Origin of the sequence: Cedecea neteri NBRC 105707 = ATCC 33855 (assembly GCF_001571265.1) — a bacterium.
In the GTDB taxonomy this organism is placed as follows: Bacteria; Pseudomonadota; Gammaproteobacteria; order Enterobacterales; family Enterobacteriaceae; genus Cedecea; species Cedecea neteri.
This window is the reverse complement of sequence record NZ_BCTL01000025.1, coordinates 57,672-112,577: the sequence shown is the minus strand read 5'-3', so window position 1 is coordinate 112,577 and position 54,906 is coordinate 57,672. Positions and strand designations below refer to the sequence as shown.

General features: G+C 53.0%; 61 protein-coding genes and 2 tRNA genes (2 of these 63 running past the window's edge). 26 read left to right on the top strand and 37 right to left on the bottom strand.

Annotated elements, in window-relative coordinates:
- The 3 genes from CNE01S_RS11915 to nrdG all read left to right on the top strand — a co-directional run.
- On the top strand, positions 1–859 hold the 3' portion of the coding sequence (locus tag CNE01S_RS11915) for a LysR family transcriptional regulator (RefSeq protein WP_061276223.1). Its footprint begins 23 nt before the window's first position; only the last 859 of its 882 coding nucleotides appear in the window; its start codon lies off the left edge, out of view; its stop codon occupies positions 857–859.
- A 296-nt stretch (positions 860–1,155) separates the two neighbouring features.
- On the top strand, positions 1,156–3,291 hold the full coding sequence (nrdD, locus tag CNE01S_RS11910) for an anaerobic ribonucleoside-triphosphate reductase (RefSeq protein ID WP_061276221.1): 2,136 nt from the start codon (positions 1,156–1,158) through the stop codon (positions 3,289–3,291).
- A 188-nt stretch (positions 3,292–3,479) separates the two neighbouring features.
- Positions 3,480–3,944 (top strand): anaerobic ribonucleoside-triphosphate reductase-activating protein, encoded by a 465-nt coding sequence (nrdG, locus tag CNE01S_RS11905; protein WP_061276219.1) that lies wholly within the window; start codon positions 3,480–3,482, stop codon positions 3,942–3,944.
- A gap of 30 nt (positions 3,945–3,974) precedes the next feature.
- Here the strand turns inward: nrdG and CNE01S_RS11900 are convergent, their stop codons facing one another.
- Positions 3,975–4,328: a winged helix-turn-helix transcriptional regulator gene (locus tag CNE01S_RS11900; protein WP_061276217.1), complete on the bottom strand. Its 354-nt coding sequence runs from the start codon at positions 4,326–4,328 to the stop codon at positions 3,975–3,977.
- Between the two features lie 121 nt (positions 4,329–4,449).
- Between CNE01S_RS11900 and CNE01S_RS11895 the strand changes: the two genes are divergently transcribed.
- Complete coding sequence (locus CNE01S_RS11895; RefSeq protein ID WP_061276215.1) at positions 4,450–4,980, top strand: NAD(P)H-dependent oxidoreductase; 531 nt, start codon at positions 4,450–4,452, stop codon at positions 4,978–4,980.
- A gap of 118 nt (positions 4,981–5,098) precedes the next feature.
- Here the strand turns inward: CNE01S_RS11895 and CNE01S_RS11890 are convergent, their stop codons facing one another.
- Complete coding sequence (locus tag CNE01S_RS11890; RefSeq protein WP_061276213.1) at positions 5,099–6,142, bottom strand: permease; 1,044 nt, start codon at positions 6,140–6,142, stop codon at positions 5,099–5,101.
- Positions 6,143–6,219: 77 nt separating this feature from the next.
- On the bottom strand, positions 6,220–6,873 hold the full coding sequence (locus CNE01S_RS11885) for an NAD(P)H-binding protein (protein ID WP_061276211.1): 654 nt from the start codon (positions 6,871–6,873) through the stop codon (positions 6,220–6,222).
- A gap of 83 nt (positions 6,874–6,956) precedes the next feature.
- On the opposite strand from CNE01S_RS11885, the gene CNE01S_RS11880 reads away from it, so the two are divergent.
- On the top strand, positions 6,957–7,475 hold the full coding sequence (locus tag CNE01S_RS11880) for a type 1 glutamine amidotransferase domain-containing protein (protein WP_061276209.1): 519 nt from the start codon (positions 6,957–6,959) through the stop codon (positions 7,473–7,475).
- Here CNE01S_RS11880 and CNE01S_RS11875 read toward each other — a convergent pair.
- Entirely contained in the window at positions 7,472–7,900 is a 429-nt protein-coding gene (locus tag CNE01S_RS11875) for a YhbP family protein (protein WP_061276207.1), read from the bottom strand. The genes CNE01S_RS11880 and CNE01S_RS11875 overlap by 4 nt on opposite strands.
- A 53-nt stretch (positions 7,901–7,953) precedes the next feature.
- On the opposite strand from CNE01S_RS11875, the gene CNE01S_RS11870 reads away from it, so the two are divergent.
- Positions 7,954–8,247, top strand: coding sequence for a GIY-YIG nuclease family protein (locus CNE01S_RS11870; protein WP_061276205.1), 294 nt, complete (start codon positions 7,954–7,956; stop codon positions 8,245–8,247).
- On the opposite strand, the gene CNE01S_RS11865 is transcribed toward CNE01S_RS11870, so the two are convergent.
- Positions 8,244–8,747 (bottom strand): GNAT family N-acetyltransferase, encoded by a 504-nt coding sequence (locus CNE01S_RS11865; RefSeq protein WP_061276203.1) that lies wholly within the window; start codon positions 8,745–8,747, stop codon positions 8,244–8,246. The two genes, CNE01S_RS11870 and CNE01S_RS11865, sit on opposite strands and share 4 nt — an antisense overlap.
- Positions 8,741–9,265, bottom strand: a complete 525-nt coding sequence (gene ubiT / locus CNE01S_RS11860; protein WP_061276201.1) for a ubiquinone anaerobic biosynthesis accessory factor UbiT — start codon at positions 9,263–9,265, stop codon at positions 8,741–8,743. The genes CNE01S_RS11865 and ubiT overlap by 7 nt, the downstream gene beginning before the upstream one ends.
- A 254-nt stretch (positions 9,266–9,519) precedes the next feature.
- Here ubiT and ubiU point away from each other — a divergent pair, with 254 nt between their 5' ends.
- The 3 genes from ubiU (at position 9,520) to CNE01S_RS11845 (ending at position 12,553) form a co-directional block, all read left to right on the top strand.
- Positions 9,520–10,515 (top strand): ubiquinone anaerobic biosynthesis protein UbiU, encoded by a 996-nt coding sequence (gene ubiU, locus CNE01S_RS11855; protein ID WP_061276199.1) that lies wholly within the window; start codon positions 9,520–9,522, stop codon positions 10,513–10,515.
- Between the two features lie 8 nt (positions 10,516–10,523).
- Positions 10,524–11,402 carry a U32 family peptidase gene (locus tag CNE01S_RS11850; RefSeq protein ID WP_061276197.1) on the top strand — a complete coding sequence of 293 codons (879 nt, stop codon included), beginning with the start codon at positions 10,524–10,526 and terminating at the stop codon, positions 11,400–11,402.
- Between the two features lie 143 nt (positions 11,403–11,545).
- A complete protein-coding gene (locus tag CNE01S_RS11845; protein WP_061276194.1) occupies positions 11,546–12,553 on the top strand; it encodes a luciferase-like monooxygenase in 1,008 nt (335 codons plus the stop codon).
- Between the two features lie 39 nt (positions 12,554–12,592).
- Here the strand turns inward: CNE01S_RS11845 and mtr are convergent, their stop codons facing one another.
- From mtr to rlmE, 18 genes are all read right to left on the bottom strand, one after another.
- A complete protein-coding gene (gene mtr / locus CNE01S_RS11840; protein WP_061276192.1) occupies positions 12,593–13,837 on the bottom strand; it encodes a tryptophan permease in 1,245 nt (414 codons plus the stop codon).
- A 154-nt stretch (positions 13,838–13,991) separates the two neighbouring features.
- Entirely contained in the window at positions 13,992–15,920 is a 1,929-nt protein-coding gene (locus CNE01S_RS11835; RefSeq protein WP_061276234.1) for a DEAD/DEAH family ATP-dependent RNA helicase, read from the bottom strand.
- A complete protein-coding gene (yrbN, locus tag CNE01S_RS25240) occupies positions 15,913–15,990 on the bottom strand; it encodes a protein YrbN (RefSeq protein WP_099458804.1) in 78 nt (25 codons plus the stop codon). The genes CNE01S_RS11835 and yrbN overlap by 8 nt, the downstream gene beginning before the upstream one ends.
- Positions 15,991–16,100: 110 nt before the next feature.
- Entirely contained in the window at positions 16,101–16,985 is an 885-nt protein-coding gene (gene nlpI / locus CNE01S_RS11830; RefSeq protein WP_061276190.1) for a lipoprotein NlpI, read from the bottom strand.
- Positions 16,986–17,102: 117 nt separating this feature from the next.
- Positions 17,103–19,232, bottom strand: a complete 2,130-nt coding sequence (gene pnp, locus CNE01S_RS11825) for a polyribonucleotide nucleotidyltransferase (RefSeq protein ID WP_061276188.1) — start codon at positions 19,230–19,232, stop codon at positions 17,103–17,105.
- 247 nt (positions 19,233–19,479) lie between these two features.
- Positions 19,480–19,749, bottom strand: coding sequence for a 30S ribosomal protein S15 (gene rpsO, locus CNE01S_RS11820; RefSeq protein ID WP_002434239.1), 270 nt, complete (start codon positions 19,747–19,749; stop codon positions 19,480–19,482).
- A gap of 154 nt (positions 19,750–19,903) precedes the next feature.
- Positions 19,904–20,848 (bottom strand): tRNA pseudouridine(55) synthase TruB, encoded by a 945-nt coding sequence (truB, locus tag CNE01S_RS11815; RefSeq protein ID WP_061276186.1) that lies wholly within the window; start codon positions 20,846–20,848, stop codon positions 19,904–19,906.
- The gene (gene rbfA / locus CNE01S_RS11810) at positions 20,848–21,249 is read right to left on the bottom strand and encodes a 30S ribosome-binding factor RbfA (protein WP_038478520.1); all 402 of its coding nucleotides are present in this window, start codon (positions 21,247–21,249) and stop codon (positions 20,848–20,850) included. The genes truB and rbfA overlap by 1 nt, the downstream gene beginning before the upstream one ends.
- Positions 21,250–21,314: 65 nt before the next feature.
- Positions 21,315–24,002 carry a translation initiation factor IF-2 gene (gene infB, locus CNE01S_RS11805; RefSeq protein WP_061276184.1) on the bottom strand — a complete coding sequence of 896 codons (2,688 nt, stop codon included), beginning with the start codon at positions 24,000–24,002 and terminating at the stop codon, positions 21,315–21,317.
- A 24-nt stretch (positions 24,003–24,026) separates the two neighbouring features.
- Entirely contained in the window at positions 24,027–25,514 is a 1,488-nt protein-coding gene (gene nusA / locus CNE01S_RS11800) for a transcription termination factor NusA (RefSeq protein ID WP_061276182.1), read from the bottom strand.
- 27 nt (positions 25,515–25,541) lie between these two features.
- Positions 25,542–25,994 (bottom strand): ribosome maturation factor RimP, encoded by a 453-nt coding sequence (gene rimP, locus CNE01S_RS11795; RefSeq protein WP_008454786.1) that lies wholly within the window; start codon positions 25,992–25,994, stop codon positions 25,542–25,544.
- Positions 25,995–26,207: 213 nt separating this feature from the next.
- A tRNA-Met gene (locus CNE01S_RS11790) sits at positions 26,208–26,284 on the bottom strand.
- A gap of 59 nt (positions 26,285–26,343) precedes the next feature.
- Positions 26,344–26,430 (bottom strand) — tRNA-Leu (locus CNE01S_RS11785).
- A 49-nt stretch (positions 26,431–26,479) separates the two neighbouring features.
- Positions 26,480–26,812, bottom strand: coding sequence for a preprotein translocase subunit SecG (gene secG, locus CNE01S_RS11780; protein ID WP_038478508.1), 333 nt, complete (start codon positions 26,810–26,812; stop codon positions 26,480–26,482).
- 235 nt (positions 26,813–27,047) lie between these two features.
- Positions 27,048–28,385, bottom strand: a complete 1,338-nt coding sequence (gene glmM / locus CNE01S_RS11775) for a phosphoglucosamine mutase (protein ID WP_061276179.1) — start codon at positions 28,383–28,385, stop codon at positions 27,048–27,050.
- Positions 28,378–29,226, bottom strand: coding sequence for a dihydropteroate synthase (gene folP / locus CNE01S_RS11770; protein WP_061276177.1), 849 nt, complete (start codon positions 29,224–29,226; stop codon positions 28,378–28,380). The genes glmM and folP overlap by 8 nt, the downstream gene beginning before the upstream one ends.
- 99 nt (positions 29,227–29,325) lie before the next feature.
- A complete protein-coding gene (ftsH, locus tag CNE01S_RS11765) occupies positions 29,326–31,263 on the bottom strand; it encodes an ATP-dependent zinc metalloprotease FtsH (RefSeq protein WP_061276175.1) in 1,938 nt (645 codons plus the stop codon).
- 56 nt (positions 31,264–31,319) lie between these two features.
- Positions 31,320–31,949 carry a 23S rRNA (uridine(2552)-2'-O)-methyltransferase RlmE gene (rlmE, locus tag CNE01S_RS11760; protein WP_008454794.1) on the bottom strand — a complete coding sequence of 210 codons (630 nt, stop codon included), beginning with the start codon at positions 31,947–31,949 and terminating at the stop codon, positions 31,320–31,322.
- Between the two features lie 127 nt (positions 31,950–32,076).
- Here rlmE and yhbY point away from each other — a divergent pair, with 127 nt between their 5' ends.
- Positions 32,077–32,370 (top strand): ribosome assembly RNA-binding protein YhbY, encoded by a 294-nt coding sequence (yhbY, locus tag CNE01S_RS11755; protein WP_045784735.1) that lies wholly within the window; start codon positions 32,077–32,079, stop codon positions 32,368–32,370.
- Between the two features lie 105 nt (positions 32,371–32,475).
- Here the strand turns inward: yhbY and greA are convergent, their stop codons facing one another.
- On the bottom strand, positions 32,476–32,952 hold the full coding sequence (gene greA / locus CNE01S_RS11750) for a transcription elongation factor GreA (RefSeq protein WP_039288100.1): 477 nt from the start codon (positions 32,950–32,952) through the stop codon (positions 32,476–32,478).
- A 251-nt stretch (positions 32,953–33,203) separates the two neighbouring features.
- Here greA and dacB point away from each other — a divergent pair, with 251 nt between their 5' ends.
- The 3 genes from dacB to pmrB are packed head-to-tail and all read left to right on the top strand — an operon-like array spanning position 33,204 to position 36,354.
- The gene (dacB, locus tag CNE01S_RS11745) at positions 33,204–34,637 is read left to right on the top strand and encodes a serine-type D-Ala-D-Ala carboxypeptidase (protein WP_061276231.1); all 1,434 of its coding nucleotides are present in this window, start codon (positions 33,204–33,206) and stop codon (positions 34,635–34,637) included.
- A 2-nt stretch (positions 34,638–34,639) separates the two neighbouring features.
- Positions 34,640–35,302, top strand: coding sequence for a two-component system response regulator PmrA (gene pmrA / locus CNE01S_RS11740; protein WP_039298158.1), 663 nt, complete (start codon positions 34,640–34,642; stop codon positions 35,300–35,302).
- Positions 35,299–36,354: a two-component system sensor histidine kinase PmrB gene (gene pmrB, locus CNE01S_RS11735; protein WP_061276173.1), complete on the top strand. Its 1,056-nt coding sequence runs from the start codon at positions 35,299–35,301 to the stop codon at positions 36,352–36,354. Before pmrA ends, pmrB begins: the two co-directional genes overlap by 4 nt.
- 35 nt (positions 36,355–36,389) lie before the next feature.
- On the opposite strand, the gene cgtA is transcribed toward pmrB, so the two are convergent.
- The 4 genes from cgtA to rplU form a co-directional block, all read right to left on the bottom strand.
- Positions 36,390–37,562: an Obg family GTPase CgtA gene (gene cgtA / locus CNE01S_RS11730; protein ID WP_061276171.1), complete on the bottom strand. Its 1,173-nt coding sequence runs from the start codon at positions 37,560–37,562 to the stop codon at positions 36,390–36,392.
- Positions 37,563–37,578: 16 nt separating this feature from the next.
- On the bottom strand, positions 37,579–38,544 hold the full coding sequence (locus tag CNE01S_RS11725; RefSeq protein WP_061276169.1) for a DMT family transporter: 966 nt from the start codon (positions 38,542–38,544) through the stop codon (positions 37,579–37,581).
- 90 nt (positions 38,545–38,634) lie between these two features.
- Positions 38,635–38,892 carry a 50S ribosomal protein L27 gene (gene rpmA, locus CNE01S_RS11720; protein WP_007673187.1) on the bottom strand — a complete coding sequence of 86 codons (258 nt, stop codon included), beginning with the start codon at positions 38,890–38,892 and terminating at the stop codon, positions 38,635–38,637.
- 19 nt (positions 38,893–38,911) lie between these two features.
- The gene (rplU, locus tag CNE01S_RS11715; RefSeq protein WP_008454812.1) at positions 38,912–39,223 is read right to left on the bottom strand and encodes a 50S ribosomal protein L21; all 312 of its coding nucleotides are present in this window, start codon (positions 39,221–39,223) and stop codon (positions 38,912–38,914) included.
- 260 nt (positions 39,224–39,483) lie between these two features.
- Here rplU and ispB point away from each other — a divergent pair, with 260 nt between their 5' ends.
- Positions 39,484–40,455: an octaprenyl diphosphate synthase gene (ispB, locus tag CNE01S_RS11710; protein ID WP_061276229.1), complete on the top strand. Its 972-nt coding sequence runs from the start codon at positions 39,484–39,486 to the stop codon at positions 40,453–40,455.
- A gap of 234 nt (positions 40,456–40,689) precedes the next feature.
- Positions 40,690–40,953 (top strand): DNA-binding transcriptional regulator SfsB, encoded by a 264-nt coding sequence (gene sfsB, locus CNE01S_RS11705; RefSeq protein WP_039288118.1) that lies wholly within the window; start codon positions 40,690–40,692, stop codon positions 40,951–40,953.
- A gap of 45 nt (positions 40,954–40,998) precedes the next feature.
- Here sfsB and murA read toward each other — a convergent pair whose 3' ends face one another.
- The 7 genes from murA to mlaF all read right to left on the bottom strand — a co-directional run bounded on the left by murA (position 40,999) and on the right by mlaF (position 45,813).
- Entirely contained in the window at positions 40,999–42,261 is a 1,263-nt protein-coding gene (gene murA, locus CNE01S_RS11700) for a UDP-N-acetylglucosamine 1-carboxyvinyltransferase (RefSeq protein ID WP_061276167.1), read from the bottom strand.
- Between the two features lie 53 nt (positions 42,262–42,314).
- Entirely contained in the window at positions 42,315–42,569 is a 255-nt protein-coding gene (gene ibaG / locus CNE01S_RS11695; protein WP_008454819.1) for a BolA family iron metabolism protein IbaG, read from the bottom strand.
- 133 nt (positions 42,570–42,702) lie between these two features.
- Positions 42,703–43,005 (bottom strand): lipid asymmetry maintenance protein MlaB, encoded by a 303-nt coding sequence (mlaB, locus tag CNE01S_RS11690; protein ID WP_061276165.1) that lies wholly within the window; start codon positions 43,003–43,005, stop codon positions 42,703–42,705.
- Positions 43,005–43,634 carry a phospholipid-binding protein MlaC gene (gene mlaC, locus CNE01S_RS11685; protein ID WP_061276163.1) on the bottom strand — a complete coding sequence of 210 codons (630 nt, stop codon included), beginning with the start codon at positions 43,632–43,634 and terminating at the stop codon, positions 43,005–43,007. The genes mlaB and mlaC overlap by 1 nt, the downstream gene beginning before the upstream one ends.
- A gap of 17 nt (positions 43,635–43,651) precedes the next feature.
- Positions 43,652–44,203, bottom strand: a complete 552-nt coding sequence (gene mlaD, locus CNE01S_RS11680) for an outer membrane lipid asymmetry maintenance protein MlaD (RefSeq protein WP_039305875.1) — start codon at positions 44,201–44,203, stop codon at positions 43,652–43,654.
- 4 nt (positions 44,204–44,207) lie between these two features.
- On the bottom strand, positions 44,208–44,990 hold the full coding sequence (gene mlaE, locus CNE01S_RS11675; RefSeq protein WP_039288131.1) for a lipid asymmetry maintenance ABC transporter permease subunit MlaE: 783 nt from the start codon (positions 44,988–44,990) through the stop codon (positions 44,208–44,210).
- A gap of 7 nt (positions 44,991–44,997) precedes the next feature.
- Positions 44,998–45,813, bottom strand: coding sequence for a phospholipid ABC transporter ATP-binding protein MlaF (mlaF, locus tag CNE01S_RS11670; RefSeq protein WP_061276162.1), 816 nt, complete (start codon positions 45,811–45,813; stop codon positions 44,998–45,000).
- A 229-nt stretch (positions 45,814–46,042) separates the two neighbouring features.
- Between mlaF and CNE01S_RS11665 the strand changes: the two genes are divergently transcribed.
- The 11 genes from CNE01S_RS11665 to npr all read left to right on the top strand — a co-directional run bounded on the left by CNE01S_RS11665 (position 46,043) and on the right by npr (position 53,969).
- Entirely contained in the window at positions 46,043–47,020 is a 978-nt protein-coding gene (locus tag CNE01S_RS11665; protein ID WP_061276160.1) for a calcium/sodium antiporter, read from the top strand.
- Positions 47,021–47,036: 16 nt separating this feature from the next.
- The gene (gene kdsD, locus CNE01S_RS11660) at positions 47,037–48,023 is read left to right on the top strand and encodes an arabinose-5-phosphate isomerase KdsD (RefSeq protein WP_039298180.1); all 987 of its coding nucleotides are present in this window, start codon (positions 47,037–47,039) and stop codon (positions 48,021–48,023) included.
- 16 nt (positions 48,024–48,039) lie between these two features.
- Positions 48,040–48,606: a 3-deoxy-manno-octulosonate-8-phosphatase KdsC gene (kdsC, locus tag CNE01S_RS11655; protein WP_061276159.1), complete on the top strand. Its 567-nt coding sequence runs from the start codon at positions 48,040–48,042 to the stop codon at positions 48,604–48,606.
- Positions 48,603–49,175: an LPS export ABC transporter periplasmic protein LptC gene (lptC, locus tag CNE01S_RS11650; protein WP_061276157.1), complete on the top strand. Its 573-nt coding sequence runs from the start codon at positions 48,603–48,605 to the stop codon at positions 49,173–49,175. The genes kdsC and lptC overlap by 4 nt, the downstream gene beginning before the upstream one ends.
- The gene (gene lptA, locus CNE01S_RS11645; protein WP_061276155.1) at positions 49,144–49,695 is read left to right on the top strand and encodes a lipopolysaccharide ABC transporter substrate-binding protein LptA; all 552 of its coding nucleotides are present in this window, start codon (positions 49,144–49,146) and stop codon (positions 49,693–49,695) included. The genes lptC and lptA overlap by 32 nt, the downstream gene beginning before the upstream one ends.
- 6 nt (positions 49,696–49,701) lie before the next feature.
- Positions 49,702–50,427 (top strand): LPS export ABC transporter ATP-binding protein, encoded by a 726-nt coding sequence (gene lptB, locus CNE01S_RS11640; RefSeq protein ID WP_008454830.1) that lies wholly within the window; start codon positions 49,702–49,704, stop codon positions 50,425–50,427.
- A gap of 48 nt (positions 50,428–50,475) precedes the next feature.
- A complete protein-coding gene (rpoN, locus tag CNE01S_RS11635; protein ID WP_061276153.1) occupies positions 50,476–51,909 on the top strand; it encodes an RNA polymerase factor sigma-54 in 1,434 nt (477 codons plus the stop codon).
- A gap of 22 nt (positions 51,910–51,931) precedes the next feature.
- Positions 51,932–52,219 (top strand): ribosome hibernation promoting factor, encoded by a 288-nt coding sequence (gene hpf / locus CNE01S_RS11630; protein WP_008454833.1) that lies wholly within the window; start codon positions 51,932–51,934, stop codon positions 52,217–52,219.
- Positions 52,220–52,301: 82 nt separating this feature from the next.
- A complete protein-coding gene (gene ptsN / locus CNE01S_RS11625) occupies positions 52,302–52,799 on the top strand; it encodes a PTS IIA-like nitrogen regulatory protein PtsN (protein WP_061276151.1) in 498 nt (165 codons plus the stop codon).
- Between the two features lie 46 nt (positions 52,800–52,845).
- A complete protein-coding gene (gene rapZ / locus CNE01S_RS11620) occupies positions 52,846–53,700 on the top strand; it encodes an RNase adapter RapZ (RefSeq protein WP_008454836.1) in 855 nt (284 codons plus the stop codon).
- Positions 53,697–53,969: a PTS phosphocarrier protein NPr gene (gene npr / locus CNE01S_RS11615; protein ID WP_008454837.1), complete on the top strand. Its 273-nt coding sequence runs from the start codon at positions 53,697–53,699 to the stop codon at positions 53,967–53,969. The genes rapZ and npr overlap by 4 nt, the downstream gene beginning before the upstream one ends.
- A 17-nt stretch (positions 53,970–53,986) precedes the next feature.
- Here npr and CNE01S_RS11610 read toward each other — a convergent pair whose 3' ends face one another.
- On the bottom strand, positions 53,987–54,906 hold the 3' portion of the coding sequence (locus tag CNE01S_RS11610) for a glycerate kinase (protein ID WP_061276149.1). 217 nt of this gene lie beyond the right edge of the window; only the last 920 of its 1,137 coding nucleotides appear in the window; the start codon falls outside the window, past its right edge — the gene reads right to left on this strand; it ends in the stop codon at positions 53,987–53,989.

Genomic DNA, 54,906 nt, shown 5'->3' with positions numbered 1-54,906 from the left:
TCGGCTCATTCCCGCTTTTCTGGCGGCGGCGGATTGCCAGAGTTTTTCCGAGGCAGCGCGTCAGTTGGGCATTACGCCTGCGGCGGTGAGCAAAAGCATACGCCAGCTTGAACAGCGGCTTGGCATCGTGCTCTTTGTGCGCAATACGCATTTTGTCGTGCTTACCGAAGAAGGGACTGCACTGCGTGATGAGGTCGCGCCGCTATGGCAGGCGCTGAACCAGGCGCTGGTTAACCCAGGCGCGGAACCTTCGGGGCTGCTGCGCGTCAGCGTGATCCCCGGCTTTGGCCGCCACTGCCTGATGCCGATTCTGGCCGAATTCCAGCGGCGCTATCCGCTGATACGCTTTGAGCTGTCAATGGAAGCCCGCAGCGTGAATTTGATTGCTGAACGCATAGACGTGGCCATCGGCCACCGCACGATAAGAGATAACCGCGTGGTCGCCCGCGAACTGTATACTTCAAAAATGATTACGGCGGCCTCACCGGCCTATTTAGCACAGCACGGAACGCCACAAACGCCGGAAGATCTCGCGGGGCATCGCTGCCTTATCCACCGTAACTCTGGCACCGGGCGCCTTCAACAGTGGATGAATAACGAAACGCTGTTTGACGAGCCCTCTGCCTGGTTTATCACTACCTCACCGGATTCGCTGGTGGACGCGGCGCTGTCCGGCATGGGGATCGTTTATCTCGCCGACTGGTATCTCACCAAACCGATTGCCGAAGGGAAACTGCAGGCGATTTTACAGGACGTTGCCACTGAACCTCAGCAGCTCTGGGTGAAATATGCAGGAGGAAAAGTCCCGCCAAAGACTCGGGTTTTTGTCGAGTATTTATCCGAAAAACTAATCAGATAATTCTTGGCATTTTTAGCAATGCCCACCGCTTCTGCTGCCCCTGATTTACTTTGTCCTGCATCAATAAAATCGCAAACATGTTTGATGCAAATCACTATATATAGAACTTAGAATGCACCCCGGCCCTACATGTTGTATCTATCACCTATTATAACAACAACCTCCACAGGATAAGTTTGGGGATTATCTGTGGATAAAAAGGGCCGGATTTCGGGAAGTTTTGGTAGGACAAACGGCTACGCGCTCCCGGAAACGCCCCGACCTTTGTGGATAACCTAAAAATAAACGGAGAAATCATGACACCGCATGTGATGAAAAGAGACGGGTGCAAAGTACCTTTCACTTCAGAGCGCATCAGAGAAGCTATTCTGCGTGCAGCTAAAGCAGCGGGAGTCGATGACGCGGACTATTGCGCCACCGTCGCAGAGAGTGTCAGTCAGCAGATGGCCGGCCGCAGCCAGGTAGATATCGGCGAGATCCAGGTCGCCGTGGAAAACCAGCTCATGGCCGGTAACTATAAGCAGCTGGCGCGCGCCTACATTGAGTACCGCCATGACCGTGATATTGAGCGCGAAAAACGTGGCCGCCTGAATCAGGAAATTCGCGGCCTGGTTGAGCAGACTAACTCCGCCCTGCTTAACGAGAACGCCAACAAAGACAGCAAGGTGATCCCAACCCAGCGCGATCTGCTGGCCGGGATCGTCGCCAAGCACTATGCCAAGCAGCATCTGCTGCCGCGTGACGTCGTGCTGGCACACGAGCGCGGCGATATCCACTATCACGACCTTGATTATTCTCCGTTCTTCCCGATGTTCAACTGCATGCTTATCGATTTGAAAGGCATGCTGACCCACGGGTTCAAAATGGGTAACGCCGAGATCGAACCGCCAAAATCCATCTCTACGGCAACGGCGGTAACGGCCCAGATAATTGCCCAGGTTGCCAGCCACATTTACGGCGGGACCACCATCAACCGCATCGACGAAGTGCTGGCGCCGTTTGTGACCGAAAGCTTTAACAAGCACCGTAAAATCGCCGAAGAGTGGCAGATCCCGAATGCTGAGGAATATGCACATTCCCGCACCGAGAAAGAGTGCTACGACGCTTTCCAATCCCTTGAGTATGAAGTGAATACGCTGCATACCGCCAACGGGCAAACGCCGTTTGTTACCTTTGGTTTTGGCCTCGGCACCAGTTGGGAATCACGCCTGATCCAGAAGTCTATTCTGCGCAACCGCATCGCCGGCCTGGGTAAAAATCGTAAAACTGCGGTGTTCCCAAAACTGGTCTTTGCAATTCGTGACGGCCTGAACCATAAGTTTGGTGATGCCAACTACGACATCAAACAGCTGGCGCTGGAATGTGCGTCCAAACGCATGTATCCGGACATTCTTAACTACGACCAGGTTGTGAAAGTGACCGGCTCGTTTAAAACGCCAATGGGCTGCCGCAGCTTCCTGGGCGTGTACGAGGAAAACGGCGAGCAGATCCACGACGGGCGTAACAACCTGGGCGTAATAAGCCTGAACCTGCCGCGCATTGCGCTGGAAGCTAAAGGGGATGAGGCTACTTTCTGGAAACTGCTGGACGATCGTTTACAGCTGGCGCGCAAAGCGCTAATGACCCGCATTGCCCGTCTGGAAGGCGTCAAAGCTCGCGTGGCCCCTATCCTCTATATGGAAGGCGCCTGCGGTGTCCGCCTGAAGGCCGATGACGACGTGTCTGAGATCTTTAAAAACGGCCGCGCGTCGATTTCGCTGGGCTATATCGGCATTCATGAAACGGTTAACGCCCTGTTCGGTAATCAGCATGTGTACGACAGCGAAGCCCTGCGCGAGAAAGCCGTTGCTATCGTGGCTCGCCTGCGTGAAGCCACCGACAGCTGGAAAGAAGAAACCGGCTACGGCTTCAGCCTTTACAGCACGCCAAGCGAAAACCTGTGTGACCGCTTCTGCCGCCTTGATACCGCAGAATTCGGCGTCGTGCCTGGCGTGACCGACAAAGGCTACTACACCAACAGCTTCCACCTCGACGTGGAGAAAAAGGTTAACCCTTACGACAAAATCGACTTTGAGGCACCGTACCCACCGCTGGCTAACGGCGGCTTCATTTGCTACGGCGAATACCCGAACATCCAGCACAACCTGCGGGCGCTCGAGGACGTGTGGGATTACAGCTACAAGCACGTGCCGTATTACGGCACCAACACGCCGATCGATGAATGCTATGAGTGCGGCTACACCGGTGAGTTCGAATGCACCAGCAAGGGTTTTACCTGCCCGAAATGCGGCAATCACGACGCCGCGCGCGTGTCGGTTACCCGTCGCGTATGTGGCTACCTCGGCAGCCCGGACGCTCGGCCGTTCAACGCCGGCAAGCAGGAAGAAGTTAAGCGTCGCGTTAAGCACCTGGGTAACGGACAGATCGGTTAACGATTTCCGTTTTAGCCTTTAACGCTGCCAAATCTTTGGGATAAAGCTAACTTTCAGCAAGTTTTTCGCAAAGCAATTGACGTTAGAACAAGGCGGCAAAGGAAGGAATCCCCGGGAGCTTACATAAGTAAGTGACCGGGGTGAGTGAGAGCAGCCAACGCAGTTATGGCGTCAATTGAGATGCGAAAATGAATTATCATCAATACTATCCCGTCGACATCGTCAACGGCCCCGGCACTCGCTGCACGCTGTTTGTCTCAGGCTGCGTGCATGAATGCCCCGGCTGCTACAACAAGAGCACCTGGCGCTTGAATTCAGGTATGCCGTTCACCTCAGAAATAGCCGACCGCATTATTGCCGACCTCAACGATACCCGCGTTAAGCGTCAGGGAATTTCGCTTTCGGGCGGTGACCCTCTGCACCCACAAAACGTGCCGGAGATTCTTAAACTGGTGCAGCGCGTGCGCGCCGAATGCCCCGGCAAGGATATCTGGGTCTGGACGGGATATAAGATTGACGAACTGAACGCAGCCCAGCAAGAAGTGGTTGCGTTGATTAACGTGCTGGTAGACGGCAAGTTTGTTCAGGATTTAAAAGACCCGGCGCTTATCTGGCGCGGCAGCAGCAACCAGGTCGTGCATCACCTGCGTTAAATCAGGCTTCCCGCCAGCCTGCGGGAATCTTCACTTCAGCGCATCATGGCGATGCACGTTTCCCCATTCGCACATCATATCCAGCACCGGGATCAGCGACTTACCTCGCTCGGAAAGGCTGTACTCCACCTTTGGCGGGATCTGCGGATATTCGTTGCGGATAATCAGCCCGTCGCTCTCCAGCTCTTTCAGCGTCAGGCTCAGGGTTCTGAATGAGATGGTATCGATGCAACGCTTAAGCTCGTTAAAGCGGATCACCGGTTGATACTCCGCCAGCGCATAAAGAATGATCATTTTATATTTCCCATTCACCAGCGACAGCGTATAGGCAAAGCCCGTATCGCCCATAAATGCGCAGGAATCCGGCGCGCTCTCTTCGCTCATGACACTATCCTTTTGTATAGTACATATCAACAATGACAGTATTGTACTTTAATTTAAAGCTGCCTATGATGCAAAACATAAAATAATCGCTGACGGTCAGCCACTCCGTAAGGAATTAAATATGAAAACATTAATTGTCGTTATTCATCCCAATATCGATGAGTCAAAAATCAATAAGCATTGGGTAAAGGAAATAGAAAAACACCCGGAGTTATACACCGTGCACCATCTTTATCAGACCTATAAAGATGGCGCTATTGATGTTGAAAGAGAACAGAAACTCATTGAGCAACACGATAAAATTATTCTGCAATTTCCACTGTACTGGTTTAATAGCCCGCCTTTGTTGAAGCAGTGGCTGGATGAAGTCTTTACCTATGGCTGGGCCTACGGCTCTACCAGCGGGCATAAACTCAGAGGCCGTAAGTTCGCGCTGGCGGTAAGCGCCGGGATTAAGGCAGAGGATTTCTCACGCGAAGGGCGCTACCACCATTCGCTTCAGGAAATACTTCTGCCCTTTGAAATGACGGCGAAGTATGTCGAAGCAGATTATCAGCCGTTCTATGCTTTTTACGGTGCCGAATATGAAGTTTCCGCACAACAGCTGGAAAGCAGTGCTAAAGGATATATTGATTACCTGCAGTCCTTTTAATATATAGCATCCACCTCCAAAGCAGTTATTCCCTCAATAATATTGAGCAGAATTTCTTCGCCATTAAAAAGCCACGCTATTGCGTGGCTTTTATTAATCAGAGGGCTGGCAAATAATATTAAATAAGCGCCAGGCTACCGACAATCACGCCGCTTAGCACCACCAGCCCACCGGTGAGCCACAGGGCTTTAGCCGGGAAAGCTTTATGCAGCATGATCAGCGACGGCAGGCTGACCGCTGGGAGCGTAATCAACAGCACCAGTGCCGGAGCCGTGCCCATTCCCGCTAGCATCATGGTTTGCACGACAGGAATTTCAGCCGCCGTAGGGATCACGAACAGGCAGCCAACGATCGCCATGGCAATCACCCAGAACAGCGTGTCGCTTACCACCCCATCAGCATGCGGGAACAGCCAGACTCGCGCAGCGCCGAGTACCAGCACGGCAAGAATATAGACAGGGATCGTGCTCCAGAATAACTGCCACAGCGCTTTTCCCCAGCGAGACGGGAAAGTACCTTCGTCTGCCGGGTAGTTGGCGGCAGGTACAGGCTCAATGTTTTGCGGTTTATCTTTGACCCAGCGCTGCACCAGCCAGGCAACGCCAAGTACCGTTGCAAGGCCAGCCACTAATCGCACTAATGCAAACTGCCAGCCCAGAACAAACCCCATAAAGACCAGAGTCGCAGGGTTAAGCAGAGGATTTCCCATCCAGAAAGCCAACGCTCCCCCCATAGAAACAGACTGGCGGCGCATGCCTGCCGTCACCGGTGCCGCGCAGCAGGTACACATCATGCCGGGGAGTGAAAACAGTGTGCCAAAGAGCGTGCCTCTGAAACGCTGCTGCCCCAGGGTGCGCAGCAGCCAGTCACGGGGAATAAGCACCTGCACCAGAGATCCCAGGATAACGCCCAGTACCGCCGCTTTCCAAACGGCCAGGAAATAGACCATCGCATAATCCAGCGCGGCCTTGAGCGGGTTTGCATCCGCCTGAGCGATGATAGATTTTCCAATACTGTGGGTTTCCGCGGCGGTAAACGCTTTGCCGTAGTATGGCTGCCACTTCACGTACCAGAGCCCGGCTATCACCACCAGGAAAAACAGCGCGGGCTTCCACCACGGAAATGTACGCACTCCCTGGGCGGAGGCGGAAGAAAGAGACATTGTCGTTTCCCTGAAATTGATTAGCGAGAGAAGTATTTATCGCGCCATATTATGCGCGACAGGCACAATGGGAAAGATTAAACACCAGAAGATTGTGCGGCTAATTCACGCAGTTGACCTGAGTCGAGGATCGTCACGCCTTCCCGTGCTGGATTGAACGCTTCCGAAAGCATCGCTTTCGCCACGTCCACTGACTCAATAGCTTTTAGCTTGCCGGGCAGCATTTTGAAAATCGGCACCATCAGCGTTTCATTTAATCTCCGGGCGTGGCGTTCCCCCAGCAGCATTGAAGGCCGAGCAAGGGTCAGGCGCGGCCAGTTCTGTGCTATCAGCGCGTCTTCCATTTCGCCCTTAACGCGGTTGTAGAAGAACGGCGAGCGGCTGTTTGCCCCCAGCGCGCTGACCACAAGCATATGTTTTGCACCCAGCCGGAGGCCAGCAAGTGCGGTATCAACCACCAGCGTATAGTCGACGAGGATAAAGGCTTCTTTGCTGCCCGCATCGCGTAGCGTCGTTCCCAGGCAGCAAAAGACGATATCGACCGGCTCAGTGACCTGCGCGAGCGCGTCGGAAAGCTGCGGGTCGTGAGGATTAATCACCTTGTTCAGCGCTACCGGCAGCGGCCGGCGAGTGGGTGCCGCAATCGAGCTGATGCGCGAGTCCTGACTAAGCAGGCGGAGTAAATGGCCGCCAACAAGCCCCGTGGCTCCGGTGATTAAGATTCGACTCATAATGCCCCCTGTTCTCGCTAAGCGCTTGCAATGTCAGCATGGTAGTCCAGGCTTAATAGTGCCACAAACATAACGGAGGAAAGATGAGCAAGAAAATTGCAGTTCTGATTACCGACGAGTTTGAGGACTCTGAATTCACCTCACCGGCTGAGGAGTTTCGGCAGGCCGGACACCAGGTAATCACTATCGAGAAGCAGGCGGGAAAAACGGTTACCGGCAAACAAGGCGAAACCAAAGTGAAGATCGACAAGGGGATCGACGAAGTTCGCCCGGCCGACTTTGATGCCCTATTGCTCCCTGGCGGTCATTCCCCTGATGCCCTGCGTGGCGACGATCGGTTTGTCAGCTTCACCCGCGATTTTGTTAACACCGGAAAACCCGTGTTTGCCATTTGTCATGGCCCACAACTGCTGATCAGCGCAGACGTGATACGCGGCAGGAAGCTCACTGCGGTAAAACCTATCGTCGTTGATGTGAAAAACGCCGGTGCAGATTTTTACGATCGTGAAGTCGTCGTTGATGGGCATCAGCTGGTCACCAGTAGAACGCCTGAGGATCTACCGGCGTTTAATCGTGAAGCATTGATTCTGCTGGGCCGCTAGTCCTCACGCAGCCAGTGTAGCTTTTTCCCGAAGCCAAGCGTGTTGTCGGTCATTTTCAGCTCATCAAGCCGAATTTCCCACATCGGGGCCGACATCACTTTCGCAATCGGAAAACGCTTTAAGTAGCGGCGACGATAGTCAGCCGCTTCTGCCTCCGCCAGCAGGCGAATTTCCCCCCGGAACTGTACGCCGCGGATAAGTGCCACGGTTTTGGGCTGACCGTTTATCGTGCCGGCAACCGGCGATTGCTCTCCAATCAGCTCGCCGTGGCGTGAAGTGGTTTCGCTCAGCAAATAGAACGCCACCCGCTCCACATCGAAGATATAAAAAGCATTCGCACACCAAAGCGCGTCCCCACTGCCCACGCAGTAGCTAAGAACATGTTGTTTTGTCAGCCAGCGGCTGATGGCATTGAGTGATTCCATCGTCATCCTGAACAGTGATACTCTGCGACAAATGTTAATTATGCGCCCGCCCTATGACTTCCTGGTATCTCTATTTAATTCGCTGCCCCGATAACCGCCTCTATACCGGTATTACCACCGACGTAGCACGCCGCTTTGCCCAGCATCAGTCCGGAAAAGGAGCCAAGGCGCTGCGTGGCAAGGGGGAGCTGGATTTGGTGTTTAGCCAGGTGGTGGGAAACCGATCGCTGGCGCTGCGGGCCGAGTATCGGATTAAACAGTTGAGCAAAATAGAGAAAGAACGGCTGGTTGGCGGAAAGGTTGCCCTCGAAGACCTGCTGGCAAGCCTTCAAGGGGAAACCCGCTAAACGTTGTTGAAGTGGTCAGAATACTCCACCAGGCCACTTACGCCGTTTAGAGCATCATCAGCCAGAGGATGCACCTGGAATGCCGCTTCGGTACCCGGCCAGCTGCAGCGCAAGTCGTAACGGGCCGCAGGCTGGAAGCCAAGATGGCCGTACATTTCCGGCGAGCCCAGCGTGACCACAGCGGCATAGCCAAATTCATTCAGAGAATCCAGTCCTTCGTATACCAACTGTTTGGCAATGCCCTGCCCACGAACCGACGCATCTACGGCCAGGGGCGAAAGCCCAACCCACTGCAGCTCTTCGCCTTCTACGGCGACCGGACTGAAAGCCACGTAGCCAATCACCTGCCCTTCATCATCGGTGGCGACGAGGCCCAGCGTTAACAGCCCGTCTTCCCGCAGTGCTTTCACCAGCTCGGCTTCACCCTCGCCTTCAAAGGAACGGCGCAGCAGCGCGTCGATGCCGGGAGCATCAATGGGAATTTCTACACGAATTAACATGGTTCACCTATCGAATTACCTTCAGGGGCGGGGTTATGCTTCAAACCCGCCTCAACAAAATCAGCCAACTGTATTAGCAGGATGCGTAACGGTTTAGGCATTGCATCCAGCTCAATGGCATCCATTAGATTCTTCACATATAACCCGAGTTCCGTGTCGCCTTCAATAACCAGACGACGTTGGAAAAATAGAGTATCCGGGTCCTGCTTGCGAGCGGCGATCAGCAACAGGTCATTGGCCTCAGCGCTAAAGCTCACATCTGCAGGCGCATCGTCGCACACCAGCAGCTTATTGTCCTCAACGGAAGTAAACCACTTCAGGCCAAGATCGCGCACTTCAATACTTAGCCAGCGGCCCTCCAGAAAGTCCAGTTCGCCATCCTGCAGCGCCTGACGGAACTGCCAGCCCAGCACCTGCTCCAGTACCTGACGCTTAACGGCAAAGGGGGTTAATTTGACTGGAACCCGCAGCAAAGAAGGACCAGCCTGAACCAGGCGAGAACGCAGTTTATCGAACACGGGTTTAACTCCTTTAAAAAATTTGTCGCTATTTTGCCATAACGACAATTCCCGATGGCGCGCCAAATCAACAATTCCGCAGGTTGCTGCGGGACCGAATTGGCGGCGGCGACACTAAGCAATACGCCTTTCTCTGCCCCAAATCAAAAATTGTCGCCGACAGGTTAACTAAAATCCCGGTTCGTTAACAATTTTGCTGCCCGTCCCTGTGCAGCGCGGGCCGTCCTTATGGCCCCTTTGATTCAGGAAAAATTATGGAGTTGCTTTGCCCGGCCGGAAACCTTCCGGCGTTGAAAGCGGCCATCGATAACGGTGCAGATGCGGTGTACATCGGCCTGAAAGATGATACCAACGCGCGTCATTTTGCCGGCCTTAACTTCACAGAGAAAAAGCTGCAGGAAGCCGTCAGCTACGTGCATCAACGCCGCCGTAAGCTGCATATTGCCATCAATACTTTCGCTCATCCGGACGGCTACGTGCGCTGGCAGCGGGCGGTTGATATGGCCGCGCAGCTTGGGGCCGATGCGCTGATTCTGGCGGATTTGGCCATGCTGGAGTATGCCGCTGAGCGCTATCCACACATTGAGCGCCATGTGTCGGTCCAGGCTTCGGCCACTAATGAAGAAGCGATCCGTTTTTATCATCGCAACTTTGACGTTGCCCGCGTGGTACTCCCACGCGTGCTCTCTATTCATCAGGTTAAACAGCTCGCTCGCGTCACGCCGGTGCCGCTGGAGGTATTTGCCTTCGGCAGCCTGTGCATTATGGCCGAAGGCCGTTGCTATCTCTCGTCTTACCTCACCGGCGAGTCGCCGAATACCGTGGGTGCCTGCTCCCCCGCCCGCTTTGTGCGCTGGCAACAGACGTCGCAGGGGCTGGAATCTCGCCTCAACGACGTACTGATCGATCGCTATAAGGACGGCGAAAATGCCGGGTATCCAACGCTTTGCAAAGGGCGTTACCTGGTGGACGACCGCCCCTACCATGCGCTGGAAGAACCCACCAGCCTTAACACGCTTGAGCTGCTCCCGGAACTGCTTGCCGCGAACATAGCCTCGGTAAAAATCGAAGGCCGCCAGCGCAGTCCGGCTTACGTTACGCAGGTGGCTAAAGTCTGGCGCCAGGCTATCGATCGCTGCATGGCAGATCCTAAAAACTACCAGGCCCAGCCAGCCTGGATGGAGGCCCTGGGATCGATGGCCGAAGGCACGCAAACAACGCTCGGTGCCTATCACCGTAAATGGCAGTAGGAAAAAGCATGAAATATTCATTAGGGCCAGTGCTTTACTATTGGCCAAAAGAGACGCTGGAAAAGTTTTATCAGGCGGCTGCCAAAAGCCGCGCCGACGTTATTTATCTGGGCGAAGCGGTATGCAGCAAGCGCCGGGCAACCAAAGTCGGAGACTGGCTGGATATGGCAAAAATGCTCGCAGGCCAGGGCAAGCAGGTGGTGCTTTCCACGCTGGCGCTGGTGCAGGCACCTTCCGAGCTTGGTGAACTGAAACGCTACGTAGAAAACGGCGATTTTCTGATTGAGGCCAATGATATCGGCAGCGTAAATATGGCCGCAGAACGTAAGCTGCCGTTCGTCGCCGGACATGCGCTCAACTGCTATAACGCCGTTACACTACGCCTGCTGCATAAGCAGGGCATGATGCGCTGGTGCATGCCGGTAGAACTCTCCCGCGACTGGCTCGCCAATATGCTTATCCAGTGCGAAGAACTCGGTATTCGCGACAAATTCGAAGTGGAAGTGTTGAGCTACGGCCATCTGCCGCTGGCTTATTCCGCCCGCTGCTTCACCGCTCGCTCAGAAGACCGCGCCAAAGACGAGTGCGAAACCTGCTGCATTAAGTACCCGAACGGCCGGGATATGCGTTCACAGGAGCAGCAGCAGGTCTTTGTGCTGAACGGCATTCAGACCATGAGCGGCTATGTCTATAACCTCGGCAATGAGCTGACGTCGATGAAAGGACTGGTGGATATCGTTCGCCTGTCGCCAATGGGCTTAGGGACGCTGGATATTCTTAACGCCTTCCGCGCCAATGAGAACGGCAGCGCGCCGCTTCCGTTGGCCAACCGCAGCGACTGCAACGGCTACTGGCGACGCGTGGCCGGGCTGGAGCTTCGCGCCTGATAATAGCTCACTTTGTTAACAAATTTGGTCATCGTTTAATGCACTATTAAGAGTGCAGCTTTTCTGGCCGGCGCGGTATTCCTGCGCCAGGCTGGAAGAAGACCTTCAATCTGATGACTACGCTGTAACAAAAGTGAGCGGTTATGACTGACAAAAATGTTGCTTTCTCGGTGCTCGATCTGGCGCCGATCCCTCAAGGCTCCTCGGCGCAGGAGGCTTTTTCCCACTCTCTGGATCTTGCCCGGCTGGCTGAAAAACGCGGCTATCACCGCTACTGGCTGGCGGAACACCACAATATGGTCGGCATTGCCAGCGCGGCAACGTCGGTACTGATTGGCTACCTGGCCGCGAATACCACTACACTGCATTTAGGCTCCGGCGGCGTGATGTTGCCGAACCATTCACCGCTGGTGATTGCCGAGCAGTTCGGGACCCTGAATACGCTCTACCCGGGCCGTATTGACCTTGGGCTTGGACGAGCGCCGGGCAGCGATCAGCCCACCATGAGGGCGCTGCGACGCCATATGAGCGGCGACGTTGATAACTTCCCACGGGACGTTGCAGAGCTCGTGGACTGGTTTGACGCCCGCGATCCGAATCCGCATGTACGCCCCGTACCGGGTTATGGAGAAAAGGTACCGGTCTGGCTGCTAGGCTCCAGTCTGTATAGCGCTCAACTGGCGGCACAGCTGGGCTTGCCTTTTGCCTTTGCTTCGCACTTTGCGCCAGACATGCTGTTCCGGGCGCTGCAGCTTTACCGCGAGAACTTCAAGCCGTCCGAGCGGCTGGAAAAACCTTACGCGATGGTGTGCATCAATATCGTTGCGGCTGACAGTACCCGAGACGCCGAATTCCTGTTTACTTCTATGCAGCAGGCTTTTGTTCGACTGCGTCGTGGCGAAACAGGGCAGCTTCCGCCGCCGGTAGAGAATATGCATCAGCTCTGGTCTGCCTCTGAGCAGTACGGCGTCCAGCAGGCGCTGAGCATGTCTCTGGTGGGGGATAAAGCGAAAGTACGCCACGGCCTGGAGTCCGTTCTGCGCGAAACTGAAGCGGATGAGATTATGGTTAACGGCCAGATTTTCGATCATCAGGCGCGCTTACATTCTTTCGATTTGGCGATGCAGGTTAAGGAAGAGCTTTTAAGTTAGCGTTGTGGGGCCCTCCCAGTTCGGAGGGCCCTTTAGTATTTACTTATAAACCGGCAGCACGTCGAAGGTAGAAAGGATGTGTACCAGCGCGTTGCCCACGCCAAAGACCAGAATCAGGGCAATCATTGGCTTGCCGCCCCAGACCCGGAATTTAGGGCTGCCAAAACGTTTACGGGAAGCCCTGGCCAGCAGTGCAGGCACAATGGCCGCCCAGATAGTCGCCGCCAGCCCCGCGTAGCCAATCGCATACAGGAAACCGTTCGGCCACAGCAGGCCACCGACAATCGGCGGCACAAAGGTCAGCAGCGCCGTTTTCAAACGCCCCATTGCGGAATCGTCAAAGCCAAACAGATCCGCCAGGTAATCGAACAGCCCAAGCGTAACGCCGAGGAAAGAACTCGCCACCGCAAAGTTCGAGAATACTACCAGCAGCAAGTCGAGGCTCCGGCTGTTGAGCACGCCGCTCAGCGCCTGAACCAGCACATCAATGTTACCGCCCTTCTCGGCGATGCCGACGAACTCAGGGCGCGGAATATTCCCCATCGTTCCCAGCAGCCAGATGGTATACAGCACCAGCGCCATCAGCGTGCCGTATACCAGGCAACGAATGATGGTCCGCGGGTCTTTGCCGTAATACTTCATCAGGCTCGGCACGTTGCCGTGATAGCCAAAAGAGGCCAGGCAGAATGGCAGCGTCATCAGCAGATATGGCGTATAGGACGCATTGCTCTCCGCCACGTTAAACAGCGTTGTCGGCGTCACGTGCCCAAGCAGGCTGCCAAAGGTCAGGAAGAAAGTGATGACTTTCGCGCCGAGGACAATTGCCGTCATGCGGCTCACCGCTTTGGTGCTCAGCCAAACTATAAATGCCACAGCCAGCGCAAAAACCAGTCCCGCCAGGCGAGCCGGCACGTCAAGCGACAGTTCAGAAAACGTGTGATGCAGGATAGAGCCGCTGGCCGAAATATAGGCGTAGGTCAGGATATAAAGCACAAAAGCAATCGACAGGCCGTTTATTGCGTTCCAGCCTCTGCCCAGCAGGTCTTTGGTAATGGTGTCAAAGCTGGAGCCAATGCGGTAGTTAAGGTTCGCTTCCAGGATCATTAACCCGGAATGCAGCATGCAAAACCAGGTGAAGACCAGCGCGGCCAGCGACCAAAAGAACCAGGCCCCCGACATCACCACGGGTAACGAAAACATCCCTGCGCCAATGATAGTCCCACCGATGATCATCACCCCGCCTACTAGCGAAGGCCTGGTGCCGGGGGTGGTTAACGTTGTCATATCGGATCCCTGAAAAACTGAGCACGACGAAATTGTCTTATGTGGTTCATTGTACCAGTACATGAGTACAAAAGGGATAAAAAAAAGCCCCGATAACAATATCCGGGGCTTTTATCACTGCCGTTTAAAAATAATACGGCAGATTATAGGTCAATTATGCATCACCGAAGCGACGACGTGCGGTTGCCGCACCGTCTTCACGACGCGGGCCACGGCCACCTTCACGGCGTTCACCGCTGAAGCTACGGCCAGCCCCGGCACCGGCACCTTCACGACGTGGACCACGACCGCCTTCACGACGCTCGCCGCCGAAGCTACGACCACCGCCGTCACGACCGCCACGACGTTCACCGCTGCGTTCTGGACGAGGCTGTGCATCACCCAGCAGCTGCATATTCATCGGCTTGTTCAGAATACGAGTGCGAGTAAAGTGCTGCAGAACCTCACCCGGCATGCCTTTCGGCAACTCGATGGTGGAGTGGGTCCCGAACAGCTTGATGTTACCGATGTAACGGCTGCTGATGTCGCCTTCGTTAGCGATAGCGCCAACGATGTGACGAACTTCAACACCATCGTCACGGCCCACTTCGATGCGATACAGTTCCATATCGCCAGCATCGCGACGTTCGCGACGTGGACGATCTTCACCGCCACGCTCTGGACGGTCGCCACGCGGGCCACGGTCATTGCGGTCGCCACGACGTTCGAAGCGATCGTCACGCTCTTTGAATTCGCGACGTGGACGCATCGGTGCATCTGGTGGCAGGATCAGAGGACGTTCACCCTGAGCCATTTTCAGCAGAGCTGCAGCCAGGGTTTCGATGTCCAGCTCTTCTTCAGCAGAAGGCTGAATTTTTGCCAACAGGCCACGATAAAGATCCAGATCGCTGCTTTCCAGCTGCTGCTGAACTTTAGCGGCGAATTTAGCCAGACGACGCTCACCCAGCAGATCTGCGTTTGGCAGCTCTACTTCAGGAATAGTCAGCTTCATGGTGCGCTCGATGTTGCGCAGCAGGCGGCGTTCACGGTTCTCAACGAACAGCAGCGCACGACCAGCACGACCAGCACGGCCGGTACGACCGATACGGTGAACGTAAGACTCAGAGTCCATCGGGATGTCGTAGTTAACAACCAGGCTGATACGCTCTACGTCCAGGCCACGGGCCGCAACGTCGGTGGCGATCAGGATATCCAGACGACCGTCTTTCAGGCGTTCCAGAGTCTGCTCACGCAGCGCCTGGTTCATGTCACCGTTCAGCGCGGCGCTGTTGTAACCGCTGCGCTCCAGCGCTTCAGCCACTTCCAGGGTCGCGTTTTTGGTACGCACGAAGATGATAGCTGCATCAAAGTCTTCTGCTTCCAGGAAACGAACCAGCGCTTCGTTTTTACGCATGCCATAAACAGACCAGAAGCTCTGGCTGATGTCCGGGCGAGTAGTGACGCTGGACTGAATGCGCACTTCCTGAGGATCTTTCATGAAGCGACGGGTAATGCGACGAATCGCTTCCGGCATGGTTGCAGAGAACAGCGCGGTCTGATGTTCAGCCGGGATCTGCGCCATGATGGTTTCAACGTCTTCGATGAAGCCCATACGCAGCATTTCATCCGCTTCATCCAGTACCAGACCTTTCAGGCCGGACAGGTTCAGCGTACCGCGTTTCAGGTGGTCAAGCAGACGCCCTGGGGTACCGACAACAATCTGTGGTCCCTGACGCAGAGCGCGCAGCTGCACGTCATAACGCTGGCCGCCGTAAAGGGCCACAACGTTCACGCCGTGCATATGTTTAGAGAAATCCGTCATGGCTTCAGCAACCTGAACCGCCAGTTCGCGAGTCGGTGCCAGCACCAGGATTTGTGGTGCTTTCAGCTCAGGATCGAGGTTGTTCAGCAGCGGCAGGGAGAACGCTGCAGTTTTACCGCTACCGGTCTGGGCCATACCCAGAACGTCACGGCCATTCAGCAGATGTGGAATACATTCTGCCTGGATTGGTGATGGCTTTTCGTAGCCCAGGTCGTTAAGAGCCTGAATGATGGAGGCGTGCAGCCCCAGATCAGAAAAAGTGGTTTCGATGATATCAGTCATGTAGTACATGTGCCTCATTGATGGCGGCCAGTCTACGTAACTCATCGTGAAATTGATCTGCAATTTTCATTGAAAAGTGTGAACCGGCTCAAATTTGATTGATTAACGAACAAAAACGCCCTCACCCGTGAAGGTGATGACTTTAGTTAAAAAGTTTATGGGACGATCGTTGTTCGTCAGCTATTGCTGGTCCGATTCTGCCAGGTCGTCATGCTCCTGGCCCAAGAGCGCTAATTCCAACAATGCATAACGATGCTCAACGTAGTTGTGTACGTTGTTAGCAACCGCTAACTTGAACAGTGCCTTGGCGCTGTCCTTATCCCCCAGACTTAGGTAGTACTTACCTAAATAGAAGTTGGTTTCACTGAGATGCTCAGCGAGCGAGGTGTTATCCGTTGCGTCCGCCTTGAGGCGTTCCATTAGCTCTTTTTCGCTAATGTTGCCCAGGTAGAACTCGACAATGTTCCATCCCCATTGTTCTTTATCCGATTTCTCGAGACGCTGTTGTAGCGCCACTTTGGCCTGTTTTTCGTCCAGATTGCGTTCAGCAATATAGAGCCACAGGCTACGGAAAGGATCGTTGGGATCGTCTTGATAAAACGCCAGCAGATCATCTTGCGCTAAACGATAGCGACCACCGTAATAGAGGGCGATACCGCGATTTAAATGCGCGTAGTTGTAAGTTGGATCAAGCTCAAGTACAGAATCAAACGCTTCATAGGCAGCATCAAAATTGCCTGCCTGCGTTAAATAAATGCCTAAGTAATTGAATACTTCAGGCATATCGGGACGGATGGCCAGCGCTTGTGAAAAATCATTACGCGCCAGAGCCCTCAGACCGAGGCTATCATACAACACTCCGCGCTCATATAAAAGCTGTGCGCGTTCGTCATCGGTTAAAGCCCGACTGGCAAGTATTTGTTCCATGCGTGCCAGAATCACTTCCTGCTGCAGCGTAGGCTGCAATGGCACCGCTAATACTTCGTTCTTACGCCAGGCAGAGTTGCTGCATCCGGCCAGCGTGATAGCTGTCGCAACGAAACACCAGCGCAAAAAAGGCTTCATTTCCTACTCCCGAAGACAACAAATGGATGAACGTCCTGTCCCCCGGCTGCAAACGAGACATCCTGTCCCGTAACAAACAGCTCTCCATGTCACCATGGAGAGCTTAATTGGCAAACCTTACTCAGCTTCTGGCGCTGCTGGTGCTGCACCTTCTGCCGGAGACTGCTCGGTTGCTTCTTTAATGCTTAAACGGACGCGGCCCTGACGGTCAACTTCCAGTACTTTTACCGGTACTTCCTGACCCATCTGCAGGTAGTCAGTCACTTTCTCTACGCGCTTGTCTGCGATTTGAGAGATGTGAACCAGACCTTCTTTACCGCCGCCGATAGCAACAAACGCACCGAAATCAACGATACGAGTGACTTTACCGTTATAGATACGGCCAACTTCGATTTCAGCGGTGATCTCTTCGATACGACGAATAGCGTGCTTCGCTTTATCACCGTCGGTCGCTGCGATTTTAACGGTACCGTCATCTTCGATTTCGATGGTGGTGCCGGTTTCTTCGGTCAGCGCACGAATCACAGCCCCGCCCTTACCGATCACGTCTTTGATCTTGTCTGGGTTGATTTTGATGGTGTGAATACGTGGTGCGAACTCAGAGATGTCGCCACGCGGTGCATCGATAGCCTGTTCCATCACGCCCAGAATGTGCAGACGCGCACCCTTAGCCTGGTTCAGAGCCACCTGCATGATTTCGCGGGTGATACCTTCGATTTTAATATCCATCTGCAGCGCAGAGATACCTTCACGGCTACCGGCAACTTTAAAGTCCATATCGCCCAGGTGATCTTCGTCACCCAGAATGTCGGACAGAACAACAAAGTTGTCGCCTTCTTTCACCAGGCCCATCGCGATACCTGCAACGGCAGCTTTGATAGGCACACCCGCGTCCATCAGTGCCAGAGAAGCACCACACACGGAAGCCATGGAAGAAGAACCGTTAGATTCGGTGATTTCAGAAACCACACGAACGGTGTACGGGAATTTATCAGCTTCTGGCATAACGGCCAGCACGCCACGCTTCGCCAGACGACCGTGACCAATTTCACGACGCTTAGGCGAACCTACCATCCCGGTTTCACCAACGCAGTATGGAGGGAAGTTGTAATGGAACAGGAAGCTGTCAGTACGCTCGCCCATCAGCTCATCCAGATTCTGCGCATCACGTGCGGTACCCAGAGTCGCGGTAACCAGCGCCTGAGTTTCACCACGGGTGAACAGCGCAGAGCCGTGAGTACGTGGCAGAACGCCAGTGCGCACGTCCAGGCCACGAATCATGTCTTTTTCACGACCATCGATGCGCAGCTCGCCTGCCAGGATACGGCTACGAACAACGTTTTTCTCGATAGCGTGCAGAATGTCAGACAGTTCGCCAGCATCCAGAGAGTCGTCTTCTGCGGTCAGCGTCGCAATAACGTCCGCTTTGATGACGTCAACCTGAGCATAACGTTCTTGTTTCTCAGTGATGCGGTAAGCATCGCTCAGACGGGATTCTGCCAGCGCAGCAACGCGTGCATTCAGCGCGTCGTTTACTGCTTCTGGCTGCCAGTCCCAACGAGGTTTGCCAGCTTTAGCAACCAGCGCGTTGATTTCTTTGATGACAACCTGCTGCTGATCGTGGCCAAAGACAACGGCGCCCAGCATCTGGTCTTCACTCAGCAGTTCAGCTTCGGATTCAACCATCAGTACTGCGCTTTGGGTACCGGCAACAACCAGATCCAGTTTGCTGGTTTTCAGCTCTTCAGCGGTCGGGTTCAGCACATACTGGTCATTGATGTAACCAACACGAGCGGCACCGATTGGGCCGTTGAACGGAATACCGGACAGGCTCAGCGCTGCAGATGCGCCAATCATGGCAACGATATCAGGGTGTACCTGTGGGTTTACGGAAACAACGGTCGCGATAACCTGCACTTCGTTGACGAAACCTTCAGGGAACAGCGGGCGAACCGGGCGGTCAATCAGACGCGCAATCAGAGTTTCGCCTTCGCTTGGACGACCTTCACGACGGAAGAAGCTGCCTGGGATACGGCCAGCAGCGTAGGTACGCTCCTGATAGTTAACGGTCAGCGGGAAGAAGTCCTGGCCTGGCTTGGCTTTTTTCTGGCCAACAACGGTAACGAATACCGCGGTGTCATCCATGCTTACCATTACAGCAGCGGTAGCCTGGCGAGCCATCATGCCGGTCTCAAGCGTGACCGTATGCTGGCCATACTGGAATTTACGAACGATCGGATTCAGCAAAATAAGATCCTTTAAAATGACGGGCAGCACGTGGCTTCACGCGCCGCCGTTGGTACCCGACCTTCATCGCATCCTCGCGACTAATGACAATCCTAACCCGCTCTGACGGGTAAAGCCTCTCATTAGCCGCGCGAACCTCTGCAATAAAGATCACACTCAGCAACAATACATTAGTTTCCATAGAATTGCTGCCGCCTGGTTGAAAAAAGGGGCCCTTACAGGCCCCTTTTTCTGAAACTCGCAAGAACTAGCGACGCAGACCCAGACGTTCGATCAGGCTGGTGTAACGTGCTACATCTTTACGTTTCAGGTAGTCGAGCAGTTTACGACGCTGAGAAACCATACGCAGCAGACCACGACGGCTGTGGTGATCTTTTTTGTGCTCTGCAAAGTGACCCTGCAGGTGGTTAATCTGTGCGGTCAGCAGTGCAACCTGAACTTCGGTAGAACCGCTGTCGTTAGTACCACGACCAAACTCGGAAACGATTTTAGCTTTAGCTTCAACGCTTAGAGACATTTTCAACTCCAACATTATAGATAAATAAACAGGGTGCCGATCTCTAATTCAGCAACCCCAGTGCACGCCTGAACCGGTTGTTAAACAATCGGCCAGCCGTTAAGCCGCGCTATTTTACCTGTAGCGCCCTTTTACCGCAAGGTAGCGGCAAAAGTCAGACGGGATATTCGACGACCAGGCGACGTGGAGCAACCCGACCCTCGTCATCGATTGTCCCCATACCGATAAATTTCTTCTCTTCGCCTTCAGTAACTCGCACCAGCCCTTCGGCCTGAACGCCTGCCACCCGAACTGGATTACCGTTTTTAAAGTAGACGGCAACTTCAGGCAGCAAATTCACCAGCGGGAAATCAGAGGCCGGACTATCCATCGGCATCAACAGCGGATCCAGCAGTTCTGCAGGCTCTACCTTCTGCCGATATGCCTGCTCGACCAGCTCATTAAGCTGCTCCAGAGTGACCATGCGCTCAATCGGATATTTACTTACCGCCAGGCGACGCAGGAAGATAACATGCGCCCCACAGCCCAATTTTTCACCGAGATCGTCAACGATCGTACGAATGTACGTTCCCTTAGAGCAGTGGACTTCCAGCTCCAGTTCATCACCTTCATGGCGAATAAACAGCAGCTCATACACCGTGATTGGGCGAGCTTCGCGTTCAACCTCAATACCCGCGCGCGCATATTCGTACAGGGGCTTACCCTGATGCTTGAGCGCAGAATACATCGATGGAACCTGCTCGGTATCCCCGCGGAAAGTCTCCAGCGCGGCTGCAAGCTGCTCGGCGCTAAAGTTGACCGGGCGCTCCTGAACGACAATGCCGTCGGCATCAGAAGTGTCGGTACGCTGCCCAAGTTTAGCAATCACGCGATAACGCTTGTCGGAGTCCAGCAGATATTGGGAGAACTTCGTTGCTTCACCGAGGCAGATTGGCAGCATACCGGTCGCCAACGGATCCAGCGCACCGGTATGGCCCGCGCGGTTCGCGTTATAAAGGCGTTTTACTTTTTGCAGTGCATCGTTGGAAGAGAGCCCCTGAGGCTTGTCCAGCAACAGTACACCATGAATATCACGACCGCGACGACGAGGACGACTCATCAATCCTCCTTGCTGTCGTCCGTATTCACGCGACGCTCGTCATCATGACGGATGACATTGGAAACCAGGTTAGACATGCGCATCCCTTCAACCAGCGAGTTATCGTAGAAGAAGGTCAGCTCAGGCACGATGCGCAAACGCATTGCTTTACCTACTAAAGTGCGGATATAGCCAGACGCGTCCTGCAGAACTTTGATGCCTTCTTTGATGGCTTCTTCGTCTTTGTCGTTCAGGAACGTTACGAAAACTTTGGCATAGGCCAGGTCACGGGAAATTTCAACACCGGAGACGGTGGTCATCATACCCAGACGCGGGTCTTTAATTTCACGCTGCAGGATAATGGCAATTTCTTTCTGCAATTCCTGAGAAACGCGCTGCGAGCGACCAAATTCTTTCGCCATAATAATTTCTCCAGACAAAACAGGGGGCACACGGCCCCCCTAAGATAATTGATGCGGTATAGCTATCAGGAGATGGTACGCTTGATCTCGATAATTTCGAAGACTTCGATCATATCGCCCACGCGCACGTCGTTGTAGTTCTTAACGCCGATACCACATTCCATACCGTTACGGACTTCGTTAGCATCATCTTTAAAGCGACGCAGGGATTCCAGCTCGCCTTCATAGATAACCACGTTGTCGCGCAGTACGCGGATTGGGTTATGACGTTTGACCACACCCTCGGTGACCATACAGCCAGCAATCGCGCCAAACTTCGGTGATTTGAAGACATCACGAACTTCAGCCAGGCCGAGGATCTGCTGTTTCAGCTCAGGAGACAGCATACCGCTCATCGCCGCTTTCACTTCGTCGATCAGGTTATAGATGACGGAGTAGTAACGCAGATCCAGGCTTTCTGCTTCAATTACGCGGCGCGCAGAAGCATCTGCACGGACGTTGAAGCCAACCAGGATGGCGTTAGATGCTGCGGCCAGCGTTGCGTCAGTTTCGGTGATCCCGCCCACGCCGGAACCGATGATTTTAACTTTAACTTCATCGGTAGACAGTTTCAGCAGGGAGTCGCTGATCGCTTCCACAGAACCCTGAACGTCGGCTTTCAGCACGATGTTCACTTCGGACACTTCGCCTTCGGTCATATTGGCGAACATGTTTTCCAGTTTGGATTTCTGCTGACGAGCCAGTTTCACTTCACGGAATTTACCCTGACGATACAGAGCAACTTCACGAGCTTTCTTCTCGTCACGAACAACGGTCACTTCGTCACCCGCGGCAGGTACGCCAGACAGGCCAAGGATCTCAACAGGAATAGAAGGACCTGCTTCGGTCACTTCACGGCCCATCTCGTCACGCATCGCACGCACGCGGCCATATTCGAAGCCACACAGGACGATATCACCTTTGTTCAGGGTACCTTCACGCACCAGAACGGTAGCAACCGGACCACGACCTTTATCCAGGAAGGATTCGATGACCACGCCGCTTGCCATGCCTTTGCGGACAGCTTTCAGTTCCAGAACTTCGGCCTGAAGCAGGATTGCATCCAGCAGGTCGTCGATGCCGGTACCGGCTTTCGCAGAAACGTGGATGAACTGGCTTTCACCGCCCCACTCTTCCGGCATGATGCCGTACTGGGACAGTTCTTGCTTAACGCGGTCTGGGTCTGCTTCTGGCTTATCGATTTTGTTCACTGCGACAACTACCGGTACCTGCGCCGCTTTCGCGTGCTGGATAGCTTCGATAGTTTGTGGCATTACGCCATCGTCAGCGGCAACAACCAGAACAACAATATCCGTTGCCTGAGCACCACGAGCACGCATGGAGGTAAACGCTGCGTGACCCGGGGTATCCAGGAAGGTCACCATGCCGTTGTCAGTTTCTACGTGGTAAGCACCGATATGCTGGGTAATACCACCCGCTTCACCGGAAGCAACCTTAGTAGAACGAATGTAGTCCAGCAGGGAGGTTTTACCGTGGTCAACGTGGCCCATGATGGTCACAACCGGTGCACGGGTTTCTGCCGCAGCGCCGGTATCACGGTCGCTCATTACTGCTTCTTCCAGTTCGTTCTCACGACGCAGGATAACTTTGTGACCCATCTCCTCAGCAACCAGCTGAGCGGTTTCCTGATCGATAACCTGGTTGATGGTCGCCATCGCGCCCAGCTTCATCATTGCTTTGATGACCTGAGAGCCTTTAACCGCCATTTTGTTAGCCAGTTCAGCAACGCTGATGGTTTCACCAATCACAACGTCACGGTTAACGGCCTGCGCTGGCTTGGTGAAGCTCTGCTGCAGGCTGCTTGGCTTACGCTTGCCTTTACCACCGCGAACGGCTGCACGAGCTTCTTCACGGTCAGCCTTAGACTCGCCGTGCTTACCGCCAGCTTTTTTCTGACGTGGCGCTTTCGCTGCAGTACGACCACGGCCACGGCCGCCTTCGACTTCACGGTCGTTTTCGTCTTCTGCCTGACGAGCGTGTTGGGAAGTGGTGACGTGATAGTCAGACTTGTCGTCCTCTACCTTCTCCTGTTCTTCCCAAACGCCAGCGTTAGCTTCAGCCATTTTACGGGCTTCTTCCGCCACACGACGGGCGTCTTCTTCGAGTTTGCGACGGGCTTCTTCTTCGGCTTTACGCTTCAGTTCAGCAGCTTCCGCTTCACGGCGTGCCTTCTCGGCGTGGGCGGCTTTCGTCATTTCATCAGTTTGTTGATTGCTCACTTTGTCTTTTTCCGCAGCTTCACGTTTCGCTTTATCAGCGGCTTCGCGCTTAGCTTGTTCTTCAGCTTCACGCTTAGCTTTTTCTTGTGCCGCACGTTTGGCAGCTTCCTCTGCCTCACGCTGGGCTTGCTCTTCCGCTTCACGCTGCGCCTGTTCTTCCGCTGCAAGGCGCTCGGCCTCTTGCGGATCACGTTTCACAAAGGTGCGCTTCTTGCGGACTTCGATTTGTACCGATTTACTTTTCCCACCGGTACCTGGAATGTTTAAAGTACTGCGCGTTTTGCGCTGTAAAGTCAACTTGTCTGGACCTGAACCATGTTCATGATTCAGGTGGGCCAGCAGCGTTTGTTTCTCTTGCGCCGAAACGGAGTCGTCAGCAGACTTCGGGATCCCTGCATCAGCAAATTGCTGTACCAGGCGGTCCACGGAGGTCTGAATCTCTGCGGCCAGCGCTTTTACGGTTACATCTGTCATGCTGTTCCTTCCTGCTACAGTTTATTACGCTTCGCCGCCAAACCAGCAAATGTTACGCGCTGCCATGATCAATTCGCCGGCTTTCTCATCCGTTAAGCCTTCGATATCAGACAGATCGTCAACACCTTGCTCGGCAAGGTCTTCCAGCGAGCTAACACCACGAGCAGCCAGTTTAAAGGCCAGCGAGCGATCCATACCTTCGAGGTTCAGCAGATCCTCGGTAGGTTTCTTATCGCCAAGACTCTCTTCTTGCGCCAGAGCCAGTGTGGTGAGCGCGTTTTTAGCGCGATCGCGTAATGCTTCCACGGTGTCTTCATCAAGGCCGTCGATTTCCAACAACTCTTTCATTGGCACGTAGGCCAGTTCTTCAAGCGTGGAGAAACCTTCTTCGACCAACACAGTGGCGAAATCCTCGTCAATGTCGAGGTATTTGGTAAAGGTATCAATAGCCGCATGCGCTTCAGCCTGATGTTTAGCCTGCAGGTCATCAACGGTCATGACGTTGAGTTCCCAGCCGCTCAGCTGTGATGCCAGGCGAACGTTCTGACCGTTACGGCCAATGGCCTGGGCCAGGTTGCCTGCCTCTACCGCGATATCCATCGTATGTTTGTCTTCGTCGACAACGATGGATGCTACGTCGGCCGGTGCCATTGCGTTGATAACAAACTGCGCCGGGTTGTCGTCCCACAGCACGATATCAATACGCTCACCGCCTAACTCAGTAGAAACCGCCTGAACGCGCGCACCGCGCATACCAACACACGCGCCGACAGGGTCGATACGTTTGTCGTTTGTTTTCACAGCGATTTTAGCTCGAGAGCCAGGATCGCGTGCAGCGGCTTTAATTTCGATAACTTCTTCACCGATTTCCGGCACTTCAATGCGGAACAGTTCGATCAGCATTTCAGGTTTGGAACGGCTAACGAACAGCTGCGCACCGCGAGCTTCAGGGCGAACTGCGTACAGCACGCCGCGAATGCGGTCGCCCGGACGGAAGTTTTCGCGTGGCAGCATATCTTCACGCAGAATCACGGCTTCAGCATTGCTGCCGAGATCCAGAGAGATGTTGTCACGGTTAACTTTTTTCACCACGCCGGTGATAATCTCACCTTCGTGTTCGCGGAACTGATCGACCACCATCGCACGCTCGGCTTCGCGAACTTTCTGCACGATAACCTGTTTAGCGGTTTGAGTGGTGATACGGTCAAAGGTTACGGACTCAATCTGATCTTCAACGTATTCACCCACGGTGAAAGCTGGATCTTCAAACTGGGCCGCTTCAAGAGTGATTTCACGCGTCGGTTGGGTGACTTCTTCAACGATAACCCAACGGCGGAAAGTATCGAAATCACCGCTTTTACGGTCGATTTCAACGCGAACGTCAATCTCTTGCTCGTATTTTTTCTTGGTCGCCGTTGCCAGCGCACTTTCCAGCGCTTCGAAAATTTTCTCACGCGGCAGCGCTTTTTCGTTGGAAACTGCTTCAACAACAGCCAAAATTTCTTTGTTCATCCTGGGTTTTCACCTCAATCCAAACTATTAAAAGTGGGGTACCAGGTTCGCTTTCTGGATGTTGCTCAGCGCGAACACTTCGTCTTTTCCTTCGACCGTTACCGTGATCATCTCACCGTCTACGGCTTTAATAATACCCTGCCATTTGCGGCGGTTTTGTACAGCCATACGCAGTACAATGCTCACTTCTTCGCCGGTAAAACGAACATAGTGTTCTGCAGTGAACATTGGGCGATCGAGGCCAGGTGAGGACACTTCCAGGTTATAGGCCACGGTGATGGGATCTTCGACATCCAGTACGGCACTGACCTGGTGACTGACATCAGCACAATCATCAACATTGATGCCATCTTCACTATCAATATAGATGCGCAGCGTAGACGTGCGGCCGCGAACGAATTCGATGCCTACAAGTTCGTAGCCCAGTGCTTCGACCGGTGCTGAAATCATCTCTGTTAATTTTTGCTCTAATGTGGACAAGCCCACCCCCAAGACATAAAAAAAGGGCATATAGCCCAGTTATTCTAAAGTCAGATAACAAAAAACCCCGATAAATCGGGGCTTTATATAACTGAACCCTGTATGCCGCAACTGCGGCCCGGACACCGTCCAGGAGAATTTTTTTCTAAATTCTTCGCGAAGGCACCGAAACTGGTGTTCACAGTATATTTGAAAAAGAACTCTCAGGGAAAGTGGTTGCGGGGGCCGGATTTGAACCGACGACCTTCGGGTTATGAGCCCGACGAGCTACCAGGCTGCTCCACCCCGCGTCCGAAAACGTGGCAAATACTACGCCAGAATTGCATTAAATGCAAGAATTGCTAGGATTTGGTACCGAGGACGGGACTTGAACCCGTAAGCCCAATCGGGCACTACCACCTCAAGGTAGCGTGTCTACCAATTCCACCACCTCGGCACTCTTTGAACACGGTAACCTTCATGTTACCGCATTGAAGCTGACAAACTTACTGCGGGATATCGCTGCTCGGCTTGGTAGGTGCCGCTGGCGCAGTCTGCTCAGTTTGCGCTGGCTGACTTAAATTTTCCCACTCGCTTCCTTTACTGGTTTTGTTGGTGCTCAGGTTACCCAGAACCAGGCTCAGGATAAAGAACAACGTTGCGAGCACACCGGTCATGCGGGTCATGAAGTTACCAGAACCACTTGAACCGAATAACGTAGCGGAAGCGCCTGCTCCGAAGGAGGCTCCCATATCAGCGCCTTTACCTTGCTGCAGCATAATAAGACCTACAAGGCCCAACGCTACAATAAGGAAAACAACCAAAAGAGCTTCGTACATAATCAACCTGTTCCTTGCGGGGTTACCGCACGCCAATTGCTTCAAACCAGTTAAGCGGATACGTTTGTCATTACCCACTGAAGCGGGTGAGAATACTAACCAAAGCCAGACTGGTGCGCAAGGGCAATTTATTAACAATGCACTGACTGCGGAAAAAAACAGCAAACAAGCCGTTTTCCCTGAAGAAACAGGCGGCAACTGCCGCCTTTTCAATCAGTTTGCGATAATCAAAACGTTAAACTGCTTTTACTGCATCTGCGATTTGGTGCGCAAAAGCGGTCACTTGAGCTTCATCCTCACCTTCGACCATCACGCGAATGAGTGGCTCCGTTCCGGATTTACGCAGCAACACCCGACCACGGTTGCCCAGCGCAGCTTCCACTTCAGCCGTAATACGTTTGACCTCTTCGTTTTCAAGTGGATCGCCGCTGCCCGCAGTAAAGCGAACGTTAACCAGAATCTGCGGGAAGAGTTTCATCCCGCTACACAGATCGTGCAGGCTCATGTGGTTACGAACCATCGCGGTGAGTACTTGCAAACCTGCGATGATACCGTCGCCAGTCGTCGTCTGGTCCAGAAGAATAACGTGCCCTGAGTTTTCAGCCCCAATCCGCCAGCCTTTCTCCTGAAGTTTTTCCAGCACATAGCGATCGCCAACTTTGGCGCGGGCAAAAGGAATACCCAACTGCTTCAGTGCGACTTCAAGCCCCATATTGCTCATTAGCGTCCCCACGGCACCGCCGCGCAGTTGCCCCTGACGCAATCCTTCCCGGGCAATGATATAGAGGATCTGATCGCCATCGACTTTATGCCCCAGGTTATCCACCATGATTACCCGGTCACCGTCGCCGTCAAACGCAATGCCGAGATCGGCTTTTTCCGCCAGCACGCGTTCTTGCAGCATACGCACATCCGTCGCACCGCATTTTTCATTAATGTTCACCCCATCTGGCTCACAGCCGATGGCAATGACTTTTGCGCCTAACTCACGCAGTACATTAGGTGCGATGTGATAAGTCGCGCCGTTGGCACAGTCTACGACGATTTTAAGGCCATTCAGGCTCAGTTCGTTCGGGAACGTGCCTTTACAGAATTCAATGTAACGCCCGGCAGCATCCACAATGCGGCTGGCTTTACCCAACTCCGCCGAGTCTACGCAGGTGATCTCTTTTTCCATCTCCGCTTCAATAGCTTCCTCGACTTCATCCGGCAGTTTAGTCCCGTCGATGGAGAAGAATTTTATGCCGTTGTCATAGAATGGATTGTGTGATGCGGAGATAACAATGCCGGCTTCCGCGCGGAATGTACGAGTCAGGTAGGCAACCGCAGGCGTTGGCATTGGCCCGGTGAAAGATGCGGACAAGCCGGCAGCTGCCAGGCCCGCTTCCAGTGCAGACTCCAGCATGTAGCCGGAAATACGAGTGTCCTTACCGATAATAATTTTACGCGAACCATGACGCGCAAGGACCTTGCCCGCAGCCCAGCCCAGCTTCAGAACAAAATCAGGGGTAATGGGTGCATCGCCCACGCGACCACGGATGCCATCGGTGCCAAAGTATTTACGGTTACTCATAGTATTTGTTTTCCTTCACTGAAAGCGTAGCTTCGACCACGCGCATAGCTTCAACAGTTTCTTTTACGTCATGAACGCGAAGAATTTGAGCCCCCTGCATCGCAGCAATCACCGCGCAGGCAAGGCTACCGCTCAGGCGTTGATCCGGGCCAACATTTAGCAGTTGCCCAACCATTGATTTACGGGACATCCCTACCAGCAGCGGCATACCATAGCGATGAAATTCCGAAAGGCGTGCCAGTAACTGATAATTGTGGGTGAGATTTTTACCGAAACCAAAGCCCGGGTCGAGCAGCAATTTATCTTTTGAGATCCCCGCCGCCTCACAGCGGGCAATGTGTTCCACAAAAAAACGGTTCACATCGGCAAACACATCGTCATACTGCGGGGCCTGCTGCATCGTTTTCGGCTCGCCCTGCATATGCATCAGGCAAACGGGCAGCCCCGTTTCCGCAGCAGCAGCTAACGCACCAGGCTCCTGTAAGGAACGAATATCGTTGATAAGATGCGCCCCTACTCGTGCAGATTCGCGAATGACATCGGCTTTTGATGTATCCACCGAAACCCAGACTTCAAAACGTTGAGCAATCGCTTCGACCACCGGAATAACGCGCTCAAGTTCCTCTTCTGTGCTCACCTCTGCCGCGCCAGGCCGGGTTGACTCTCCGCCAACGTCAATGATAGTCGCCCCGGCATTGATCATCGCGTTTGCATGCTTCAGGGCCTCAACCAGGGAATTATGCTGACCACCGTCGGAAAAAGAGTCCGGCGTGACGTTTAAAATCCCCATGACGTGAGGATGAGAGAGATCCAGCGTGGAGCCTTGCGCGGTGAGTTTCATTCTTCTTCCTTTGCGATCGTCTTAGGCTGTACAAAAACAAAAACCCCGGGACAGGCCCGGGGTTTATAGATTACTGCAAAAAAATCTATCGCGAGCGTCTTATTTGTCGCCCAGCTGTTCTGACATTGTGTTACCCGGATTTGGCGTACGCGGTTCATCAACCGGACGTGGCGCATTTGGGGTACCGTTATTATCAGAATTATTGCTGTTTTTGCTCGCATCTTCCCAACCCGCTGGCGGACGCACTTCGCGGCGCGCCATCAGATCGTCAATCTGCGGTGCATCGATGGTTTCATACTTCATCAATGCGTCTTTCATGGTGTGGAGAATATCCATGTTTTCATTCAGCAACTGGCGAGCACGAGCATAGTTGCGTTCAATCAGAGACTTAACTTCCTGATCGATAATACGCGCTGTCTCATCAGACATATGCTTGGCTTTTGCTACTGAACGGCCCAGGAATACTTCGCCATCTTCTTCCGCGTACAACAGCGGACCGAGTTTGTCGGAGAAGCCCCATTGGGTCACCATGTTACGAGCCAGGTTAGTCGCAACTTTAATATCGTTCGACGCACCGGTAGAAACATGTTCTGGCCCGTAGATAATCTCTTCAGCCAGACGACCGCCGTACAGCGTGGAGATCTGACTTTCCAGTTTCTGACGGCTGGCGCTGATTGCGTCGCCTTCAGGCAGGAAGAAGGTCACACCCAGCGCACGGCCGCGAGGGATAATCGTCACTTTATGTACCGGATCGTGTTCCGGTACCAGGCGACCGATAATCGCATGGCCAGCTTCGTGATAAGCGGTTGATTCTTTTTGCGCTTCCGTCATCACCATGGAGCGGCGTTCTGCCCCCATCATGATTTTGTCTTTCGCTTTCTCGAACTCAACCATCGATACCACACGCTTGTTACCGCGAGCGGCAAACAGCGCAGCTTCGTTCACCAGGTTAGCCAAATCGGCACCGGAGAAGCCAGGCGTACCACGAGCGATAATTGCAGCATCGATATCCGGCGAAAGCGGTACGCGACGCATATGCACTTTCAGGATCTGTTCGCGACCGCGAACGTCCGGCAGACCGACAACAACCTGACGGTCGAAACGGCCAGGACGCAGCAACGCAGGGTCAAGCACATCAGGGCGGTTAGTTGCCGCAATAACGATGATCCCTTCATTTCCTTCAAAGCCATCCATCTCAACCAACATCTGGTTCAGGGTCTGCTCACGTTCGTCGTGACCACCACCCAGACCGGCGCCACGCTGACGGCCAACGGCATCGATTTCATCGATAAAGATAATGCAAGGTGCCGCTTTTTTGGCCTGTTCGAACATGTCACGCACACGGGATGCACCGACACCAACGAACATTTCAACAAAGTCAGAGCCGGAAATCGTGAAGAACGGCACTTTCGCTTCACCAGCAATCGCTTTTGCCAGCAGCGTTTTACCCGTACCCGGAGGGCCGACCATCAGGACGCCTTTCGGGATTTTACCGCCCAGCTTCTGGAAACGGCTCGGCTCACGCAGGTATTCCACCAGCTCAGCCACCTCTTCTTTCGCTTCATCACAGCCAGCGACGTCAGCAAAGGTGGTTTTGATTTGGTCTTCCGTTAGCATGCGCGCCTTGCTCTTACCGAACGACATGGCGCCTTTGCCACCGCCGCCCTGCATTTGACGCATAAAGAAGATCCAGACCCCAATCAGCAGCAGCATTGGGAACCAGGAAATGAAGATAGTTGCCAGCAGACTCTGCTCTTCAGGCGGCTCGCCCACAACTTTCACGTTCTTGGTAATCAGATTATCAAGCAGCTTGGGATCATTAACGGGGATGTAAGTCGTGTATCGGTTACTATCTTTCTTGGTAACGTTGATTTCACGTCCGTTGATGCGCGCTTCGCGAACCTGGTCCTGATTAACTTCAGACAGGAAAGTGGAGTAATCCACCCTACGGCCATTTGACTCGCTGGGCCCAAAGCTCTGGAATACCGACATTAGCACAACGGCAATGACCAGCCAGAGTATTAGGTTTTTCGCCATGTCACTCAAGGGATTAACCTCATATTACAACTGTGTTAACAAACAGCGTCAGGGTACTATAGTTTGCGCCCGGTCGCTACAATGTACACTTCACGTGAGCGGGCACGAGAAGAGTCCGGCTTACGAACTTTAACCGTCGTAAACAGGGAGCGAATTTCTCGCAGGTATTCATCGAAACCTTCGCCCTGAAACACTTTCACTACAAAACTACCGCCCGGCGCCAGCACGTCCCGACACATTTCCAGCGCCAGTTCAACCAAGTACATAGCGCGCGGAATATCGACTGCCGGTGTCCCGCTCATGTTTGGCGCCATATCTGACATGACAACCTGCACTTTACTGTCACCAACACGTTCCAGCAGGGCCTTGACGACTAATTCATCACGAAAATCGCCCTGAAGGAAGTCCACACCAACGATAGGATCCATTGGTAAAAGATCGCAAGCGATGATTCGCCCCTGATTCCCGATTTGCGTCACGACATACTGTGACCACCCGCCGGGTGCAGCGCCAAGATCAACAATAGTCATTCCTGGCTTAAAAAGTTTGTCACTTTGCTGTATTTCATCAAGTTTAAACCAGGCACGGGACCGCAACCCCTTTTTCTGTGCCTGTTGAACATATTTATCGCTAAAGTGTTCCTGCAGCCAGCGACTGGAGCTGGCAGAACGCTTCTTACCTGTCATCTCAATATCCAACTTTGTTCATCGTGAATAGCAGGCTAACTAACAATCAGCACAGCCGATTTGGCGATACACTGGAGATGGCGGTAGAATGAACCGTTTTCAATCCCAACGTAAGCAAAAAAATACGATGAATCTGAGTACTAAACAAAAACAGCACCTGAAAGGTCTGGCCCATCCACTCAAGCCGGTGGTTCTGCTTGGTAATAATGGTTTGACCGAAGGGGTACTGGCCGAGATTGAACAAGCGCTTGAGCACCATGAATTAATCAAGGTGAAGATCGCAACGGAAGATCGCGAAACGAAAACCTTAATTGTGGATGCCATCGTGCGGGAAACCGGCGCCTGTAACGTACAGGTCATCGGTAAAACGCTGGTGCTCTATCGCCCTTCTAAAGAGCGGAAGATCTCTCTGCCGAAATAAGCAGAGATGTGCAAAATGCCACGCTATGTTCGTTGATAAAAGGCCGCTATGCGGCCTTTTTCTTTTCTTTACAATACGCCAACCCTTTAGCCAGCGTAGTAAAAATTACAAATATTCTACTTTTAAGATTTCGAATTCGACATCACCGCCCGGCGTGCGAATTACGACAACATCGTCGCATTCCTTACCGACAAGGCCGCGAGCAATAGGCGAATTTACAGATATAAGATTCTTTTTAAAATCAGCCTCATCGTCGCCAACGATGCGATAAGTAAGCTCTTCATCATTGTCCAGGTTCAATACCGTTACAGTGGTACCAAAAATCACACGGCCATTATTTGGCATTCTTGTAACGTCGATCACCTGAGCATTGGAAAGCTTTGCTTCGATATCCTGGATGCGGCCTTCACAAAAACCCTGCTGCTCACGCGCGGCATGATACTCAGCATTTTCTTTCAGATCGCCATGTTCACGAGCTTCGGCAATCGCAGCAATGATTTCAGGACGGCGAACGGACTTCAGGAAATCCAGTTCTTCGCGAAGTTGTTCAGCGCCACGTAAGGTCATCGGAATAGGTTGCATTTGTTATACCTCTTAAAATCAGTCCTCTGCAGCAGGGCAAAACACCGCGCTGGCTTAAGAGCATGGCCGGTAACGTACGTCTCTCCGGCAACAAATAAAAGAAAACCGACCCGGGGTGATAACTCCAGGTCAGTAACAGTTTTCAAATTGACCGGTATTTTACCCTGGAGTTCCCTAAGGGTCATCGTTTACTTTGCACCATAATGCACCGTAGTATGACGGTCACGTTTCCAGGCCGTTACCGCGAGATTATGCGATTTTTGAGATTTGTCATTGGGTTGACCGCTGCCGTAGCCATCAATGTCCAGGCTGCGAACGTTGAAGAGTACACCTCCCAGTTGCCTGATGGGGCGAACCTGGCGCTGATGGTGCAAAAAGTCGGTGCCACAAGCCCGTTCATCGATTACCACAGCCAGCAAATGGCACTGCCTGCAAGTACTCAGAAAGTGATTACGGCGCTGGCGGCTCTCCTTCAACTGGGCCCGGATTTTCGCTTTACCACGACGCTGGAAAGCCGTGCCCAAATCGATAATGGCGTACTTAACGGCGATCTTATCGCACGTTTCGGCGGCGATCCTACGCTAAAGCGCCAGGATATTCGCAACATGGTTGCCGAATTAAAAAAAGCGGGCGTCCAACAGATTAAGGGCAATGTGTTGGTCGACACGTCTATTTTTGCCAGCCACGATAAAGCTCCCGGCTGGCCGTGGAACGACATGACACAGTGCTTCAGCGCGCCGCCAGCCGCCGCCATCGTGGACCGCAACTGCTTCTCTATTTCGTTATACAGCGCTCCAAAGGCCGACGATTTAGCCTATATCCGCATTGCTTCTTACTATCCGGTTGTGATGTTTAGCCAGGTCAGAACGCTGGCCAAAGGCTCTCCTGACGCCCAATACTGTGAACTTGACGTCGTGCCCGGTGATTTGAATCGCTTTACGCTAACGGGATGCCTAACGCAACGCGCCGATCCCCTGCCATTAGCCTTTGCCATTCAGGATGGTGCCAGCTATGCGGGCGCCATCATCAAAGATGAGCTGAAGCAGGCAGGGATCGGCTACAGCGGAACACTGCTGCGCCAGACACAACCCAATGAGCCAGGCACCGTTATCGCCAGTAAGCAATCAGCACCACTGCATGATCTGCTTAAAATCATGCTCAAGAAATCCGATAACATGATTGCCGATACCGTATTCAGGACCATTGGACATAACCGGCTGGGTGTTCCCGGCACCTGGCGAGCAGGGGCTGACGCTGTGCGCCAGATATTGCGTCAAAAAGCGGGCGTAGATTTAGGGAACAGTATCGTCGTCGATGGGTCAGGCCTATCGCGTCATAACCTGATTTCACCAGCCACAATGATGCAGGTTCTGCAATACATCGCGCAGAACGATAATCAGCTAAACTTTATCTCCATGCTGCCACTCGCGGGCTACGATGGCTCCCTGCAGTATCGCGCAGGTCTGCATCAGGCTGGCGTTGACGGCAAAGTGTCGGCGAAAACGGGCTCGTTGCAAGGGGTTTATAATCTGGCTGGCTTCATTACCACGGCAAGTGGGCAACGTATGGCCTTTGTACAGTATCTCTCCGGCTATGCCGTTGAACCGGCGGACCAGCGTAATCGCCGCATCCCGCTAGTCCGCTTCGAAAGCCGACTTTACAAGGATATTTACCAAAATAACTAGCTATGAAACTGCTTATTGTTGAAGACGATTTACTGCTACAGGAAGGTCTTGCGCTGGCATTAGGCGGGGAAGGCTATGCGCTGGACTGCGCCGCGACGGCCGCGGAGGCTGATGCTCTGCTGCAAAGCGGTGAATACAGCCTGATTATTCTCGACCTGGGGCTTCCTGACAAAGACGGGGCCACACTGCTTAGCCAGTGGCGTCGTCGTGGGGTGAAAAATCCTGTGCTTATTCTGACGGCCCGTGACGCGCTCGAAGACAGGGTAAATGGTCTGGACTCCGGCGCAGATGATTATCTGGTTAAGCCCTTTGCGCTGGCAGAGCTGCAGGCGCGTGCGAGGGCGCTGATCCGCCGCTATCAGGGCCACAGCGACAACCTTCTTCAGGAAGACGACTTGACCCTCAATTTACAGACTCAGCAGGTCCTACTCGCCAATCAGGCCGTAGAAATTACGCCTAAAGAATTCGCTCTTCTGACGCGCCTGATGATGCGAATCGGCCAGACGGTCCATCGCGAAACGCTGCAGCAGGATATTTACAGCTGGCAGGACGATCCGGGTTCCAACACCCTTGAAGTGCACATTCATAATCTCCGCCGTAAGTTAGGCAAAGACAGAATCAAAACCGTACGTGGTGTTGGCTACCGGCTGGAAACCCGTTCATGAGCAGCATGCGCCGGCGCCTGATGATCCTGCTGGCGCTTATTCTTCTTTTCTTCCAGTTGATTAGCGTTGTCTGGCTTTGGCATGAAAGTCGTGAACAGATTGGTTTTCTGGTAAGCGAAACACTCTCCGCAAAAGCCCGAAATCAGCAGGTCGAGAAAGAGATCCGTGAAGCGATTGCCTCTCTGCTAGTCCCTTCTTTGGTGATGGTTGCCTTTACGCTGTTTTTCTCTTTCTGGGCAATTACCTGGATAACCCGTCCGCTGAATCAGCTGCGTTCAAGCCTGGCTAACCGTTCAGCCGACAACCTCACTCCCCTGCCCATGTTTTCAGATATGGACGAAATGGTGGCGGTGACCAATTCTCTCAACCAACTGCTTGGGCGTCTGGATCATACTATTCAGCAAGAACGCCTGTTCACTGCCGATGCCGCACACGAACTGAGAACGCCGCTGGCTGGCCTCAGGCTGCATCTCGAACTGATGGCAAAAAAGGGCATAGAGCAGGCCCCGATGCTGCTCGCCCGAATAGATCAGCTCATGCATACCATTGAACAGCTCCTGATGCTCTCACGCGCCGGGCAAGCGCTGGCCAGCGGACATTACAATACGTTAGTCTGGAGTGACGACATCATTGCACCGCTGAAAATGGAAATGGAAGAACTTGCTGCACCACGTGGGCAAAGACTCACCTGGCCCGCAGTATCCGCTCTGACCGTACAGGGCGATGCCGTGCTGCTACGTTTGATGCTGCGCAATCTGCTGGAAAATGCCTCCCGATATAGTCCGGAAAAAGGCGAAATACATCTGGCACTAACGGAAAAAGAGGGTGGAACACTGTTGAGCGTCACCGACAGCGGCCCGGGCATTAAAGACGAATATCTCGAACAGATAACCGAGCCCTTCAGGCGTATGGATCAGCGCTATGGCGGTAGCGGGCTGGGCCTAAACATTGTGCAGCGTATTGTTCAGCTTCACCATGGCCATCTGGAACTGAGTAACCGCGACGAAGGTGGTTTACATGCAGGCTGCTGGCTTCCGGGCAGCATTCAATAAAAAAGGCCGGGTAACCGGCCTTCTTCGTTTGAGACTTACTTCTGGTAAATAATTTCGACGCCTTCGTCGTCTTCATCATCCCAGTCGTCATCCCAGTCTTCTTCTGCTTCAGCTTCCATTTCATCGAGCTGCTGGCGATGGTAGTCATCCCACATAAACTCGACTTTCTCTGTCTGCTTAGCGACTTCAACCGCCGTAACTGGGTTTTCGATGATAAAGGTCATTACATCCCAGCAGAGATCTTTCACGCCCATCTGGCTGGCTGCGGAGATAAGATAGTATTTATCTTCCCAGCCAAGCGCTTCAGCAATGGCTTTGGCTTTCTCTTCGGCCTGCGCTTTATCCATCAGATCGATTTTGTTAAACACGAGCCAGCGAGGTTTTGATGCCAGGCTTTCGCTGTATTTCTCCAGCTCGCCAACGATAATACGGGCGTTTTCAACCGGGTCAGAGCCATCGATAGGCTCAATGTCAATGAGATGCAGCAGCACACGGCAGCGCTCAAGGTGCTTCAGGAAGCGAATGCCCAAGCCAGCGCCATCAGCTGCGCCCTCGATCAGCCCTGGTATATCCGCCACAACGAAGCTCTTTTCATTGTCCATACGAACAACGCCAAGGCTTGGTACCAGAGTGGTAAACGGATAGTCAGCCACTTTTGGTTTCGCGGCTGATACGGCACGGATAAAGGTGGATTTACCTGCATTAGGCATCCCCAGCATACCCACATCGGCCAGCAGCATCAGTTCTAACTGCAGATCGCGTTTTTCACCCGGCGTACCCATGGTTTTTTGGCGTGGAGTACGATTGACGGAGGATTTAAAACGGGTATTACCCAGACCGTGCCAGCCGCCCTTAGCAACCATCAGCTTTTGACCGTGCTGCGTCATATCGCCCATGGTTTCACCGGTGCCCTGATCGATAACTCGGGTACCGACCGGCACCTTCACAGTCACGTCATGTCCACGCTTACCGGTACAGTCACGGCTTTGGCCGTTCTGGCCACGCTCGGCGCGAAAAGCTTTTTCAAAACGATAATCGATGAGCGTGTTCAGGTTCTCGTCAGCTTCAAGCCACACGTCACCGCCGTCACCGCCGTCACCGCCATCCGGGCCGCCTCTCGGGATATATTTTTCACGGCGGAAGCTAACGCAGCCGTTACCGCCATCACCTGCTACGACCAGGATCGTTGCTTCATCAACAAACTTCATCTTACTTCTCCGTAAATCATTCGCCCGAACGCTGCACCGGTGTGACCGTTTCGGTTTTATGCCAGCGCCCCCAAAGGCGATGGCCAATCGCGGAATACATCGCACCAGCCACAACCACGAGTGCCCCGATATAACCTACAAGGTTAAGCATCGGTATGGCGAAATACTCGGGCCAGGCCTGAGACAGCAGGTCTGAGAACAGCAACGTAAACAACGGGGTTAGCGTAATGATGGCGCTAACCTGGGAGGCCTGCCAGCGCGCCATCGCCTCAGCGAGCGCGCCATATCCTACCAGCGTATTCAGACCGCAAAAAACCAGGCATGCCAGTTGCCAGCTACTGAGCTGGGAAATCACACCTGGTTTTGCCAGCGGCAAAAGTGCAATAGTACATAAAGTGTACAACAAAAAGAGGATCTGCTGTGAGGCTAAGCGGCGCAATAATACCTTCTGCGCCACGCCATAGCTGACCCAAACCGTTGCCGCCAGCACGCCGAAGATGACTCCAAGGGTGTAATCTGTCAGGCGAGTAAAAATCTCGATCAGACTGGTATTGAAAAACATAACCAGTCCACATAAGAGCATAATGGCACCAATAATCTGCGTGCCACGCATTCTCTCTTTCAGCACCACTACGCTCGCCACCATCATTCCTACAGGGGAAAGCTGGCCAATAACCTGAGACGCAGTTGGACTCAAATACTGCAGGGATGAACTAAAGAGCAAAAAGTTGCCAAACAATCCACCTGTGGCGATCGCTAGCAGCGCTAACCACCGGGGCTTGCGGAACATTCTGAGCGGCGGTAATTTCCCGCGAATTGCAAGGAAAATGCCCAGCCCAATACTGGCCATCAGAAATCGATAAAAGACCACGGTAGGCGGTGCCATTACCGGAAGCACCTGCTTCATCGCTATGGGTAACGCCCCCCAGCACATCGCCGTGGTTAGCGCTAAAAGAATACCGATTCCCGCCTGCTGCCCCATGCCCATTCCCTGTTTTAATTTACCAGGCGTACAATGTAAAAAGCCCCGCAACACGTTGCGGGGCTTTCATCCGTTACCGGACCGAAAAACTTACTCAGCAACGATGCTGATGTATTTACGATTGTTCGGGCCTTTAACTTCGAATTTTACTTTACCGTCTGCTTTAGCAAACAGGGTGTGGTCACGACCACAACCTACATTGTTGCCAGCGTGGAATTTAGTACCACGTTGACGAACGATGATGCTACCAGCCAGTACAGTTTCGCCGCCAAAGCGTTTTACACCCAGGCGTTTTGCTTCTGAATCGCGACCGTTACGAGTTGAGCCGCCAGCCTTTTTATGTGCCATTTAATCTACTCCTCAGGTCTTAGGCGCTGATGCCAGTAATTTTCACATCAGTGAACCACTGACGGTGGCCCGCTTGCTTACGATAGTGTTTACGGCGACGGAACTTAACGATTTTAACTTTCTCGCCACGACCGTGAGCAACGACTTCAGCTTTGATAACGCCACCATCGACGAAAGGAACGCCGATTTTGACTTCTTCACCGTTTGCGATCATCAGAACTTCAGCGAACTCAACAGTTTCGCCAGTTGCGATGTCCAGCTTTTCCAGGCGAACGGTCTGACCTTCGCTTACTCGGTGTTGTTTACCACCACTTTGGAAAACCGCGTACATATAAAACTCCGCTTTCCGCGCTTACCTTACATAGGTTTCAGGTAGCGCTATAAATATTCACAATAGGGCGCGAATATTACGCAAATCGTGAGGGTTTGACAAGCCCGATCGTCAATTACCGTAGAAAAAAAACGCAACAGCACACACACCGTTTATCTGCCTCGTTTTTTCAGTACAATCTGTACTACAGTATCGAACCTCAACCCTCTCGTTATGCCATATGGATGTGGAATAAACAGGACGAAAGCCAGACTTTTGCGATGAATTTAGAAAAAATTAATGAGTTAACCGCGCAAGATATGGCGGGTGTCAATGCGACAATCCTTGAGCAATTGAATTCCGATGTCCAACTGATCAACCAGTTGGGCTACTACATTGTCAGCGGCGGCGGTAAACGTATCCGTCCAATGATTGCCGTACTCGCTGCGCGGGCGCTTTCTTATGAAGGGCAGGCACACGTCAGAATTGCGGCTCTGATCGAATTCATACATACCGCTACCCTGCTTCACGATGACGTCGTGGACGAATCAGATATGCGTCGTGGTAAAGCTACCGCCAATGCCGCTTTCGGCAACGCAGCAAGCGTCCTGGTCGGTGATTTCATCTATACGCGAGCATTTCAGATGATGACCAGCCTTGGCTCGTTGAAGGTGCTGGAGGTGATGTCAGAGGCTGTGAATGTGATTGCCGAAGGCGAAGTGTTGCAGTTGATGAACTGTAATGATCCTGACATCACTGAAGAAAGCTACATGCGGGTCATCTACAGCAAGACCGCCCGCCTGTTTGAAGCCGCGGCCCAATGCTCTGGAATTCTTGCTGGGGCAACAGAGGTTCAGGAAAAAGCCCTGCAGGATTATGGGCGTTACCTGGGCACAGCCTTCCAGCTTATAGATGACCTGTTGGATTACAGTTCGGACGGACAAACGCTTGGTAAAAACGTAGGCGACGATCTGAACGAAGGTAAACCGACGCTGCCGCTGTTGCACGCTATGCGCAACGGTTCAGCAGAGCAAGCGCAGATGATCCGTGAAGCGATCGAGCAAGGAAATGGACGTCACCTGCTAGAACCCGTATTAAAAGCCATGTCGGATTGCGGTTCTCTGGAATGGACTCGCCAGCGCGCCGAAGAGGAAGCAGATAAAGCGATCGATGCTCTCTCTGTCCTCCCTGATAGCCCGCATCGCGAAGCGCTGATCTCTCTGGCCCATATGTCCGTACAGCGCGATCGTTAACCTGGACTTTAGCGCGCCAAACGGCGCGCTAAAGTTTCCAATAAATCATTCTATCCCCCTTCCCCTTCTTTCCTTTTCTAATCGTTTTCACCCGCTTTCATCATATTTGCGGATGGAAACACAGAATTTATTATTCCTTGCACTTACTGGAATCATTTGGAAATTTTTATGTTATAAATTTCCAGTGTTATCGCTCTGCTCAGAGCAGGACTTGTAAGATTACAGGGAGAGATTATGGAAAATCAGTATGTGGACTGGCATCCGGCGGACATTATTGCCGGCCTGAGAAAAAAGAGAACGTCGCTTGCCGCTTTATCACGTCAGTCAGGTTTAAGCTCATCAACGCTCGCCAATGCGTTATCACGCCCCTGGCCTAAGGGGGAGTTTATTATCGCTCGGGCTTTAGGCGTAGCCCCTCAGATCATCTGGCCCTCACGTTACCACGATCCGGTGACCCATGAGTTTATCGACAGAACCAGAAAGATTCGGCAGCAATAAAAAAGCCGGGGCATGCCCCGGCTTTTTGTCACGATAAAAAGTCGCTTACTCGCTACCCTTCACGCGTTCAATCTTAGCGCCCAGCGCCTGAAGTTTATCTTCGATGCGCTCGTAACCGCGATCAATGTGATAAATACGGTCTACCACCGTTGTTCCTTCTGCAATACAGCCAGCAAGCACAAGGCTTGCGGATGCACGAAGATCGGTAGCCATCACCTGGGCACCGGAAAGTTTTTCGACACCGTGGCAAATAACTGTATTACTTTCGATTTCAGCATGCGCACCCATACGGATTAATTCAGGCACGTGCATAAAACGGTTTTCAAAGATAGTTTCGGTAATCACGCCCGTCCCTTCCGCCACCAGATTCAGCAGGGTGAATTGCGCCTGCATATCGGTAGGGAAACCTGGATGCGGAGCAGTACGCACCGTCACGCCTTTTGGACGCTGGCCGTGCATATCAAGGCTGATCCAGTCTTCACCAGTTTCAACCTCGGCCCCAGCTTCACGCAGCTTCGCCAGCACAGCATCCAGGGTATCGGGCTGTGCGTTACGGCAAAGAATTTTACCGCCAGAAATTGCCGCGGCCACCAGGAAAGTCCCGGTTTCAATACGGTCAGGCAGCACGCGATAAACGCCCCCGCCCAAACGCGCAACGCCTTCGATCGTAATACGATCGGTGCCTGCGCCGCTGATCTTCGCACCAAGGGTGTTGAGGAAGTTCGCGGTATCGACAATTTCCGGTTCACGGGCGGCGTTTTCAATGATCGTTTTGCCTTCCGCAAGCGTAGCTGCACTCATGATGGTGACGGTAGCGCCCACGCTCACCTTATCCATCACAATGTGGGCCCCTTTAAGACGGCCATTCACCGACGCCTTAACGTAACCTTCTTCCAGCTTAATTTCCGCCCCCAGTTGCTCCAGACCGGTAATGTGCAAATCCACCGGGCGAGCGCCGATGGCACAGCCGCCAGGCAGAGAAACCTGCCCCTGCCCAAAGCGAGCAACCAGTGGTCCCAGCGCCCAAATAGATGCACGCATGGTTTTCACCAGGTCATAAGGCGCGCAGAAAATATTTACGCCGCTGGCATCAATATAGACGGAGCCATTGCGCTCAACTTTGGTACCCAGCTGGCTCAGCAGCTTCATGGTGGTATCAATGTCTTTCAGTTTTGGAACGTTCTGAATCTCTACCGGCTCTTCTGCCAGAAGGGCTGCGAAGAGGATCGGCAGCGCGGCGTTTTTAGCCCCTGAGATTGTGACTTCCCCACTCAGGCGGGTAGGCCCCTGCACACGAAATTTATCCATTGAAACTGCTCTCTTTTAAATTCAAAACGTTATCACCAGCCTGAGCCGATGATTCAAAAACCATTTAGTTTGCGGTCGCGCGCCCACTCTTCCGGCGTATAGGTCTTAATAGAAACGGCATGCATGCGATTATCAGCGATGAATTCCATCAGCGGGGCGTACACCGTTTGCTGTTTTTTGACGCGACTTAACTCGGCGAATAACTCACCCACCGCTATCACCTGAAAGTGGCTGCCATCGCCTGAGACGTGGACTTCCTGGAGGGGCAGTGCGTTCATCAGCACTGTCTGAATTTCATGATTTTCCATGGGGTATCTATTCGTCGATTAATAAATGATGAGATAAGCCACACATCTTAGAGGAAAGTGGCGCCCGCTTAAATAAGCAAAAAGCCCCGGAACTTAACAGTTCGAGGGCTTTGAAAGTAACGTGCTGAAATCATTAGCCTGCCAGATGCGGCAACAGCGCCTCTGGCAAATTGTAGAGTTGAGCCAGCGTGCGCAAATTATCACTGGCACCCTTAAGTTCAACCTTGCGCCCCTGACGAGTAACGATGGCCGTCAGGTGAATAAGCAACGCCAGCCCGGCGGTATCAACGCGGGTTAAGCCGCTTAGCTCAAAGAAGTTGATACCCTCAACCACTTTCTCACGCTGCTGCCAAAGCGACTCAATGGTGTCACCATCCAGCTCTCCGAAGAGGTGCAACGTTGTGCCGTCCTGTTTCCAGCTCAGTTCTTCCGACATTACTTTTTACTGTCTAGAGTAATTGGCTGTTTTGAAATTGACTGCAGCTGCGCGGTCAAACCATCAATGCCTTTGGTGCGCAACAGATCGCTCCACTCGTTTTGCTTGGTAGTGATCATACTGATCCCTTCGGCGATCATATCGTAAGCCTGCCAGTTACCGGTTTGACTATTCTTACGCCATTGGAAGTCAAGACGCACCGGTGGGCGACCATTTGGATCGATAATCGTCACGCGGATCGCCACAATATCAGCATTACCCAGCGGTTGCTCGGGAGCAATTTGGTAAGTCTGACCGTGATACAGCGCCAGCGCCTGGCCATAGGCCTGCTTAAGGTACTCTTCAAAAGCCTTGAAGTAGGCATCTCGCTGAGCAGGCGTTGCATCTTTGTAGTAACGCCCTAATACCAGCGCACCAGCGTATTTTACCTGTACGTACGGCAGTAATTCCTGGCCAACGATTTCCCGCAGATAATTCGGGTTCTGTCGAATTTGAGGCTGCTCATTTTTCAGGCGATCAAAGGTCTTCTGCGCCGCCTCGTTCATTAATTTGTAAGGGTTGGTCTGGTCTGCCGCCATCGCAAATGGGGCGATTACCAGCATGGCTACCATCATAAGACGCTTAAACATCACTCGTTCCTCTTAAATTAATTCGTAGTGCCTGACTGCGGTGCGGCATCAGTATGGCCTGCAGGATGTGCTTCGGCATCGCCAGAATTCTTATTATCGCCGTTGCCGCTCTTGTAAAGGAACTGACCTATCAGATCCTCAAGTACCAACGCAGACTTCGTATCCTGAATAGTACTGCCGTCTTTAAGCATAGATGACCCGAGCTCTGGATCGTCAAAACCAAGGTTAAGGGCAATATACTGCTCACCTAGCAAGCCAGAGGTACGAATCGCCAGAGAGCTGGTATCCGGGATCTGGTTGTAGCGCTGTTCGATATCCAGCGTTACGCGAGGCAGGTACGTTTTAGGATCGAGGGCGATGCCATCAACACGGCCAATCACGACGCCGCCAAGGCGAACAGGCGAACTCATTTTCAGGCCGCCAATGTTGTCGAAGGTGGCGTAGACCCGATAAGTCGGCTCACTGCGCAGAGACGTGACGTTAGCCACCTTCAGGCAGAGAAAAATAATTGCGACCAGCGCGACCAGCAGAAAAGCACCAACCCAAACTTCAAATTTCTTTGTTTGCATGAACTCAATTCCCAAACATCAGTGCTGTCAGCACAAAATCGAGGCCTAAAACGGCCAGAGAAGCGTGCACAACGGTGCGCGTGGTTGCCCGGCTAATCCCTGCAGAGGTTGGGATAGCATCGTACCCGTTGAATAACGCAATCCATGTTACGGTAATGGCGAAGACTACGCTTTTGATCACGCAGTTAACCAAATCAAGCCGCCATGAGACCGCATTTTGCATCGCTGACCAGAAGAAACCGGCATCAATACCTTTCCAGTTAACGCCCACCAGAGCTCCGCCCCAAACGCCCACGGCAACAAAAATAAGCGTTAACAACGGCAAAGAAATCACCCCAGCCCAAAAACGCGGCGAAACGACGCGACGCAGCGGATCAACCGCCATCATCTCCATGCTGGAAAGCTGTTCGGTAGCGCGCATCAGGCCAATTTCGGCGGTTAAAGCAGAACCCGCACGGCCGGCAAACAGCAGAGCGGCAACGACCGGGCCAAGTTCACGAAGCAAGGAGAGCGCCACCAGCATGCCGAGACTCGACTCGGCGCTGTAGGTCGTCAGAACCAGGTAGCCCTGAAGCCCAAGCACCATCCCAATGAACAGGCCGGACACCATGATGATCAGCATCGACAACACGCCAACGTTATAAAGCTGACGAACCAGCAACGGCGCATGCTTGCGAAACTCCGGTTTCCCTACCAGCGCGTTGAATAACATCAGTCCGGCACGCCCAAACGAGGCGCAGGTTTTTATCCCGCGTCGCCCGATAGATGCCAGTGCATTTAGCAGCATGAGCAGTTTAGCTCCTCGTTCCAGGTAATAAATCTTGTAGATAATCCCCGGCGGGATAACGGAATGGCACCGGGCCGTCAGCAATCCCATCAAGGAACTGCCGCACGCGCGGGTCGTGGTTTTCACGCAGCTCCGCGGGGCTACCTTGCGCAACAATGTGCTGATCGGCAGCAATATAAGCGTAATCGGCAATGCTTAACACTTCTGGCACATCGTGTGAGACCACAATACAGGTGACGCCAAGAGCGCTGTTTAACTCAGAAATGAGCTTAACCAGCACGCCCATGGTAATAGGATCCTGCCCGACGAAAGGCTCGTCGAACATAATCAGGTCTGGTTCAAGTGCAATAGCACGGGCAAGCGCGGCACGGCGTGCCATCCCGCCTGATAATTCAGAAGGCATAAGATTCGCTGCTCCGCGAAGCCCGACGGCTTCCAGCTTCATCATCACCGTACTGTGTAGTAAAGGTTCTGGTAACTGAAGATGTTCACGCAGCGGATAAGCCACGTTTTCAAACACGTTAAGATCGGTAAATAAGGCGCCGGATTGAAACAGCATGCTCATGCGCTTGCGGACAGTAAAAAGCCGCGAGCGCGACATCGCCGGCACATTTTCACCATCAAACAGAATTTCCCCGCAGTCCGGCTGGATCTGCCCACCGATAAGCTTCAAAAGCGTCGTCTTACCGATCCCCGATGGCCCCATGATCGCCGTCACTTTGCCGCGTGGTACGGTCAGCGAAATATTCTCGAAGATCTGTCGCTCCCCACGGGAGAAACTCATCCCGCGGATCTCAACCAGATTCGCTTCTGTCTGACTCATCGCCCTTCCTTTTTTATGTTTGCCGGCAAGCATGGCCTCAAAGGGATGCTAAAACCCAACATTTTTACAGAATATTACCTGCGGAGGTTAGCGAAAGCTGGCATTTGTTTTACTTTTCCGCCGCATAAAGTCAGAATTACGACTTATCGCCAGGCTCAGGCTGCACTTCGTTTTGCCCGACCCTTCAGGCTCTCAGGATCGGCGATTATACCCTAATAAAGGATTTTTCATGCTGTTAGCTACGGCGCTATTAATTATTGGTTTACTTCTGGTGGTCTATGGCGCCGACCGTTTAGTTTTCGCCGCAGCGATCCTTTGCCGCAGTATCGGCATCCCACCGCTGATTATCGGCATGACGGTGGTCAGCATCGGCACCTCGCTTCCTGAAATCATCATCGCCAGCACGTCTGCGCTACACGGCCAACTGGATTTGGCCGTAGGGACAGCAATTGGTTCAAATATCACCAATATTATGCTGATTCTGGGCCTGGCCGCCCTGCTGCACCCATTTACCGTTAATTCCGATATTCTACGCCGTGAGTTACCTCTAATGTTGGCGGTGAGTGCCGCCGCAGGTCTGTTTCTCTATGACGGTGAGCTGACGCAGACAGAAGGTGTCCTGCTGCTGACAATCGCGGTGTTATATCTATTCTTTATCATTAGAATAGGTCGTCTTGCGGAACGGCAGGGGATCGACAGCCTGACGCGGGAACAACTGGCCGAACTCCCTCAAGAAGGCAGTCTGTCCGTCGCATTTTTATGGCTGGGCGTTGCGTTGGTTATCATGCCGATGGCAACGCGGATGGTCATCGATAATGCCTCAGTGCTTGCCCATTATTTTGGCGTAAGCGAACTGGTTATCGGTTTGACGATCATTGCGATCGGCACCAGCCTGCCAGAATTAGCGACCGCTATAGCCGGAGCGCGCAAGGGTGAAGATGATATTGCGATTGGGAATATCATCGGTTCGAACATTTTTAACGTGGTGTTTGTGCTTGGCATTCCTGCGTTGCTGGCGCCGGGCCAACTGAACCCGTTGGCTTTTGCCCGGGATTATTGGCTGATGTTAGCGGTAAGTGCTGTTTTCGCCCTGCTCTGCTGGCGTAAACCTCGCCAAATCGGCAAGCTCGCGGGCGCTCTGTTAACATGTGGATTCATCATATGGATCGTGGTGCTGTGGTTAGTTGCGCCACCAGTCGTCGGATAAAGCGGAAACGGGAATTATGTCTCATATAGATTTAGCACCGGGTTTTGACTTTCAACAAGCGGGCAAAGACGTGCTCAATATTGAACGTGAAGGCCTGGCTCAGCTCGACCAGTACATTAACGACGATTTCTCACAGGCCTGTGAGAAGATATTCTACTGTCCCGGTAAAGTTGTTGTGATGGGGATGGGAAAATCGGGTCATATTGGGAAAAAAATAGCGGCAACCTTTGCCAGCACCGGCACACCAGCCTTTTTTGTGCATCCTGGAGAAGCGAGCCACGGTGACTTAGGCATGGTCACAGCACAGGATATCGTTCTGGCAATTTCTAATTCCGGTGAGTCAAACGAAATTCTGGCGCTCATCCCGGTATTAAAGCGTCTTCAGGTACCTCTGATTTGCATGACCGCCCGCCCGGAAAGCTCAATGGGGCGCGCAGCCGATATCCATCTGTGCATCAAAGTGCCTCAGGAAGCTTGCCCTCTCGGCCTCGCGCCAACTTCCAGCACAACGGCGACGCTGGTTATGGGCGATGCGCTGGCCGTGGCGTTACTGAAGGCACGTGGTTTTACCGCTGAAGATTTTGCTCTGTCTCATCCTGGCGGTGCGCTGGGTCGTAAGCTGTTACTCCGCGTAAACGATATCATGCACACGGGTGATGATATCCCGCACGTCAGCAAAGAGGCCTCTTTGCGCGATGCACTGTTAGAAATCACCCGTAAAAACATGGGCATGACGGTCATCTGCAATGACCTGATGAAAATTGAAGGCATCTTTACCGATGGCGATTTACGTCGCGTGTTCGATATGGGCGTCGATTTACATACCTTACGTATTGCGGATGTCATGACCACAGGCGGCATTCGCGTACGCCCGGGAACATTGGCTGTGGATGCATTAAATCTGATGCAGTCACGCCATATTACTTCGGTTCTGGTCGCAGATGGCGACCAGTTGCTGGGTGTGGTACATATGCATGACATGCTACGCGCAGGCGTAGTTTAAAAAAGGATTAGCCTTAATGAGTAACCGTGATGCGCTGCTCAATACCTGTTATGGACCGGTAAGCGCGCAGGTCATAGCGCGGGCGAAAGAGATTCGCCTGCTGATTCTGGACGTTGACGGCGTGATGTCTGACGGCCTTATTTACATGGGCAACAGCGGTGAAGAGCTTAAAGCCTTCAACGTGCGCGATGGTTATGGTATTCGCTGCGCCCTGACCTCGGGAATAGAAGTCGCTATTATTACGGGAAGGAAAGCAAAACTGCTGGAGGATCGCTGCACAACGTTGGGCATTACCCATCTTTATCAAGGGCAGTCCGACAAGCTTGTGGCGTTCCACGATTTGCTGTCAAAGGTTGCGCTGTCTCCCGATCAGGTTGCCTACATTGGCGATGACCTGATCGACTGGCCGGTCATGGAACGGGTCGGTTTAAGCGTTGCCGTTGCTGATGCTCACCCATTATTGACGCCAAAAACGGATTATGTGACCAGAATCAGCGGTGGGCGAGGTGCAGTGCGGGAAATCTGCGATCTTCTGTTGATGGCGCAAGGCAAGCTTGATGAGGCTAAAGGGCAATCCATATGAGTAAGACCAAACGTTGGATTATTTTCCTGCTTGCCATTGCGGCATTAGTGCTTATCGGCCTGAATCTGACAGAGAAGGACGAACCTGGCGTAACCGTTAACAGCGATACGCCGACTTATCAAAGTGAATTCTCCACAACGGTCGTATACAACCCGCAGGGCGCGTTGAATTATAAGCTTATTGCTCAACACGTTGAATATTTTTCCGATACCGGCATTTCATGGTTCACCAAACCGGTCATGACTCAGTACGATGAAAATAAAATCGCCACATGGGAAATTCACGCGGATCGCGCCAAACTTACCGATGATAAAATGCTTTATTTGTACGGCAACGTCATCGTCACAGCGCTAACGCCTGATTCTCAGTTACGCAAAATCACGACAGACAATGCGCAGGTAAATTTAATCACTCAGGATGTCGCTTCTGACGATCTTGTTACCCTGTACGGCACCACATTTAACTCCAGTGGCCTGAAAATGCGTGGCAACTTACGCAGCCAAACTGCACAGCTGATTGAAAAGGTTAAAACCTCCTATGAAATCCAGAATAAACAAACTCAGCCTTAAACTTGTTCTGCTTGGTTCGCTTTTTGCCGCACCTTTGTCAGCCTGGGCCCTGACGGGCGACACCGAACAGCCTATTCATATCGAATCTGACCAACAGTCTCTCGATATGCAGGGCAACGTTGTCACCTTCACCGGTAATGTCGTCGTGACCCAGGGCACTATCAAAATTAACGCCGATAAAGTCGTTGTTACCCGCCCAGGTGGTGAACAAGGCAAAGAGGTGATTGATGGCTTCGGTAACCCTGCTACTTTCTATCAAATGCAGGACAGCGGTAAGCCGGTACAAGGCCACGCGTCCACCATGCATTATGAATTGGCTAAAGACTTCGTTGTACTGACCGGCAACGCTTACCTTGAGCAGTTGGACAGCAACATCACTGGCGACAAAATCACCTACCTGGTGAAAGAGCAGAAAATGCAGGCGTTTAGCGAGAAAGGCAAACGCGTGACCACAGTACTGGTACCGTCTCAGTTGCAAAACAAAAACGGCCAGCAACCGGCACCGAAAAAGAGTAACTGATTCGATATGGCAACTTTAATTGCGAAAAACCTGGCCAAAGCCTACAAAGGCCGCCGCGTAGTCGAAGACGTCAGCCTGACCGTTAAATCGGGTGAAATTGTGGGGTTACTCGGGCCAAACGGCGCCGGTAAAACCACGACGTTTTACATGGTGGTGGGTATCGTGCCACGTGATGCGGGCAACATCATTATTGATGAAGAAGACATTAGCTTGCTGCCACTGCATGCTCGTGCACGTCGCGGCATCGGTTATTTGCCGCAGGAAGCGTCTATTTTCCGCCGCCTGAGCGTGTTTGATAACCTGATGGCGGTGCTGCAGATTCGCGATGACCTGACGTCAGAGCAGCGTGACGATCGCGCTAACGAACTGATGGAAGAGTTCCACATCTCGCACCTGCGCAATAACCTTGGGCAGTCGCTATCCGGCGGTGAACGGCGCCGTGTTGAAATCGCTCGCGCGCTGGCGGCCAACCCGAAATTCATTTTGCTGGATGAACCCTTTGCCGGGGTTGATCCTATTTCCGTCATTGATATCAAACGCATCATCGAGCATCTGCGAGACAGCGGCCTCGGCGTATTGATTACCGACCATAACGTCCGCGAGACGCTGGCCGTCTGCGAACGCGCCTATATCGTTAGTCAGGGGCATCTGATTGCCCACGGCACACCGGAAGAAATCCTTGAAGACGAGCAAGTTAAGCGAGTCTATCTGGGCGAAGAGTTCAGACTCTGATAGGGTGGGAAGTCTTACACGACTTATTTGAGGAAGTTTGCTCTGAACATGAAGCAAGGTTTGCAATTACGGCTTAGCCAACAACTTGCTATGACGCCCCAGCTGCAGCAGGCCATTCGTCTGCTACAGCTCTCAACGTTAGAGCTTCAGCAAGAACTCCAGCAGGCACTGGACAGTAATCCATTGCTTGAGCAAACCGACCTGCATGATGAGATCGATACTCAGGAAATGCCTGAGAGCGAAGCAATGGATACCCGTGAAGCCCTCGAGCAGAAAGAGATGCCCGATGAGCTGCCTCTGGATGCCAGCTGGGATGAAATTTACACCGCCGGTACCCCTTCAGGAACGGGAACTGACTATCTGGACGATGAGCTGCCGATCTATCAGGGTGAAACGACCCAGTCACTACAGGACTACCTGATGTGGCAGGTCGATCTGACGCCATTTTCCGATACGGATGTCGCGATTGCGACGTCTATTGTCGATGCAGTAGATGAAACCGGATATCTCACCGTTCCTCTGGAAGACATTCTCGAAAGCCTGGGCCACGACGATGTGAGTCTTGACGAAGTGGAAGCCGTCCTCAAACGTATCCAGCGTTTTGATCCCGTCGGCGTTGCTGCGCGGGACTTACGTGATTGCCTGTTGATTCAGCTTTCTCAATACGCCAAAGAGACCCCATGGCTGGCGGAAGCCCGGCTTATCGTGAGCGATCATTTAGATCTGCTGGCAAATCACGACTTCCGTACTTTGATGCGGGTCACGCGCATTAAAGAGGATGCTCTTAAAGAGGCCATGTGCCTGATTCAGTCTCTCGATCCTCGCCCAGGCCAGTCGATCCAAACGGGTGAGCCAGAGTACGTGATTCCTGACGTACTGGTGCGCAAACATCTGGCTCGCTGGGTTGTAGAACTCAACGCGGACAGCATCCCTCGTCTCAAAATCAACCAGCAATATGCAGCCATGAGCGGCAATACGCGCAATGACAGCGATTCGCAGTTCATCCGCAGTAACCTGCAGGAAGCGAAATGGTTGATTAAAAGCCTGGAAAGCCGCAATGATACGCTATTGCGTGTGAGCCGCTGCATTGTCGAACAGCAGCAGGCCTTCTTTGAGCACGGTGAAGAGCACATGAAGCCGATGGTGCTGGCCGATATTGCTCAGGCGGTTGAGATGCACGAATCGACAATCTCAAGGGTGACCACCCAGAAGTATTTGCATAGCCCACGCGGCATCTTTGAATTGAAATATTTCTTCTCCAGTCACGTCAATACCGAAGGCGGCGGCGAAGCCTCCTCCACGGCAATTCGGGCGCTGGTGAAGAAGTTAATAGCTGCGGAAAACCCAGCCAAACCGCTGAGCGACAGTAAGTTAACCTCAATGCTGTCGGATCAAGGTATCATGGTGGCGCGCCGCACAGTTGCGAAGTACCGAGAGTCTTTATCCATTCCACCGTCAAACCAGCGTAAACAGCTGGTGTGACTTCACCGATAAGGAAGACACTATGCAGCTCAACATTACAGGACAAAACGTCGAGATCACTGAGGCACTGCGTGAATTTCTGAACTCGAAGTTTGCCAAACTGGAGCAGTACTTCGAAAGAATCAACCAGGTCTATATTGTATTAAAGGTGGAAAAAGTCACCCATACAGCGGATGCTACGCTGCATGTGAACGGTGGAGAACTGCATGCCAGCGCCGAAGGCCAGGACATGTATGCGGCGATTGACGGCCTGATTGATAAATTGGCCCGACAGTTAACGAAACACAAAGATAAACTAAAACAACACTGATAATCCGGGCATCCGATGTGCATATGGCCGGCCCGCTGCTTAAGTAGCGGGCCGTTTGCACAAAAAGTGCTTAGGTGAACTTATGATGAACAACGATTCCGCTCTACAACTGAGCAATGTCCTTAACCAGGAATGTACTCGCAGTGGCGTCCACTGTCAGAGTAAAAAACGCGCGCTGGAAATCATCAGCGAACTGGCAGCTAAACAGCTTGGTCTTCCGCCACAGGTCGTTTTCGAAGCCGTCCTGACCCGTGAACGTATGGGCAGTACCGGCATTGGCAACGGCATTGCGATTCCCCACGGCAAACTGGAGGAAGATACGCTTCGCGCCGTAGGCGTCTTTATTCAACTCGAAACGCCAATCGCTTTTGATGCCATCGACAATCAGCCGGTTGACCTGTTATTTGCGCTACTGGTACCGGCTGACCAGACCAAAACCCACCTGCACACACTGTCCCTGGTGGCCAAGCGTCTGGCGGATAAAACCATTTGTCGCAGGCTGCGCTCAGCCAGCAGCGACGAAGAGCTTTACCAGATAATTACTGAATCAGAAGTCGATAACGACAGCGAAAATGAATAATCGGCGCGTTTGATGTCTCAGACAGATAAATCGGGGGAATGATTATATGGTGCTGATGATTGTCAGCGGCCGCTCAGGTTCAGGGAAGTCTGTAGCCTTGCGCGCACTGGAAGATATGGGATTCTACTGCGTGGATAACCTGCCGGTTGTCCTGTTGCCAGAGCTGGCAAAAACGCTTGCCGATCGGCAAATCTCTGCCGCGGTCAGCATCGACGTGCGTAACATGCCGGAGTCGCCGGAAATCTTCGAGCACGCGATGGACAGCCTGCCGGACGCTTTTTCTCCGCAGTTACTGTTCCTTGATGCCGATCGTAATACGCTGATTCGCCGCTACAGCGACACACGCCGTCTTCATCCGCTCTCCAGTAAAAATCTCTCTTTGGAAAGTGCGATTGACGAAGAGAGCGATCTTCTCGAACCGCTAAAATCCCGAGCAGATCTGATCATCGATACCTCAGAAATGTCGGTGCACGAACTGGCGGAGATGCTGCGTACTCGTCTGCTGGGCAAACGTGAACGCGAACTCACAATGGTGTTCGAGTCTTTCGGCTTTAAGCACGGTATACCGATTGATGCCGATTATGTGTTCGACGTGCGTTTTCTGCCAAACCCACACTGGGATCCAAAGCTGCGCCCAATGACAGGCCTCGACCGCCCGGTTGCCGCCTTCCTCGACAGGCACACAGAAGTACACAATTTTATCTACCAGACCCGCAGCTATCTTGAGCTATGGTTACCGATGCTGGAAACCAACAACCGCAGCTACCTGACCGTGGCTATCGGCTGTACGGGCGGTAAACACCGTTCGGTTTATATTGCAGAGCAGCTGGCCGACTATTTCCGCTCACGCGGTAAGAACGTCCAGTCCCGTCACCGCACGCTGGAAAAACGTAAAACATGAGCGTAAAGCAGACCGTTGAAATCACCAACAAGCTGGGCATGCATGCGCGCCCGGCGATGAAACTGTTTGAGTTGGTACAAAGTTTTGACGCAGAAGTGATGCTGAGAAATGAAGCGGGCACCGAAGCCGAAGCCAGCAGCGTGATTGCCCTCCTGATGCTGGACTCCGCCAAAGGAGGCCACATAGAAATAGAAGTCACTGGCCCGGAAGAGGAGCAAGCACTGGCTGCCGTGATTGCTCTGTTCAATGCCGGCTTTGACGAAGACTAACCGCTGTGCGCGCGGAGCTAGCCGCGCCCTATTTTCCATACTGCGGCAACGTTACGCGCCGTGACACAAATGTTCTCTCCCGCCCTTTCCAACGCCTCCGGCAGTGTCTGAACCCGATTAAGCACCGAAAACACGGCGTCGAGCCCGTGCTGATGCACGACATCGTAATCAGCCGTCATCCCCCCGGCCAACGCGATAACCGGCACATGAAAATGCTTAGCCACTCTTGCCACGCCTATCGGTGTTTTCCCGTGGATCGTCTGGCTGTCTATACGCCCTTCTCCGGTAATAACCAGGTCTGCCCCCTGAATAGCGTCGGCGAGCCGCAAAGCTTCAGTGACAATTTCCACGCCGGGCTGCAGACGGGCATTAAGTAAACCAAACAAAGATGCCCCCATACCGCCTGCGGCGCCAGCACCTGCAACGGTAATCACATCCTTACCGCTGATGCGCTCCAGCTGTTCACCATAATGCCTGAGTGCAGCATCAAGCTGCTCAACCTGTTCCGACGTAGCGCCTTTCTGCGGGCCAAATACCGCTGACGCACCGCGTTCACCGCACAGCGGATTATCGACATCACAGGCAACCAGAATGTCGCACTGCGCCAGGCGGACATCCAGTTGACTAACATCAATCTCTGAAAGCTCAGCCAGGGCGGCACCGCCTGCGCAAAGTTCATTACCTTGCTCATCACTCAATCTGGCCCCCAGCGCCTGCATCATGCCGGCACCGCCGTCGTTGGTCGCGCTTCCTCCGATGCCAATAATGATTTTGCGTGCACCGCGATCCAGCGCCGCCAGGATAAGTTCCCCGGTGCCAAACGTTCCGGTCAGCAGCGGGTTACGTTTTTCGGGCTGCACCAGATGCAGCCCTGAAGCGGCCGCCATTTCAATGATGGCTGTTTCACCGTCGCCCGTTAACCCAAAAAAAGCTTCGG

Bases quoted from the DNA above. Each gene is read 5' to 3' on its own strand.
- lptC (WP_061276157.1), top strand. From the start codon at position 48,603: ATGAGTAAGACCAAACGTTGGATTATTTTCCTGCTTGCCATTGCGGCA.
- lptA (WP_061276155.1), top strand. From the start codon at position 49,144: ATGAAATCCAGAATAAACAAACTCAGCCTTAAACTTGTTCTGCTTGGT.
- CNE01S_RS11865 (WP_061276203.1), bottom strand. From the start codon at position 8,747: ATGTTAATTCGTGTAGAAATTCCCATTGATGCTCCCGGCATCGACGCG.
- glmM (WP_061276179.1), bottom strand. From the start codon at position 28,385: ATGAGTAACCGTAAATACTTTGGCACCGATGGCATCCGTGGTCGCGTG.
- rlmE (WP_008454794.1), bottom strand. From the start codon at position 31,949: ATGACAGGTAAGAAGCGTTCTGCCAGCTCCAGTCGCTGGCTGCAGGAA.
- CNE01S_RS11885 (WP_061276211.1), bottom strand. From the start codon at position 6,873: ATGAGTCGAATCTTAATCACCGGAGCCACGGGGCTTGTTGGCGGCCAT.
- ibaG (WP_008454819.1), bottom strand. From the start codon at position 42,569: ATGGAAAATCATGAAATTCAGACAGTGCTGATGAACGCACTGCCCCTC.
- CNE01S_RS11895 (WP_061276215.1), top strand. From the start codon at position 4,450: ATGAAAACATTAATTGTCGTTATTCATCCCAATATCGATGAGTCAAAA.
- CNE01S_RS11665 (WP_061276160.1), top strand. From the start codon at position 46,043: ATGCTGTTAGCTACGGCGCTATTAATTATTGGTTTACTTCTGGTGGTC.
- ptsN (WP_061276151.1), top strand. From the start codon at position 52,302: ATGATGAACAACGATTCCGCTCTACAACTGAGCAATGTCCTTAACCAG.
- ubiU (WP_061276199.1), top strand. From the start codon at position 9,520: ATGGAGTTGCTTTGCCCGGCCGGAAACCTTCCGGCGTTGAAAGCGGCC.
- CNE01S_RS11880 (WP_061276209.1), top strand. From the start codon at position 6,957: ATGAGCAAGAAAATTGCAGTTCTGATTACCGACGAGTTTGAGGACTCT.
- CNE01S_RS11900 (WP_061276217.1), bottom strand. From the start codon at position 4,328: ATGAGCGAAGAGAGCGCGCCGGATTCCTGCGCATTTATGGGCGATACG.
- rpoN (WP_061276153.1), top strand. From the start codon at position 50,476: ATGAAGCAAGGTTTGCAATTACGGCTTAGCCAACAACTTGCTATGACG.
- CNE01S_RS11875 (WP_061276207.1), bottom strand. From the start codon at position 7,900: ATGGAATCACTCAATGCCATCAGCCGCTGGCTGACAAAACAACATGTT.
- mlaD (WP_039305875.1), bottom strand. From the start codon at position 44,203: ATGCAAACAAAGAAATTTGAAGTTTGGGTTGGTGCTTTTCTGCTGGTC.
- CNE01S_RS11845 (WP_061276194.1), top strand. From the start codon at position 11,546: ATGACTGACAAAAATGTTGCTTTCTCGGTGCTCGATCTGGCGCCGATC.
- kdsD (WP_039298180.1), top strand. From the start codon at position 47,037: ATGTCTCATATAGATTTAGCACCGGGTTTTGACTTTCAACAAGCGGGC.
- nrdD (WP_061276221.1), top strand. From the start codon at position 1,156: ATGACACCGCATGTGATGAAAAGAGACGGGTGCAAAGTACCTTTCACT.
- mlaF (WP_061276162.1), bottom strand. From the start codon at position 45,813: ATGAGTCAGACAGAAGCGAATCTGGTTGAGATCCGCGGGATGAGTTTC.
- nusA (WP_061276182.1), bottom strand. From the start codon at position 25,514: ATGAACAAAGAAATTTTGGCTGTTGTTGAAGCAGTTTCCAACGAAAAA.
- rplU (WP_008454812.1), bottom strand. From the start codon at position 39,223: ATGTACGCGGTTTTCCAAAGTGGTGGTAAACAACACCGAGTAAGCGAA.
- pmrB (WP_061276173.1), top strand. From the start codon at position 35,299: ATGAGCAGCATGCGCCGGCGCCTGATGATCCTGCTGGCGCTTATTCTT.
- yhbY (WP_045784735.1), top strand. From the start codon at position 32,077: ATGAATCTGAGTACTAAACAAAAACAGCACCTGAAAGGTCTGGCCCAT.
- CNE01S_RS11890 (WP_061276213.1), bottom strand. From the start codon at position 6,142: ATGTCTCTTTCTTCCGCCTCCGCCCAGGGAGTGCGTACATTTCCGTGG.
- rapZ (WP_008454836.1), top strand. From the start codon at position 52,846: ATGGTGCTGATGATTGTCAGCGGCCGCTCAGGTTCAGGGAAGTCTGTA.
- cgtA (WP_061276171.1), bottom strand. From the start codon at position 37,562: ATGAAGTTTGTTGATGAAGCAACGATCCTGGTCGTAGCAGGTGATGGC.
- mlaC (WP_061276163.1), bottom strand. From the start codon at position 43,634: ATGTTTAAGCGTCTTATGATGGTAGCCATGCTGGTAATCGCCCCATTT.
- ispB (WP_061276229.1), top strand. From the start codon at position 39,484: ATGAATTTAGAAAAAATTAATGAGTTAACCGCGCAAGATATGGCGGGT.
- rpmA (WP_007673187.1), bottom strand. From the start codon at position 38,892: ATGGCACATAAAAAGGCTGGCGGCTCAACTCGTAACGGTCGCGATTCA.
- mlaB (WP_061276165.1), bottom strand. From the start codon at position 43,005: ATGTCGGAAGAACTGAGCTGGAAACAGGACGGCACAACGTTGCACCTC.
- CNE01S_RS11850 (WP_061276197.1), top strand. From the start codon at position 10,524: ATGAAATATTCATTAGGGCCAGTGCTTTACTATTGGCCAAAAGAGACG.
- greA (WP_039288100.1), bottom strand. From the start codon at position 32,952: ATGCAACCTATTCCGATGACCTTACGTGGCGCTGAACAACTTCGCGAA.
- nlpI (WP_061276190.1), bottom strand. From the start codon at position 16,985: ATGAAGCCTTTTTTGCGCTGGTGTTTCGTTGCGACAGCTATCACGCTG.
- sfsB (WP_039288118.1), top strand. From the start codon at position 40,690: ATGGAAAATCAGTATGTGGACTGGCATCCGGCGGACATTATTGCCGGC.
- lptB (WP_008454830.1), top strand. From the start codon at position 49,702: ATGGCAACTTTAATTGCGAAAAACCTGGCCAAAGCCTACAAAGGCCGC.
- CNE01S_RS11725 (WP_061276169.1), bottom strand. From the start codon at position 38,544: ATGGGGCAGCAGGCGGGAATCGGTATTCTTTTAGCGCTAACCACGGCG.
- mtr (WP_061276192.1), bottom strand. From the start codon at position 13,837: ATGACAACGTTAACCACCCCCGGCACCAGGCCTTCGCTAGTAGGCGGG.
- yrbN (WP_099458804.1), bottom strand. From the start codon at position 15,990: ATGAAAATTGCAGATCAATTTCACGATGAGTTACGTAGACTGGCCGCC.
- murA (WP_061276167.1), bottom strand. From the start codon at position 42,261: ATGGATAAATTTCGTGTGCAGGGGCCTACCCGCCTGAGTGGGGAAGTC.
- rpsO (WP_002434239.1), bottom strand. From the start codon at position 19,749: ATGTCTCTAAGCGTTGAAGCTAAAGCTAAAATCGTTTCCGAGTTTGGT.
- mlaE (WP_039288131.1), bottom strand. From the start codon at position 44,990: ATGCTGCTAAATGCACTGGCATCTATCGGGCGACGCGGGATAAAAACC.
- CNE01S_RS11870 (WP_061276205.1), top strand. From the start codon at position 7,954: ATGACTTCCTGGTATCTCTATTTAATTCGCTGCCCCGATAACCGCCTC.
- CNE01S_RS11835 (WP_061276234.1), bottom strand. From the start codon at position 15,920: ATGACTGATATCATCGAAACCACTTTTTCTGATCTGGGGCTGCACGCC.
- truB (WP_061276186.1), bottom strand. From the start codon at position 20,848: ATGAGTCGTCCTCGTCGTCGCGGTCGTGATATTCATGGTGTACTGTTG.
- nrdG (WP_061276219.1), top strand. From the start codon at position 3,480: ATGAATTATCATCAATACTATCCCGTCGACATCGTCAACGGCCCCGGC.
- folP (WP_061276177.1), bottom strand. From the start codon at position 29,226: ATGAAACTCACCGCGCAAGGCTCCACGCTGGATCTCTCTCATCCTCAC.
- hpf (WP_008454833.1), top strand. From the start codon at position 51,932: ATGCAGCTCAACATTACAGGACAAAACGTCGAGATCACTGAGGCACTG.
- kdsC (WP_061276159.1), top strand. From the start codon at position 48,040: ATGAGTAACCGTGATGCGCTGCTCAATACCTGTTATGGACCGGTAAGC.
- npr (WP_008454837.1), top strand. From the start codon at position 53,697: ATGAGCGTAAAGCAGACCGTTGAAATCACCAACAAGCTGGGCATGCAT.
- infB (WP_061276184.1), bottom strand. From the start codon at position 24,002: ATGACAGATGTAACCGTAAAAGCGCTGGCCGCAGAGATTCAGACCTCC.
- rbfA (WP_038478520.1), bottom strand. From the start codon at position 21,249: ATGGCGAAAGAATTTGGTCGCTCGCAGCGCGTTTCTCAGGAATTGCAG.
- dacB (WP_061276231.1), top strand. From the start codon at position 33,204: ATGCGATTTTTGAGATTTGTCATTGGGTTGACCGCTGCCGTAGCCATC.
- secG (WP_038478508.1), bottom strand. From the start codon at position 26,812: ATGTACGAAGCTCTTTTGGTTGTTTTCCTTATTGTAGCGTTGGGCCTT.
- ftsH (WP_061276175.1), bottom strand. From the start codon at position 31,263: ATGGCGAAAAACCTAATACTCTGGCTGGTCATTGCCGTTGTGCTAATG.
- pmrA (WP_039298158.1), top strand. From the start codon at position 34,640: ATGAAACTGCTTATTGTTGAAGACGATTTACTGCTACAGGAAGGTCTT.